The following is a 57,671-nucleotide window of genomic DNA, read 5'->3' as shown; positions in this document are numbered from 1 at the left end:
TGAAGAATTTGGCGATGAATTCACTGCCAAAATGGGTGCGGAAGCGGTTCAAGACCTTTTAAAAGATATCGATTTAGATTTAGAGATTGATGAGCTGCGTGAAGCGATTCCGCAAACGGGTTCTGAAACCAAGCTTAAAAAGATGTCTAAGCGTCTTAAATTATTAGAAGCATTCAGTGATTCTAATAACAAGCCTGAGTGGATGGTAATGAATATCTTACCAGTACTACCACCAGATTTGCGTCCGCTAGTACCACTAGAAGGCGGTCGTTTCGCAACATCAGATTTGAACGATTTATATCGCCGTGTTATTAACCGTAATAACCGTTTAAAGCGTCTGCTTGAGTTAAGTGCTCCTGATATCATCGTACGTAACGAAAAACGTATGTTGCAAGAATCAGTAGATGCCTTGCTTGATAACGGTCGTCGCGGTCGTGCCATTACTGGTAGTAACAAGCGTCCATTGAAATCTTTGGCTGATATGATCAAAGGTAAGCAAGGTCGTTTCCGTCAAAACTTACTAGGTAAACGTGTTGATTATTCTGGTCGTTCGGTGATCGTTGTTGGTCCAACCCTACGTCTACATCAGTGTGGTCTACCAAAGAAAATGGCACTTGAATTGTTCAAGCCATTTACTTATAACAAACTATTGTCTCATGGTTTGGCGACGACGATTAAAGCTGCCAAAAAGATGGTAGAGCGTGAAGAGCCACAAGTGTGGGATATGCTGGCCATGGTTATCCGTGAGCATCCAGTACTCCTTAACCGTGCGCCAACACTTCACCGTTTGGGCTTGCAAGCATTTGAGCCAGTACTAATCGAAGGTAAAGCCATCCAGCTACATCCTCTAGTTTGTACCGCGTTCAACGCTGACTTTGATGGTGACCAAATGGCCGTTCACGTGCCATTGACATTAGAAGCTCAGCTTGAATCTCGTGCGCTCATGATGTCGACCAATAACATCTTGTCTCCTGCGAACGGTGAGCCAATCATCGTACCATCACAGGATGTTGTATTGGGATTGTATTACATCAGCCGCTCGTCAGTAAATGCCAAAGGCGAGGGCATGATTTTTGCCACCGTTAATGAAGCATTACGTGCGATTGGTTCAAACGATTTACATGTTAACGCCAAGATTAAAGTTCGTGTCACTGAAACGCATATTGATGATGATGGCAATCGTACTAAAGAGACGAGTATCAAAGATACCGTTGCTGGTCGCTTGTTAATCTGGAACATCATGCCTGTTGGTATGTCGTTTGACGAATGTAATGAAGAGATGACTAAGAAAAATATCTCTAAATTGATCAACTCTTGCTACCGTAAAGTGGGCGTAAAAGAAAGTGTTATGTTTGCTGACCAATTGATGTACCTTGGTTTTGCACAAGCGACACTATCTGGTGTGTCTATCGGTATCGATGACATGGTTATTCCACCACTGAAAAAGCAAATCATCGAAGTCGCTGAAGCTGAAGTGCGTGAAATTGAAGACCAGTTTGAGCAAGGTTTTGTAACGGCTGGTGAGCGTTATAATAAAGTGGTCGATATTTGGTCACGTACCAATGACAAAGTCGCTAAAGCGATGATGGACAACTTAGCGACTGATAAAATTATCAACGCCAAAGGTGAAGAAGAAGAGCAGAAGTCATTTAACTCTATCTTTATCATGTCAGATTCTGGTGCTCGTGGTAGTGCCGCACAGATTCGTCAGCTTGCTGGTATGCGTGGTTTGATGGCTAAGCCAGATGGCTCAATCATTGAAACACCAATTAAAGCGAATTTCCGTGAAGGTTTGACCGTACTTCAGTACTTTATCTCAACGCATGGTGCGCGTAAAGGTCTTGCGGATACGGCATTGAAAACAGCTAACTCAGGTTACTTGACGCGTCGTCTGGTTGACGTAGCACAAGATTTGGTTATTACCAGTGATGACTGTGGTACTGAGCAAGGCTTGCTCATGAAGCCACATATCCAAGGTGGTGAAATCATTGAGAAGTTGGGCGAGCTAGTACTAGGTCGTGTAACGGCACGTGATGTCACTTATAACGATAATGCTGAAAAAATCTTGATTCCAGCGGGTACGTTGATAGATGAGCATTGGGTTAAAGTACTAGATAACAATGCAATCGACGATATCTGGGTACGTTCAGTGATTACTTGTAATATCGAACATGGCGTTTGTTCACAGTGCTATGGTCGTGACCTTGCTCGTGGTCATAAAGTGAATATCGGCGAGTCTGTTGGTGTTATGGCGGCGCAGTCTATCGGTGAGCCTGGTACTCAGTTGACTATGCGTACTTTCCACGTTGGTGGAGCGGCAAGTTCTGCTTCTGTGGACAATAGCATTTCAGTCCGTAGTGCTGGTCAAGCGCATTTTGAAAACATGAAGACTGTACAGCATACCGATGGTCATTTGGTTATCGTATCGCGTTCAGCTGAAATCGCCTTGACCGATGAACTTGGTCGTGAGCGTGAGCGCTATAAAGTACCTTATGGTTCAAGCGTTCTTGTGAAAAATGAAGACCAAGTTGAAGGTGGTCAAACCATCGCTAAGTGGGATCCGCACACGCATCCTATTATTACAGAATTCGCGGGTACCGCACGTTTCAGTGAAATCACTGATGGCTTAACTGCTACCGTAAAAGTTGATGATGCGACTGGTATGAGCTCGTTTGAGATTCTAGCTACTCGAGATCGTTCAAGCTCAGCAAAAGACTTACGTCCGGCGATTATCTTGAACACAGACGAAGGTAAAGAAGTCGTTTACTTCTTACCTGCTGAAACCATCATTCGCGTTAGCGACGGTGAGAAAGTTGCAGCTGGTTCGATTCTAGGTCGTGTACCACAAGCGTCTTCAGGTACTAAAGATATTACCGGTGGTCTGCCACGTGTAGCTGATTTATTCGAAGCACGTCGTCCAAAAGATCACGCTATCATGGCTGAAATGACGGGTGTTGTTAGCTTTGGTAAAGAAACTAAAGGTAAAAATCGCTTCATTATTACTAATGAAGATGGTGAGATTCATGAAGAGCTGATCCCGAAATGGCGTCAGATTAACGTCTTCGAAAACGAGACGGTTGCTCGTGGTGAGGTTATTGCTGATGGTCCACAAAATCCGCATGACATCTTACGTCTGAAAGGACAAACCGCGCTTGCTGACTATATCGTTAACGAAGTACAGGACGTTTATCGTCTGCAGGGTGTAAAAATTAACGATAAGCACATCGAAGTTATTATTCGTCAGATGTTGCGTAAAGTTGAGATTACTGATGGCGGCGATTCAAACCACTTTAAAGGTGATCAAGTAGAATATGCTGATATCAAAGCACTGAATGCCAAGCTGGAAGCGGAAGATAAATTCCCAGTGCAGTTTGAGCGTCAATTACTTGGTATTACTAAAGCAAGTTTGGCAACCGAAAGCTTTATCTCAGCCGCATCGTTCCAGGAAACGACTCGTGTCCTAACGGCTGCTGCGGTTACTGGTAAAGTGGATGAGTTACGTGGTCTGAAAGAAAACGTAGTCGTTGGTCGCTTGATTCCGGCTGGTACTGGTCTTGCTTATCATAAAGCTCGTAAAGAAAAAGCAGAGCAAAAACTGCAAGATAAAGACTTAAATGCGGCGTTTGATATGTCAGCAACGACTGATGCGACAGACTTTGCAAGCTTCGATGAAGCCTTTGCTCAAGAATTGAATCAAGGTAATCATTAAACTAGATAGCATTTAGTTATTTGAATAAATAAAAAAGCCAGCCTAAGTTGCTGGCTTTTTTTGCTTTAAAATTCCATCACAACAAGTTTTTTCTTGGGAAATGATGAGATAAAATAGTACACTGCATAACTTAAATAGTTAGAGATTTTGGCTCTAGTATTCATAAGTATTCGTAATTTCCGATTATTTTTAGCAGTACTCACTAAAAAGGATAAGCGCATGGCAGATAAAACTCGCGTTGCCAAATATCAAGCTGACCGTACCAATCAAAAGCTGTATTTTTGCCGCCTTGCCTGTCAAGCCGCTGCAGACACGACTGACAAGCAGTTATATCAAGCACATTGTGAGACCGCTATTTTTCATCTATACGGTACGTTTTTAGCTTTTTTACAAGAGCTTGGTCACTTTTATAATATAACGTTGACGACGCCGACATTGCTAGATATCGAAGAAGCACTGATCGAGCGTACGCAAGTATCACCTGAAGTGCAGCGTCTAAAGCAGTTACAGCAGCAAGGATTTCTGGCTGATATAGAACATGCCTATCAGCGTTGTCTATATGCCGTGATATCTGAGCATTCGGTGGATAAGGCGGCTGACGACAAAAAACAAATGCCTGATTTGATTGTCAATGTAGTAACACTTTCCAATCAATGGTTGCCAGATGATGCGACCATACGTGAATGGCGCCAACAGTTTTTGGAGCTGATTGAGCAGCTACGTGCTGGTATGGTGGAATTTTAGTTCTTATGGCTTAGATTATATTTTCAAAGCTTCGTTATGAGTACTTAATGATTAGCTGCTACCTTTAAGCTGAGTAGGGCACAAAATTAAATGCAATTGAAATATGTCCTATAAAAAAGGCTGGCTCAGTGTTTACTGAACCAGCCTTTTTAAATGTATCAATATAGAAAGCAGTCTATTACTCAGGCATCGCTGGCATACGTTCTACAGGCTTGACTACTAATGGTTTTGGTTTCTGCGCTGGGCTATTAGTAATACCATTATTAGCAGGTTTAACATCGGTCGTAACTGCCGGCGTTTCAACAGGTTTTGGAGCAGGTGGCTGGCGCTTCTGAATAGATGTCTTTACTGGTTTTTCCGATTTGCCTGTATCAGTATCTTCGCCATCAAGTTCAGTGACCCCTTCATCCATCATCTCTATAATGTTTTGCTTTTGTTTCTTGGACTTGGCACGGTTATTAATAGAGACCCATTGGCTAGGCGTGTCGTTAAGTTGGGCTTTCATAAAATCCATCCAAACGGGTAGGGCTGCCACACCACCATATTCGCGACGACCCATGGTTGATGGTTGGTCAAATCCCATCCAGACGACGGTAGCATTGGTAGGATGGAAGCCTGCAAACCAAGCATCTTTCGCTTCATTGGTGGTTCCTGTCTTGCCGCCAATATCATCACGTCCCAAAGATCTTGCTTTAAACGCTGTACCACGCTGTATTACATCACGTAAGATATCTGCCATCTCATAAGCGACTTTAGGCTTTAAAATACGCGGAGCTTGTTCAGCGCGTACGTACTGTACAACAGGTGCATTTAGGCGATCTGATTCTGGACTGGCATCGTAAATGCTCAAATCAATCTTATTACTGTCTTTAGTAGGGGTGTTACTCTTGTCAGCCTCTATATTAGTTTCTGTATTTTTACTTGCCGGCGATTCTTTAGCGTCGCCTGTTTTAACGTCTTCAGCTACTTTTTTACTTTCCTCTATTTTTGCATCATATTCTTCAGTTAGTTTTTTATTGACATCGTCGAGCTGCTCATTGAAACATAGGGCACAAGCTTGCTGAGGATTGGCTTGAAATAAAAGCTTATTATTATAGTTATAAATTTGTTCAATAAAATAAGGTTGAATGCGATGCCCGCCATTGGCAAAGGTGGCGTAAGCGGTTGCCATTTGTAATGGGGTTGCTTGACCTGTACCCAACGCTAAAGACAAAGTAGTTGGCAGCTTCTCTTTATCAAGACCAAATTCATCTAATAAGTTGCGAGCGTCAGAGATACCAATTGCTTGCAGCAAGCGAATAGATACTAAGTTACGTGATAAATAAAGTCCGCGGCTTAACGTGATATCACCTAAGAAGCGACCATCAGAGTTTTTTGGTTTCCAGTCACCTACTTGCAGCGGGCGATCCGAAACTATACTATCTGGACGATAGCCTTTTTCTAATGCTGCTGTATATACAAGGGGTTTAATGGTGGAACCCGGTTGACGCCAGCCCTGCAGAGCACGGTTAAATTTACTATGGTTAAAATCAAAGCCACCGACCAAGGCACGAACGCCACCGGTATCAGGATTCAGAGAAACCAAACTACCTTGTATCTCAGGTATTTGACCAAGCTGCCAGCCACCACTAGCAGTCGGTATCAGGCGAATAATATCGTTCTTACTCACTATTTGGCTGGCATTGCTTGGAAAATAACCAATGCGATCAGCAGAGATGTATTTACGTGCCCAGCGCATACCAGACCAATTAACGGTCACGCTTTCTCCTGAAAGCATGGTTGCCTCAAAACTACTGGTATTCACTTTAGTGACTTTGGCAGGCGACATATTGCTATAGCGACTGAAATTCTTTAGCGGTTCATCATTTGCTTCGGCGCCACGCCAGCCATGGCGATGCTCGTAAGCAACCAAGCCAGATAAAATTGCCTTTTCTGCATCTATTTGCGCTTGACTATCAACCGTCAAGCGTACACGCCAGCCGCCATGCATAACTTGCTCACCATAACGATCAACCAGAGCTGCGCGCGTCATTTCGGCCAAATACGGCATATTAACATCCAGCTTTTCTTGATAAAGCTTAATACCAATGGGCGCATTAATGGCTTCGTCATATTGGGTTTTGTCGATGTAACCCAATTCATGCATGCGACCAATAATCCAGTTACGGCGCGTGAGCGCACGGCTTGGATTGGCAACAGGATTGTATTTAGAGGGCGCTTTCGGCAAACCTGCAAGCATTGCCATCTCAGCAATGGTGAGATTTTCTAACGATTTACTATAATATTTTTTGGCAGCCGCACGAATACCGTAAGCGCCTTCACCTAAGTAAATTTTATTGACATAAAGGGTAAGAATGTCGTTTTTACTCAGCTCGTCTTCAATCTTACGGGCTAAAAATAATTCCGTTAGTTTGCGATTTAACGTGCGATCTGAGCTTAGAAAATAATTTTTGGCGACCTGCATGGTGATGGTCGAGCCACCTGTTTGGCTTTCATCATCCGTTACCACTTCGGTGACCGCGCGCCCTAATCCTTTAATACTAATACCGCTGTGCTGAAAAAATGAAGAATCTTCTGCTGCCAAAAAAGCATGGGTCAAGTCTTCCGGTATCTCTTCAAAGGTAATAGGCAATGATAAACGGTTGCCATATTGCCCAATCAATTTGTCATCACTACTATATATCTGTAATGGCATCTCTAAAGTTGCCGTTTTAATCTCTTGTGTGCTTGGCAACGTTGGCGATAAATACATCGCCATACCATAGAAGCCAATAGGAACGGCAAGCGCTAATACAACCGCCAACGCTAGACAGGCAATGAAAAGCCCCACCAAAAAGTGAATGAGACGAACGGTGGCATTTTTTTTGGTCATAGTCAGACTTATCGATTAAGGTTTGCAACAGATAAAAAACATTATACCTTGAACAAAATAGCCAAGTAATAATAAATGTGTAAGTTAGCCTCTACAGGACATTTAAATGCTTGAATCTATCTGTTAAGTAAAGTATTGTACTAAATTATTACAAATAACTATCAGATTGTACACTTAATATAAGGTATAGAGTTTGTGAGGCTATTTACTTCTAAGAGTCGACATTTGATTGGCGTGGATATCTGTACCACCTCAGTGAAGTTGGTTGACATACAGCGCCAACAAGGCGTTTTCCACCTAAGATCTTATGGTACTGAAATATTACCTGAAGGCGTAGTCATCGACAAACTCATTGTAGACACGGAAGTGGTAGGCAATACTATAGCAGGCTTGGCAAGGCGTTGCCAAGCGGCGGGTAGTAGTGCAGCCACAGCAGTCTCAGGATCAGCGGTGATTACTAAAATCATCGATATGGATATGGTGCTAAGTGACGTTGAGCGTGAAGCTCAAATTCGTTTGGATGCTGACCAATACATACCTTATCCGCTAGAAGACGTCAATTTGGACTTTGAAGTATTGGGTCCCTCTCTTATTAATGATGACATGGTGCAAGTACTGCTTGCCGCCTCTCGTTCAGAAAACGTTGACCAAAGAGTTGATGCCTTAACCTTTGGTGGTCTGCAAACCAAGGTAATGGATATTGAGTCGCATGCCATTGAGCGTGCTTTTGGCTTGATGGCAGACAGTCTGCCAAACTTGCCAGATTTGGTGGCGCTGGTTGATATCGGACACAATCAAACAACATTATATGTCGCCAAAAATGGCGAGTTTATCTATAGTCGTGAGCAGTTATTTGGAGGCAGTCAGCTGACGGAAGCCATCCAAAACCGCTATGGTTTGTCTGCTGAAGAAGCTTCTATTAGTAAGCGCGAGCGTGCTCTACCTGATGATTACTATACTGATGTCTTAACACCATTTATAGAAAATACCATCCAACAAATCACTCGCTCTTTACAGTTTTATTTCTCCTCAAGTCAATATAGTAGTATCGATCATGTGGTCCTTGCTGGTGGCAGTAGCTCTATTGCGGGTCTTGCTGGCATGGCGCAGCAGCGATTGGGCGTGCCTGTGAGTATTGCAAATCCGTTCATTAATATGACTATTGCGCCGCATATCGATCATGAGCAACTGGCGATTGATGCACCCAGCTTAATGGCCGCTTGCGGTCTGGCGTTAAGGAGCTTTGACTAATGGCTCGTATTAACCTACTGCCCTGGCGAGAAGAAGAGCGTGCCCGCCGCAATAAAGAGTTTATCACCTTGGTGGTGGCAGTGACACTGTTGTCTCTGCTTGCAGCATTTGCGACGTGGAGTTATTTTAATAACGAACTTGCTGAACAATTAGATGCCAATGCACTGATTGAACAAGAAAACGCTCGCTTGGATAAAGCGTTGGTCGAGATTGATAGCTTAGAGCAGCGCCGTGAAGATATCATCTCACGTATGCAAGTTATTCAAGACTTGCAAGGTCGACGTCCTGTACCTGTACGTCTATGGGATGATCTTGCTAAAGCCATTCCGCCAGCGCTTTATTTGAATAATCTAAAACGTGAAGGGGATGTATTAACATTGACAGGTCTTGCTGACAATCCAAACGTGGTATCAAGCTTGATCCGTAATCTTGATAGCAGTAAGTGGATGGGCGATTCAGCCGTAAGTAATATTCAGCAAAACATTACCGCTTATCAAGCAGCCCCCGTTTTGGAAAATACGGTCACTACGCCAGGTGAACAACCGCGTCCTATTTATCCTGAAGACAGCTATGTGCAGTTTGTGATCACGACTAAAGTACAGTCTGAATCAGCCGTTCCTGTAGAAGGTGCTGATGGCGCTATTGTACTTGGAGGTGAGTTATGAAACTGACCCGTAAAAAAACCCGTATTAAACTCAAAAAGACGGTGATAAGACAAAGAAAACAGTTTGATTTAAATGAGTTTCGCCGCAGTTTTGAGTCATTGGATTCTGAAAACTATGGTAGTTGGCCGCTCCCTGTTAAAGTCACCGTCATTGGTTTTATTATTGCTTTGATTGCTGCTTTGTCATGGGCATTACCAATCAGCAGTAAAATCGATGAAATTACAGCAGCAGAAAGCCAACAACAAACCTTGCTCGATAGCTACCGTGAAAAAGAATCGCGCGCACGCCATCTACAAGCTTATCAAGCTCAAGTGATTCAAATGGAAGCGGAGTTTAATACTTTGCTTGACCAGCTACCAAAAGATACCCGTGTATCAGAATTGGTTGAGGGTATCAATATGACGGGCGTGGGCAGTAACATCCGTTTTCAGGACATATCTGTCGAGCCTGAAATTGAAAATGAATTCTTTATTGAGCAGCCTATTCGTATTGCAGCGTTGGGTGACTACCATCAATTTGGTAGTTTTATCAGTGGTTTGGCAGCTTTACCAAGGATTATCACCATGCACGACTTCGAAGTCAGTAATCCGCAGCCAACCTTGGATGTTTTACCCGAGCTAAATTTGGTATTGCAAACCAAAACCTATCGCTCCAAAGAAGCGGTCCCTGAAGGTGATGCAGCGGCGGCTGAAGCTGTACCCACCGATGCTGCTGCAGGAGGCAACTAATGATTAGCTACAAACTGCCTAAGTTAAGGTTATTGCTGTTAAGCGCTACTGTTTTATCTCTAACGGGTTGTACGGATCGTATCGGTTTAGCAGAACAGGCAATGGCTGATATCCGTAACCAGCCTGCGCAGCCGATTGAGCCTCCTCCTCAGGCCGAGCTGGTAGAAGATTTTGTCTATAGCGCCAGTGCGCAGCGTAGTCCATTTTTGCCACCGAGTTTAGTGAACGTACAAGGTCCGACCACCTTTATTGACGGGGTACGCCCTGATATAACCCGAGTCAAAGAACCGCTTGAAAAGTACGAGCTGACACAACTGATTTTTCGCGGTGTGGTTATCTCGCCTGAAGGTCAACAGTACGCTTTAGTACAGCGTCCTGATGGCTCAGTTGCTAGTGTTAGAGTGGGTAATTATCTTGGATTGAATGACGGTCGTATTGTTGAAATCACGCCGACTCAGATTAACTTGATTGAAATTGTGCCAGACAGCCGTGCTGGGTTTGTTGAAAAACCCCAGTCGCTGGTGTCCCCTATAAGCTAAGTCGGCAGATTTTTTGAGGAATAAATAATGACAGTACGCAATAACAAGGTAATGACGATGAGCAACCGCGTATCTTCTACTTTTGCCATCTCTGCATTGGCAATGAGTATGGTAGCTGTAAGTAGCAGTGCCCATGCCGAGCAGCGCATCAACACTGTCTCTGTGGTGCAGACTGCGCCAGCCGTAACGCAAATGCGTTTAGGGTTTTCAGGTGCGCCAGTATTACCAGCCGCTTATCAGCTCGACAATCCTAGCCGTTTGGTGCTGGATTTTGAACAGGTGCAAAACGGTCTTGCTAGTCGCTTTAAAGAATATAATATCGGTATGGTCAATGAGGTCACCACCTTAAATAGTGACAATACCACCCGTCTTATCGTTGGGCTAAAAAAGACGGGCAACTATACCACCGCGATTGATGGCAATGAATTATTGCTGACGATTACGGACCCTAATCGTCCAGTGATTGCTCCGGTGGTCACGAAAGTCATTACCAACGACCCTGTACAAGATGTCCTAAATGGCAATTCGGCTATTACTACCACGGCTGTGGTTACGCCCATTGTTGAAACCAGTAGCGTTGCTGTTGCGCCTATTAGAACCACGGTCACAAAAAACCAAGTACCTGCTGACACCATGGTCGTACGTGTCAACCCTTTATTAAGCCCACAACTTGCCTCTGCACAAGTCAGCAAGCAGTATAGCTATGATGGGCTAAGCGCTGTGAATTTTTCAGCAGGGAATGATGGCGGTGGTAACGTTAGTATCTCACTTGCCAATGAAGCGATTCCTGTAGACGTTCAGCGTCAAGGTAATAAGCTGGTTGTGCGTTTGACAGGCAGTACCGTACCTAGAAATCTGCTACGCCGATTGAATGTTAACGGTGGTTTGGTAGACAGTATTGATACTAAAAACCAAGGTCAAAATGGTGTTATTACCATCAATATGAAAGACGACTTTGAATATCAAGCCTATCAATCAGGCAGTCAGCTCAATATTGGTATCAGACGACCTGAGCTGCTACGTGAGCCGACGCTTGAAGAAAAAGTCTATACTGGTGCAGCGCTATCTATGGAGTTTCAAGATGTTGAGATTCGTAGTGTCCTAGATATCTTAGCGCAGTTTACAGAGATGAATATCGTTGCTAGTGATTCGGTCGCCGGTAATATTACCTTGCGCCTTATCAACGTACCTTGGGATCAAGCACTTGATATCATTCTTAAAAGTAAAAATTTGGGCAAACGTGAAAACGGTAACGTAATTTTGGTTGCGCCTTCAACTGAGCTTGCTGAACAAGAAGCACGTGAGCTTGAAGCCCAGCAAGCGGTTGAGTCTTATGCACCGTTACGTACTGAATATATCCGTCTAAGCTACGCAAAAGCGGCAGATGTCCTAACCCTGATCTCTCAAGGTAGTGGTGGAGCCTCTGGCGGTAGCAATACTGGCAGCGCCAATGCTAATACTAAAGATAGCAATAGCTTGCTCTCTAATCGTGGGACGGTAACAGTCGATGAGCGTACCAATACTTTGATTGTTAAAGATGTGGCAGCCAGCATTGAAAATATCCATAAGCTGATTGGTAAAATCGACATTCCTGTCCGTCAGGTCATGATTGAAGCGCGTATCGTTAGCGCGACTGATAGCTTTAGTAAAGAGATTGGCGTGCGTTGGGGTATCTTGTCAAATGGCGCTGCCAATAACCGCAACTTGTTGGTCGGTGGCAGTAACCAAACTTTATGGGACTTAAAAGATTTTGATGTGCAGACCACGACTATTAATGGTCAGACCGTCTCTTATCCTAAATACGATATTACTCGTCCTGACAATCTAAACGTTGACTTAGGCGTTGATAATCCAGCAGGTCGTATTGCCTTTGGTTTGCTAGGTATTTCTGATTTCATGCTCGATCTCGAATTGTCAGCCATGCAAGCAGACAACCGCGGTGAAGTGATTTCTACGCCAAAGATTTTGACCTCTGATAAGCAAACGGCAAAAGTATCTTCTGGTACGCAGATTCCTTATCAAGAAGCATCAGCAAGTGGTGCGACTACTACTAGCTTTAAAGAAGCTGCTTTAAGTTTGGAAGCCACGCCAAATATTACTCCAGATGGTAAGATTGGTTTGCAGCTGCTAATCACCAATGGCACACCGACCATTATTAACAATCAGGTTGCCATCGCTGAAGACTCGATTTCTACCAACGTTATTGTTGAAGATGGTCAAACCATTGTATTAGGCGGCGTCTTTAAAAACCGTACTAATAATGGCGTCGATAAAGTACCTTTCTTAGGTGATTTGCCTTATATCGGTCGTGCCTTCCGTAAAGACGTGCGCAGCAATACCAAAGAAGAGCTACTGATATTTATCACGCCGAAACTGATCAATGATGGTATTAGTCGCTTAGATTAGTCAGATTTTAGTTGGTTTTGAGTCATAAAAAGCAAGCCTTAGTGCTTGCTTTTTTAATGGTTGATTTTTAGGCTGGCAAGGATTTTACTAACAATAATCACAGCTCATTACTAGCCAGAATATCAATGACGTTGTATCATACCTAATTTAGCTGAGTGAGTACTATGGTTGAGGAATTACCGTCGGTATTTTTGGTAGGGCCGATGGGAGCAGGGAAGACCACAATCGGCAGATTACTGGCAAAGCAGCTCGGGCGCTCGTTTGTAGACAGCGATTGGTATATCGAATCGCAGACCGGTGCCGATATCGCTTGGATATTTGCCAAAGAAGGTGAAGCGGGCTTTCGCGAACGGGAAACGCGTGCAATCGATGAGCTAACACAGCAACCGCAAATTGTTTTAGCGACTGGCGGCGGTGCTGTGATGGCAGCTGAAAATCGTGAGTATTTAAAGCAGCGCGGTATCGTTATATATCTCAATGCGCCTGTCGATGTACAAATGGCTCGTACTGCGAAAGACAAATCGCGTCCTTTATTACAGCAGCCAAACCCTAGAAAAATACTGCAAGGTTTATATAGCGCGCGTGATCCATTGTACAGGGAAGTAGCACATATCATTATGCCAACAGGACATACGTATCCACGGCACATGGTCAATCAATTATTACAGCAGCTTAACTCATTTTGTATCTCTACGTCTGTCGATTCAGAGCCTGAAAAAGACTGATGTCAAAAAATGACTAGTATGACCAATATTATCGAATACCTATTTAGTTAAATTTTACTCGTAAGAATTAAGGAGATTTTCATGGCAACGCCACTGTTTCATGCTGACTTGACAGTACATACGCAAAGTCATGACTATCCAATCGTCATTACTGAAAACGCAATAGCAGAAAATAGCAGTATGGCTAGCCAAGTTGCCCCTTATATTACAGGTCGTCAAGTCCTTATCGTCACCAATGAAACGGTTGCGCCTTTATATTTAAAGGCTTTACAAGAGGAACTTGAAGCGCAGTTTACCGTCAAAGTCTGTGTGCTCCCAGATGGTGAACAATATAAGAACCAGTCGAGTATCAATCAGATTTATGACGTGCTGATGGCAGCGCATTTTAATCGTGATGTGACTCTGATTGCGCTTGGTGGTGGTGTCATTGGTGATATGACGGGATTTGCAGCGGCAAGCTTTATGCGCGGCGTCAATTTTATTCAGATACCAACCACCTTGCTGTCTCAAGTGGATTCAAGTGTCGGCGGCAAAACCGGTATCAATCATCCGCAAGGCAAAAACATGATTGGCGCATTCTGGCAGCCGCAAATGGTATTGGCAGATATGAGTACACTCAAAACCCTGCCAGCGCGCGAGCTGTCAGCAGGGCTTGCTGAAGTTATTAAATATGCGCTGATTATGGATGCCGAGTTCTTGACTTGGCTTGAGCACAATCTGCCTGCGATGATGGCTTTGGATTTAGCGGTACTGGGTGAAGCGGTCAAGCGCTGCTGCCAGTACAAAGCTGATGTTGTCGCCCAAGATGAAAGAGAATCAGGTGTACGCGCTTTATTAAATTTTGGTCATACGTTTGGTCATGTGATTGAAACTCATGAAGGTTACGGTAGTTGGCTACATGGTGAGGCAGTCGCTGCGGGCATGGTACAAGCGGCTGAGCTGTCACAAAAAATCGGCTGGTTAACGAGCGATGAGGTTGCTCGTGTTAAGCGCATATTGTCATTAGCCAATTTACCGATCACGCCGCCGCCTATTGAAGTTCAGACCGCTTTGGACTTAATGGGGCATGATAAAAAAGTGAAACACGGACAAATCCGCCTTATTTTGTTAAAATCATTGGGTGAAGCAGTATTAACCAATGATTTTGACCCGCATCTGCTCACCGATGTGCTAGCCACGCATGCACCGTAAGCTATAAAAGAACATACATTATAAATGGCTATGAGCAATTAATTGTTTTCAATATAGAAATAGCACGGTACTAAAAGCGATTCTCGTTTATTTTGAAGTGAGTATAGAGCGCTTGGTTTTATCTTTATCTGTATAATTTTTATGACCCTATCCTAAGCATATCTTTACCAAGGACACCTCCATGGCAGCATCTCGCTCGACGACTCGTACCGCGAGTCAATCCTATCGCCGTCAAGCGCTGATTTGGCTGATAGCGACTCTGATGTTGGGTGTGACCACCGCTTTGGTATGGATGTTTAGCCAAACGCCAGCGATGGGCGCCAAGATAGAAAACGCGCCCATAGCAGCGCCGAAAACACTGAGTGCGGAGCTTGAGCAGCCATTGAAAATTGAATCGCTGCATGAGCTTGATACTGACGTACAACCGATAAGTTTTGATGAAACGGTTCGTGATTTGCGCAGCTATCCTGATGAATTTAAAGATAAGCGTTATCTGCTTGCCAACAAAGGCAAGTGGACAGTACAGGTCATGAATGTCGCTGAAAATGAAGTGATTGTCAGTTATCTAGAAGGACGTGAAGACCGTAGCAAATTTACATATTTCCGCTACCTTGATGAAAATGAGCAAGTCCGTTATATGCTGACTTATGGCTTGATGGGTAGTCCACAAGAAGCAGTTGGTGCGGCTAAGCTGATAGATTTTAAGCTGCCTGCCAATGTGCGAGTATTGCCTGAAGAGATCAATCGCTACGTCAGCATCATTGATAATTATGAGCGCCCTGATCCTGTAAAAGATTTGAGTACAAAACGCACCCGTGCCGTCAATCTGCGACCAACCAAGCGTGAAGTGCCGCTACGTCAAAAAACACCTACGGTAAATAACAGTGAGCAATCCGCAAGCAATGCGACCAACCGTACTCCTCAAGAATCGACCAATAGCAGTGCGACTGAAAGCATTCGTCAGTCCGTTGATACCTCTGATACCTTGACAGTTAATGAGGAGCGTATTTTTGGTATGGAAGAGCAATCTCCTACTACCTCAGCCCCTAAAAGTACTGATAATAACCGTAAGCCTGAGCAAGAAAGCAAAAAGCCTGTTGTATCTGGTGCTGATACTAATTCAGCGAAAAAACCACCAGTGGTTGCCACGCCTAAGGCGCCGAATAACACTGCCAATCCCAACAGTACAAATTTAGATAATAAAAATTCAAGTGCAAGCTCGGCGAATAAAAATGCCAATAATAGCTCTAACAATACGGCAGTGCCAAAAGCCAAAAACGATAGTATAAAAGAGCTCATCGAAGAAAAGAAAGACTAATTTTAAGTAAGCACATACGTCAAAAAGCCCACTAAAAAATACAGTGGGCTTTTTTATGAATCATTTACTTATGGGTTATGATATCTTGTATAACCAATAGCAATATAAACACTTACAAAATCTGACGGATGAATCGGCAGAAAAGACTAGATTTTTTATCAATCATTCACTAATATAAGGATGGGTGACGTTCTGTATAGTTATCGTAAATGGTCATTTGTTAGCTTCTAATTTAAGAAGATTTTATTAGATTTAGGATAAATGATTAACAGAAAACATCATATCTCAAGCGCTGCTACTTGTTAGCTATTTACTAGTTATCCGCTACGATCAGCATATCGCAAGTGGCGCAACTTCTCTTACTATCATCCTTATTAGGATTGTTAAGGCGCTTGAATATAGGCGTCTTATATTCACATTTGATGGATAAACTGCGTTTTTTCAGCTATTTACTAGTTTGGTCATTGAAGGTTATAAGATTCATATTGGAACCTATAACCAACATAAGATCGACAAGTAGTCACGTTGAAGTGCTTAATATTTTGATTTGCGACGATTGACATTGAATACTTTCACCAAGTTATCCTATCAGTCCGCGTTAAATTGATGGCTCAAATGTTGCTAGCATACAGGGTACTTTGATAATTGTTCTTATCATACCCAGCGCACTGGCAATAATTTTTCTGCTCGCGCTTTGTTAATCCGGATATGTAAATATAATCCAGCCCGTTCTGCTTGCGGAAAACGGTTTGTGCATCACATTGGTTGCATAAACTTCCGCTTACTTAAAAGGACCAGCTATGTCAATGATTTCCTCCCATACGCATTTGGCCTCGCCAGATGACTTTTCTGACAATTGCGGTTTTGGTTTGATTGCTCATATTGAGGGTCAGGCCAGTCATGACTTGGTGAAAACAGCCATTCACAGCCTAAGTTGTATGACCCATCGTGGCGGCGTGGCAGCTGATGGCAAAACCGGCGATGGTTGTGGTTTATTATTAGCGACGCCCGTTGCCTTTTTTAGAGACATTGCAGCAGAGCAACAGTTTGAGATAACGGATAACTTCGCGGTTGGTATGGTATTCGTCAATCCAGATACGGCAACGGCTCAGCATAGCCTACAAGTATTAAATGAAGAGATTGCCGCGCAAGGCTTAGAAGTAGCCGGCTGGCGCGATGTACCACTTGATTTAAGCATTGTCGGTGAAATTGGGCGTCAGACATTACCAGATTTTAAGCAAGTATTTGTCAATGCGCCGGATGGTTTGGCAGCAGATGATTTTAATCGCAAGCTGTTTGTGGCGCGTAAAAAAGCTGAGCAACGCTTGGTTGATGATGAGCTGTTTTATGTCTGCTCATTGAGCTGTCAGACTATTATTTATAAAGGTTTGGTGATGCCATCAGACTTGCCAGCTTTCTTCTTAGATTTGCAAGATGCGCGTTTGGCGTCGCATATCGTGGTATTCCATCAGCGCTTTTCAACCAATACGCTACCGCGCTGGCCACTAGCCCAGCCTTTCCGCTATCTGGCGCATAATGGTGAGCTAAATACCATCACCGGCAACCGCAGCTGGTCAGAGGCGCGTACGCCAAAATTAAAATCAGATAAATTACCCAATTTGAATGAGTTAACGCCCTTAGTTAATAGTAGTGGCTCAGACTCATCTAGCTTAGACAATATGCTAGAAGTTCTGATGTCAGGCGGTATGAGCTTGTTTCATTCAATGTCGATACTGGTACCACCTGCTTGGCAGAATGTCGATAGCATGGATATGGATCTGCGAGCGTTTTATGAGTTTTACTCACAGCATATGGAAGCATGGGACGGTCCTGCAGGGCTTGTGATTCAAGATGGTCGCTATGCGGTCTGTATGCTTGATCGGAACGGTTTACGTCCATCGCGCTGGGTGACGACGAAGAATGGTTATATTACAGTCGCCTCAGAAGTAGGGGTTTGGGATTATAAGCCAAAAGACGTGCTCGCTAAAGGTCGTGTTGGACCCGGTCAGATGCTAGTCATTGATACTCAAACCGGTCAAATAATGGATACCAAAGCCATCGCGACCTTGCTCAAAAAGGCGCATCCGTATCGTAAATGGTTACGCGACGAGGCAACTCGTATCCGTGATGATGAGCGCTTAGAAGAAGAGTTGGCGGCAAAAGCATGTCGCGGTGAGCCGCTAAAAGCATTGCAAAAAATGTATCACATCACCAATGAAGAACGCACAGAAATCATCCGTCCTAATGCCGAAAATGCCCAAGAACCAGTCGGTTCGATGGGTGATGATACGCCAATGGCAGTACTATCACAGCAGATCCGCCATGTCGGTGATTTCTTCCGTCAGCAGTTTGCACAGGTCACTAATCCACCGATTGATCCGCTACGTGAATCTATCGTCATGTCATTACAGACCTGTCTTGGTGCTGAAACCAACGTGTTTGCACCATCGGCACGTGACGCGCATCGCCTTATCTTGTCATCACCAGTGCTCTCAGCAAGTAAGATGCAGCAACTTGAAACTGTGAATGATCCTGCTTTTAAGATGGCACGTATCGACTTAAATTATGACCGTACATTAGAACTTTCCGCTGCCATTATCTCTATCTGCGAGCAAGTCGCCAGTAGCATTCGTGCTGGTCATACCTTGATTGTCTTATCTGATAAAGACATTGCGGTAGATAAAGTCCCTGCCAACGCCATAATGGTCACAGGGGCGGTGCATCATTATCTGATTGCAAAAGGTATACGTACCGATGCCAATTTAATTATTGAAACTGGTCTGGCACGTGATTCACATCAAGTCGCGGTATTAATTGGCTTTGGCGCGACCTGCGTTTATCCTTATCTAGCTTATGACGTGATTGATGATTTGGTTGCGACTGGCGAGCTGCTTGGTGATCCGATTCAGGCACGGGTAAATTTCCGTAAAGGCTTAGATAAAGGTCTGCTAAAGATTTTATCAAAAATGGGTATCTCTACCATTGTATCGTATCGCGGTGCCCAGTTATTTGAGGCGGTAGGTCTTTCTGAAGAAGTGGTTAATCTGTGCTTTAAAGGCGTGCAAAGTCGTATTAAAGGCGCAACCTTTGCTGATTTGGCAGCAGATCAAGCGCAGCTTGCGGCAAATGCCTTTAAGCGTCGCGCCCCACTTGATCAAGGCGGCTTATTAAAATTTGTCTTTAATAAAGAGTATCATGCCTTTAATCCTGATGTGATTAATAGCCTACATTTGGCGGTACGAACTGGTAATTATGACAATTACCGTCAATATGCAGAAATTGTCAATAGCCGTCCGGTCGCTACTTTACGTGATTTACTACAGCTTAAAACGGACAATCCACTTGACGTTGATGAGGTTGAAGATATCTCAGCCATTTTGTCGCGTTTTGACTCTGCTGGTATGTCGCTAGGTGCGCTGTCGCCAGAAGCGCATGAAGCCATTGCCATCGCTATGAATACCATTGGTGGTCGCTCAAACTCAGGTGAGGGCGGCGAAGACCCTGTACGTTATGGGACATTGCGTAACTCAAAAATTAAACAAGTTGCCTCTGGTCGTTTTGGGGTAACGCCCGCCTATCTGCGTTCAGCAGAAGTCATGCAGATCAAGGTTGCTCAAGGGGCAAAACCTGGTGAAGGTGGTCAGCTGCCAGGTGGTAAGGTTAATGCTTTAATCGCCCGCTTACGCTACTCTGTGCCTGGAGTGACGTTGATTTCGCCGCCGCCGCATCATGATATTTACTCGATTGAAGATTTGGCGCAGCTTATTTTTGATCTTAAGCAAGTCAATCCAGATGCGTTGGTGTCAGTTAAGTTGGTTTCGCGTCCGGGTGTTGGCACGATTGCAACAGGTGTGGCAAAAGCCTATGCTGACTTGATTACTATCTCAGGTTATGACGGCGGTACGGCAGCATCACCTCTGTCGTCTATCCATCATGCTGGCTCGCCTTGGGAGCTAGGTCTTGCTGAAACTCATCAATCATTACGCGTTAATGGCTTGCGTCATAAAGTCCGTATTCAAACCGACGGCGGTCTAAAGACAGGACTTGATGTGGTCAAAGCCGCCATTCTTGGTGCTGAGAGCTTTGGTTTTGGCACCACGCCGATGATAGCCGTCGGTTGCAAATACCTACGTATTTGCCATTTAAACAACTGCCCAACGGGCGTTGCCACTCAAAAAGCCCAGCTACGCGATGATCACTTCATCGGTGAAGCTGAAATGCTGATTAATTTCTTTAAATTTGTCGCAACCGAAACACGCGAATGGCTTGCAAAGCTTGGCGTGCGCACGATGGAAGAGTTGGTTGGACGTACTGACTTGCTTGATATATTAGAAGGCAATACTGCTAAGCAACAGCATCTTGATTTATCGCCTCTATTATTTAGTCATCCTGCCAGTAGCGGCAAAGCGCAGACTTGTCAAGTTGAGCGCAATGAGCCATTTGATAAAGGCTTGCTTGCTGAGCAGATGATTAGTGATATGCTGCTGAATATTCGTCAAGGCAATGGTGGCGACTATAGTTATTACGTTGGTAACTGTGATCGCTCGATTGGGGCGCGTATCTCAGGCGAGATTGCAGAGTTATGGGGCAATCTTGGCATGAGTGACAAACCTATTAAGCTGCATTTGACCGGAACAGCAGGACAAAGTCTAGGTGTTTGGAATGCTGGTGGCTTGCATATTGAGCTTGAAGGCGATGCCAATGATTATGTTGGTAAAGGCATGGCAGGCGGTGAGATTGTAATTTATCCACCAAAAGACTCAAGCTTTGTGACGCAAGATACTGCCATTGTAGGTAATACCTGCTTGTATGGTGCAACAGGTGGCAAGCTATATGCTGCTGGTACGGCAGGGGAGCGTTTCGGTGTTCGTAACTCAGGTGCTCATGCTGTTATCGAGGGCACAGGCGACCATTGCTGCGAGTATATGACGGGCGGTATCATCACCATACTTGGACGTACTGGTCTTAACTTTGGCGCAGGCATGACGGGTGGATTTGCTTATGTACTCGATTTAGAAGGTGATTTCTTTGATCGCTGCAACCATGAGTTGATTGATTTAAATCGTATTTCAAGCGAGCAGATGGAAAGCCACCGTATCTACTTACAGCAGGTCATCGAAAGGCATGTCGATAAAACGGGTAGCGCATGGGGGCAGACCATATTAGCGGACTTCGAGCATTATGCGCGTAAGTTCTATTTGGTTAAGCCAAAAGCAGCAAACGTTGCAACTTTGCTTAAAACCACGACCGCTGATCCGCAATAATTGATCTGATTTATTGATAGCGTTGTGTACCATAATATATAGATATTAGAGGTGCACGACGTTATTCTAAAGATGAATTTATAGATGTTTTGAGCAGGTAAATGACAGCCTATATAAGTAAATTTGCCTCATTGAGGCTGCCTATATCGACTGTCGTTAGCCACTATAAAAGACCCCTATATAAAAGAGACAATACCATGGCAAAACGCTTAGAAAATAGTTTTCAGTTTTTAGATGTGCCAAGGCTTGAGCCGATCAAAAAAGACATCGCCACGCGTTCAACAGAGTTTGTTGAAATTTATCAGCCGTTTGAAAGTGAATCAGTCGCTCAGCAATCGCATCGCTGTTTAGAATGTGGCAATCCGTATTGTGAGTGGAAATGCCCCGTACATAATTACATTCCTAATTGGTTAAAACTAGCCGCTGAGGGTCAAATTTTCCAAGCTGCAGAATTGTGTCATCAAACCAATACTTTGCCTGAAGTCTGTGGACGTGTGTGCCCGCAAGACCGCTTATGTGAAGGCTCTTGCACACTCAATGACGGCTTTGGTGCCGTGACGATTGGCAATGTCGAGAAGTATATCAATGACACCGCTTTTGCCCTCGGCTGGCGTCCTGATATGTCTAAGGTCATTTGGACAGACAAGAAGGTTGCCATCATTGGAGCAGGACCTGCAGGTCTTGGCTGCGCAGATATCTTGGTTAGAAATGGCGTCAAACCCGTTATCTTTGATAAACGTCCAGAGATTGGTGGTTTATTAACTTTCGGTATTCCAGAGTTCAAAATGGAAAAAGACGTCATGCGTAATCGCCGTGTCATCTTTGAAGGCATGGGCATGGAATTCCGCCTTGAGACAGAAATTGGTACCGATGTCAGTATTGATGAGCTGCTCGGTGAGTATGATGCTGTATTTATGGGTATGGGTACTTATACCTATATGCGTGGTGGCTTTGCTGGTGAAGAGTTGGAGGGTGTGTATGACGCTCTGGATTACCTGATTGCCAACGTCAATCGCTGTAATGATTGGGAAAAAGACTCAGGCGAGTATATCGACCTAAAAGGCAAAAAAGTCGTGGTGTTGGGTGGTGGCGATACCGCGATGGACTGTAATCGTACCAGTATTCGTCAAGGTGCTGAGCAAGTATTCTGTGCTTATCGCCGTGATGAGGAAAATATGCCAGGCTCACGTCGTGAAGTGGTCAATGCACGCGAGGAGGGGGTTGAGTTCTTATTTAACCGTCAACCGACTGAAATAATTGGCTTAAACGGTAAGGTTAATGCGGTAAAAGTAGTAACGACGCATCTGGGCGCACCAGACGAAAACGGTCGTCAGTATCCTGAGCCAATTGCCAACTCAGAAGAGATTATACCTTGTGATGCAGTGATTATGGCATTTGGTTTCCGTCCAAGCCCTGCGGATTGGTTTGACGCGCAGCAGATTTCTATGGACAAATCTGGTCGAGTATTGGCAGCGGAAAAACAAACCTTTAAGTTCCAAACCAATAATCCTAAGATCTTTGCCGGCGGCGATATGGTACGTGGCTCTGATTTGGTGGTCACTGCCATTTGGGAAGGTCGTGAAGCGGCTGAAGGGATTTTAGATTATTTAGAAGTGTAGTAATTAGCCTGATTGACACCCAAATGCTCACTTAACTTTGCCTTTTTCTGGTGATGTGCGAGCTTGTTTTGACACTTAACGTCTTTTATCTTTTAATAGGTAAAAGGCGTTATTTTTATGCTTTTTTTAATTCTAATTCTCATTAATGATAAGAGATGTGCTGCGTGAAGCCGACTTTTTTACAACGATTTACCGCTCCTGTGATAGAGCCATACGCTCGCTATCAGCATGCTGATGTGCTGCATGCTATACGTTTGGGCGTGGCAGTTATACTCGCTTTATTAGTCAATAAAGTCACCAATTTTCCACATGGAGAATGGACGACTATCACTGTTTTTATTATTCTAGGATTGCTACAGTATCAAGGTGCAATCTATACTAAGGCTAAAGAGCGAGTACTTGGTACTTTATTAGGTATTGGTGCTGCGCTCGGTATTGTATGGTTTAGTCAAGGTGTAGGGACATGGTTGTGGGTAGATTATGTCATCATTGGACTGATGAGTGGTATTATTGGCTATCTGGCGATTAGGAATCTTGGCTACACAGGGTTATTGACTGGTATAACCATGTTGATGATTGTTTCAGATTTGGGTCAAAGCACTATCGGTCAAGATGGTATCTACCGTGCCCTCAATATTTTACTTGGTACTGGCCTTGCAGTTGCAGCGACATTGATTTTGCCATTGAAGTCCACATTGATGTGGCGATTCTTACTGGCTAGTAACCTCGATGCTTGTAGTAATCTCTATGCTAGGGTAGGCAATCATATCGATACTGCTGAAGAATTGATTGATGGTGCTGTTCAATACGTCAATCCAACAGTCTTTGCCGTACCTGTTAACAAAGCCTTAGTAATAGAGCTACAGCAGATCAATAAAAGACTCTTAGCGGTACGCCCCCATTTAGCAGCAACAACGAGCGAGTCTGGTATCGATAAAGAGACAATTGAGAGTATTCAACGTACCCACCGAAATATTATTGGTACGATTGATCTGCTGCTAACGGCAGCACCGCGCTTAGCCAGTATCGAGATCGATGAGGATAATCATATCCTGCTCATACATTATCAGCACGAATTAACCCAAGTGATGCAACATATGGCAGCAGTGTTGCGTAGCCCAAGTGATGAGGTGTTTCGTCCCATTACGCGTATTACCTTATCAGAATATCCAAGCGTAGAAAATTTAGGCTTTGAATGGCAGGGCTACTTTTGGTTGACACAAACTTTACAAGTGCAATTACAGCAGCTCAGTGACTTATTACAAGAGACTAAGCCGCAGTGGTTTACGGCTTCTGGTCTGCGCTACCAGCGCCGTGAACAACGACGTATAGAGGAGCATGGTGGTGAAACAGATTTGCATTTATAAATAAAAAACGCTGACCATCTAAGTCAGCGTTTTTTTTACGGTAATATTTACTAAAAACAGCTATCAACAATCAGCTATTAATAAACAATGATTAACGACCGGTTTTTAGCTTATCCCAATACTGTTGATACACTTGCAATGCTTCATCGCCGACATCTTCTTGGAATTCAGCCTTTGCTAGCACTTCTTTACTAGGATAGATGGTTGGATTGTTTCTCACTTCTTCTGGCATCATCTCACGTGCCGCAATATTAGGCGACGCATAACCTATCTCTTCACTAACAATTTTGGAGTTCTCAGGACGTAGCAGATAGTCTATGAACTTGTGTGCTGCATCGACTTGCGTGGCGTTTTTAGGAATGACAAAATTGTCCATCCATAATATCGCACCTTCGGTTGGGTATTTATACACCAAGCTAGTGAGACCTTCACTATTGGCGATGATAGCTTCACCATTCCACGTCATACCGACGCTGGTTTCACCTTCCATATATGGCATACGTGAAGCATCTGAGTTAAAGGTTTTCACATTCGGCATCAAGGTGGTGAGCTTCTCATAAGCGGCTTTAATTTCGTCAGGATTTCTACTGTTGCCAGAGTAGCCTAGGGTTAATAGCGCCATGCCAAACACTTCGCGCATATCATTCATCAGCATCACTTGACCTTTATACTCAGGACGCCATAAGTCATTCCAACTATTGACCGTGGCTGGATCAACCGTCTCGCCATTGATAGCAAGACCGGTGCTGCCCCACATATAAGGAATAGAGTATTTGTTTTCTGGGTCAACTTTGGTATTGGTAAAAGAAGTATCAAGGTTTTTAAAATTGCTCAATTTAGACTTATCAAGCTCTTGTAGTAGACCTTCTTTTGCCATTTTTTCGACATAATATGTCGATGGAATCGCCAAGTCGTATTGACTCGAATCATCAAGCAGTTTTAGCTTGGCATACATGGCTTCATTAGAGTCAAAGGTGGTGTAATTGACTTTGATGCCGGTTTCTTCAGTAAAGCCGTCAAGTATTTCTTGTGGCATATACTCTGACCAGTTATAAAGGTTCAACGTGACATCGCTGGTAGGAGAACTATCGATAGGCGCGTTATCAGATTTGCTACAGCTGGTAATAGAGAGTCCGATGGCGGCACAGAGGAATGCTTTCGGCAGTATTTTGATAGAGGCGCGAGTAGACCAATTGGATGAAGATAAATGGGACAAAATGTCTCTCCTAAATTAGGGCAAAAGGTGAAAAGCGGGCGCATGATCCGTCATAAAATTAATTCATTATACGGTTATGAGCATGGTAAGTCGAAATTTACAGGGCAGTGATTTAACTGAGTTCAGCACTAGCCAATGCTAGGAGTAATGCTCATGAAGTGATAGCAATCAATCATGCTATGATAAGCGTGACTTGGTCTTTAGCTAGAGCTCTTTAAGTATAGTCATACTCTAACCATAACATAATAATAAAGGATACAACATCATGGCTCAAACCGTTATTCCGGCACTTCTTACTGATAAAGTTGCTATCGTCACAGGCGCCAGTCGTGGTCTCGGCGCTCAAATCGCCATGCAGATGGCAGCGGCAGGCGCGAGCGTTTGCGTGAACTATTTGCATAGTAAAGAGGCGGCTGAAAAAGTGGTTGCTGATATCGAAGCAGAAGGCGGGCGTGCTTTTACTTATCAAGGGGATGTAACTGATTTAGCACAAATGCAAGCAATGGCAGCAGAAGTTGTAGAACGTTTCGGATGTATTGATATCTTAGTTAACAATGCCTTGCCGAGCTATCAGTTTAACCCGAGTGCTGATTACACCAGTATCGAGACTGTGAAATGGGTACATTTTTCTCAGCAAATTGACGGCATTGTCCAAGGTGCCGTCAATACAGTACAAGCGGTATTACCGCAAATGAAAACTCAGCAGATGGGTAAGATCATCAATATCTCAACCAACTTGGTTTACAATCCGGTGGTCACTTATTACGACTATACGACGGCAAAATCAGCGCTTATTGGTCTAACGCGTAATCTAGCAGCGGAGCTTGGGCAATATGGTATTCGTGTGAACTTGCTAGCAGGTGGACTATTAAAAACGACTGACGCTAGTAAATTAACCACTGAAGAAGTGTTTGATTATATCGCAACGACGACACCACTTCGTCAAGCGACCTCAGTTGCCGACTTTGCAAATTCAGTACTATTGATGGCATCTGACTTGAGCTCAGCTATTACTGGTCAATCTATCGCAGTTGATGGCGGTTTAACGATGCCTTAATAGTAGAATTATTTTTCGGTTACTAAATTGATTTAATTGTACAAGAGAGACGAGATGACGAACCGTAAAATCGCTGGCATTATTACTGCTATTATAGGACTGTGCGCCATCATCGCTTTTTTCAATGATGGTATGAACACGCCCTTGTTAAGCTGGCCATGGGAAGCTTATCTTGGCGTGGCATTCACTATTGGCTGGTTGACCAATTTACCCACTTTTTTGGCTTATTTAATCGCTGCATTGATCTTTGTTTTGATCGCTGTCGCACTTTATAAAATAGGTAGTTGGCTTCATGGATTAGTATTTAAACTCAGTTAAATGTAGTGATAGATCAGATGAATGGTCTGCCTATTTGCAGACCATTCATCTGCTTGACTAAACTGATAAATAACCCTATTCAAGCCCACACTGTCACGATGCTATATGCAAATGATTGAGTACCGCTTGTATTCCATATTCTTCAATTGTCCCAGTGACAAAATCCGCACGCGCGATCAGTTCAGGCTTTGCATCGCCCATTGCCACCGCATAGCCGACCAAATCAAACATCTCTAAATCATTTAGCCCATCACCAAATGCCATACAATCCTTTGCATCAATATCGTAATGCAGGCATAAATCGATGATACCGCGTGCTTTAGATGCCTCGATTGGTAATATATCTGCGCCAATATGATGCCAATGTACCAGTTTTAAATCATCTTGGGCAAAGTCAACTTCCTGCATTTTCTCTTCTTGAGTGTTAAAGAATACAGAGCATTGATAAACCGTATTTGCCTTATGATAATCTGGGTCAAGGATAGAATTAGGCGTTATCGCATTGTATTCACGCAGGCGCGCGTTTTCATGTGACCATGCAATATGCGTTGCGGAGTCAAATTTGTGGATGAGTTCACTTTTTTGGCATAGCATTACAATCTTGTTGGTCTGCGTATCGGTTAATGGATAATGACTAATCATGCCCTCTTTATTAAAGCTATATTGTCCATTCATACAGATAATGGCATCCAATACATCAGCCTCAAGTAAGGCTAATATATCAGCAGGCAATATGGCTTTGGAACGTCCGGTTGAAATCACCAGTTTAATGTCAGTTTGGGCAAGCGCTTCAAGCGTTGCTTGATTGTGCGCGGCGATAATACCGTTACGGCTTAAGGTGTCGTCGATATCAAAAAATATGATTTTGGGGGTGGGTGTTTTATTATTCATAGTGGCTTTGAAAGTCCTATCTACGGTAAATATGATTATTAAGTTTTGCCGAAAATTATTTGGTATTATCTAGGCGTTTGACTATGTCATACAGTAATGGCGATTTACACTTATTTTTATCATGTTAGTATGCTATAAGTCTGGTAATAAGGTATATGGCAAGATTGTGGTTAGGGATTATTTTTAAAAAATCAACAATGAAACATATAATATAAAAAAATTGAGATTGTTATGGTAGGCAGAGTTGAGAGGGTACCACTGAGAGAGATATGGCGTCATGAGGCATATGATTTTACAACTTGGTTAAGTCAAAATATCGAAGTCTTAAATGAGGTTATTGATTTTGAAATACAAAATATAGAAACTGAAAAATCAACAGGTACATTCTCTGTAGATATTATAGGAGAAGACCCTTCTGGTAATATGGTTATTATTGAAAACCAATTAGAAAAAAGTGACCATGACCATCTAGGCAAACTCATTACTTATCTAGCAGCTTTTGATGCCAAAGTTGCTATCTGGATTGTAGCAGCAGCTAGACAAGAGCATATACAAGCTGTGAGTTGGTTAAACGAAAACAAAGAAGCTAACTTTTATTTGATTCAAATTGAAGGAATCAAGATTGGGGACAGCGCTCCGGCACCTTTATTTACGACAATCGTAGAGCCTAGTGAAGAATTAAAACGCATAGGCATTGTTAAGCAAGAAAATACAGAACGGCACAAATTACGTTTCGATTTTTGGTCTGGTTTACTTACTGAGTTCAAGAAAAAAGATACTTTATTTCAAAATATATCACCTTCTCAATATAATTGGATTGGCACTAGTTCAGGCTTGAGAGGTGTTAGTTACACATTTTGGTTAAAAAAGGATAGTATTTCCATTAAGCTTTATATCGATAGAGGTAAAGAAGCAGGAGAGGATAATATTAGCATATTTAATCAGCTACTTGAGAATCGCATAGAAATTGAAGATAGTCTAAACTTTCAAATTAATTGGCTTAGCCTTGAAGAATATCGAGCCTGTGTTATCGATTGCGAAATCGCATCAGGTGGATGGCAAACTAATAAAAAAGAATGGGATATTGTCATTGAGGATTGTATCAATAGAATGATACAGTTTAAAAATGTATTACAGCCTTATATTAACCAAGTAAAGGTATGAGAAATAATAGAGTAGTATCGAAATAATTATTTCGATACTACTCTATTTAAGATTATAGAAATAATTTTACCCAACAACCTCAACACTTGTCACGTTCTGAAAGCCTCGTGGCAACTGACCACCACGACTACCACGTTTAGCAGTATAGTTGACTAAGTCCATCGGCTTTAAGGTCACATGACGCTTGCCAGCAGTGATGATTAAGCTGTCTTGTTTACTAAGTGGCGTGATGGTAAGTACTTCTTCATCACTTTTTAGAGTAATCATCTTATTACCCTTACCACGAGCCTGTTCAGGCAAATCATCAAGCGCAAATATCAATAAATAGCCAGCATTGGTGACCACAGCGATATGATCGAGAGTAGCGCTATTTTCGCTAGCAGGGATGCCATTGTTCTCAGAGCTTACAATCACCTCAGTTTGAGCATCAATACGTGCGATAGGTAATAAACGACTATCAGCAGCTAGGTTAATGATATTTTTACCGGCTTTTTGATTGCTATCTAGATTACCAATGGTGTTAATAAAACCATAGCCTTGCGAGCTGGCTAAAATAATACGCTGGTCATTGTCGCCAGTAAGCAATTGCTCAAAAGTCGCACCTGCTGGCGGTTTTAAGACGCTGGTCAGCGGATCACCTTGACCACGAGCAGAAGCGAGGCTATGCGCATCGATACTATAGCTGCGTCCGGTGCTGTCGAGCACGTAGATTCTCTCGTTGGATTTAGCGCGAACGTAGGCTTGGTAGCTGTCACCTGAGCGATAAGCCATGCCAGCAGCATCGACGTCATGACCTTTAGCCGCGCGTATCCAGCCGGCTTTCGATAGGATAGCGGTGACAGGCTCGCTTGGTACGAGGTCAGATTCTTTGAGCGCTTGCGCTTCTTCGCGTTCTGCCAATTGCGATACGCGCTCGTTGCCGTGTTCTTTCATGTCGGCAGTGAGCTCATCAATCATCAAATTGGTCAGGCTATCTGGATTGTCCAAGTATTCTTGAATGATAGCGCGTTCAGCAGCTAGATCATCTTGCTCGCGGCGCAGCTCAATCTCTTCGAGTTTAGCTAACTGACGCAAACGAATATCCAAGATAGCATTGGCTTGTATTTCAGTCAGGTCATAATCTTGCATTAATGATAATTTTGGGTCGTCTTCTTCACGAATGATGCGAATAACTTCATCGATATTCAGATAAGCAATCAGCAAACCTGCGAGGATATGTAAGCGCTTATCAATTTTATCAAGGCGATATTGCAAGCGGCGCGTGACTACAGAACGGCGACAGACGAGCCATTCTTCCAATATTTCTTTCAGGTTTTTGACCTGCGGCTTACCGTTTAGGCCAATCATATTCATATTGACGCGGTAATTGCTTTCTAAATCAGTGCTGGCAAATAGATGACTCATGACGCGCTGCACGTCGACGCGGGTAGATTTTAGCTCTAAGACGATACGGCAGGCATTTTCGTGGTCTGACTCATCATGAATATCAACAATCCAAGGCAGCTTCTTATCGGTCATCAGCTTGGCGATTTGCTCTTGAATCTTATTGCCTGATACTTGATAAGGAAGCGCATCGATGATAACAAGATTTTTCTCTTTCGGGTCAATATGAAAGGTCGCCCGCATTTTATAGCTGCCACGTCCAGTCTCATACATCGCTTGCAAGTCTTTTTTGCTGGTGATGATCTCAGCTGGGGTTGGCAAATCAGGCGCTGGTATCGATTGAGTTAATTGCTTAACCGACAGCTCAGGGTTTTTGAGCAGACGAATCGCTGCGCGTACCACCTCATTCAGGTTATGCGGCGGAATATCCGTTGCCATACCGACGGCGATACCAGTTGTTCCATTTAATAAAATATTGGGCAGGCGGGCAGGCAGGGTGGTTGGCTCCAACATCGTACCATCGAAGTTATCTTGCCAATCAACCGTACCTTGACCAAGTTCCGCGAGCAAGGTATTGGCATAAGCAGACATTTTGGCTTCGGTATAACGCATGGCGGCAAAGGACTTGGGGTCATCAGGGCTACCCCAGTTACCTTGACCAGTGATCAGCGGATAGCGATAGCTGAAAGGCTGTGCCATCAGTACCATGGCTTCATAACAAGCGCTGTCGCCATGCGGATGATATTTACCCAATACGTCACCGACTGTACGCGCAGACTTCTTCGCCTTCGCTGTCGATTTTAGCCCAAGCTCGCTCATGGCATAAACAATACGGCGCTGGACAGGCTTTAGACCATCAGCAATATTTGGCAGCGCCCGATCCATGATGACGTACATGGCATAATTAAGATAGGCTTGCTCAGCGAACTCTGCCACTGAGCGCGTATCCATTGGTTCATTTGCAAGGATTGGGTCAAGCGTGTGATCGATAACATCGGACATAAAATAGGGTTCACTTATCAGTTTTAATAGGTATAAAAAATCGGTGCAATCGTGCAAATAGGATAGTGCTATCCTAAAGGATATTGGTGCAATTAAAAAGCCACTACTTAGTATAAACGACAGTGCATGACGTGCTTAAGCTAATGGTTTTATTAAGCATGATGATCCTATAACGTTTTGGTCGATAGTTTTTAGAAAATAATATGAGTGTCGTTCATGTTACTGTTTTTATCCTCTTACTTATCACATTTACGTTTTCACCCATATAGCCTTAATAATGCTCATAATCATAAAATCGATGCAGGCAAGCGGTGTGCAGGCTGAGCGCTTATCGTTTTGCTCAATGTCACTTCCAGATTTTAATGAATTCTATCTACGAATAGACGATAAATACTTATCAACAAAAAGTGGGTTATTTGCTCGGAATCATAATTAACTCACTGATATAAATGTAAATATTGACCGTCAAGTTACTTTACGAACTCAAGTAGCATTTTTTTGTATTGAGTAGTTTGTATAAAGTGTGTATGTTAAACAATAAAGGGCTATTTACCGCTAAATTGTTGACTCATCACAATATCTTTGCACCGCCAGCCTTGCTTGCCATCACTGTGGTGAGCTTGCACACCGAGTCTTTGTACGTTTATCACATTGTGATAATTATGGGTTTACAGTAGCGCATTATTTATTAGGAGAAGTAAGATTATGGAAAATCAAGGTAACCAGATCCGTCGTAACGATAAAGTATGGGTAAAAACTTACGAAAAGCTTGGTATTCAATATGATATTGATATGCCAGCCGCCAATACTTCTTTAATCGATATATTTGAACGGAATTTTGTTAAACATGCTGGTAAAACAGCGTTTGTGTGTATGGACGTCAAGCTTTCCTACGAAGATTTAGATCGCTATAGTAAACAAATTGCTGCCTACTTACAGTCACTTGGGCTGAAAAAAGGCGATAAAGTCGGCGTTATGATGCCAAATATTTTGCAGCTACCGGTTGCAGTATTGGGTGTGCTGCGTGCGGGTATGACCTTGGTCAACGTCAATCCGCTTTATACCTCAAAAGAGCTTGAGCATCAGCTAACAGACTCTGATACCAAAGCCTTATTTATTTTAGAGAACTTTGCCAAAACCTATGAAGAGATTGGTAAAGACTTGGTTGACCATGTCGTCGTAACCTCGATGGGCGACTTGATGAGCCCGTTGAAAGGCTTTATTGTCAATATGGTCGTGCGCCATGTGAAAAAACTGGTACCTGATTATAACCTTAAAAGCAGCACTAACTTTAAAACGGCACTGAATCGCTTTCCGGCGAAAAATTATAAACGTCCAGATAATATCTGCCTTGATGATATTGCTGTTCTGCAATATACCGGTGGTACCACAGGTGTGGCCAAAGGCGCGATGCTTACCCATGGCAACTTAGTTGCCAACCTGATTCAGTGTGATACCTATCTTGGTGACGCTTTCGATAAATTTGACGGTATGGCTGAGCAACCCGTTATCATGACGGCATTGCCGCTGTATCATATCTTCTCATTTACCGTTTGTGGTATGTTCGGCTTATATCGCGGCTGTATCGGTCTACTGGTACCGAATCCACGTGATGGTGCAAGCTTAATCAAGGCTTATAAAGATTACCCACCTGCATTTTTCCCAGCAGTTAATACCCTGTTTAATGCATTGGCGAACAGTGAGGTATTTAAAGCCTTAGATCATAGCAAGCTTGAGATGTCTATGGGCGGCGGCATGGCGGTTCTAAAAGATACTGCTGAGAAATGGCAAAAAATTACTGGTAACGTGATTGTACAAGGTTATGGTCTGTCAGAGACTTCTCCGGTTGCGTCTGCAAACCCACAGGGTAATGGCGAATTCTCAGGCAATATCGGTCTGCCGATGCCAGCGACTGACATGGCTATCTTGGATGAAGAAGGCAATGAAGTAGCCCTTGGTGAGCGCGGTGAGATTTGTGTTCGTGGTCCGCAAGTGATGAAAGGCTACTGGAAACGTGATGATGCTACGGCTGAAGTTATGACGTCTGACGGTTATTTCCGTACGGGTGATATCGGTGTGATGGACGAAGAAGGCTATTTTAAAATTGTTGATCGTAAGAAAAACATGATTTTGGTATCAGGCTTTAACGTGTATCCAAACGAAGTAGAAGATGTGATGTCAGCCCATCCAAAGATTTTGGAATGTGGTGTCATCGGTGTCGAAGACGAAAAGAGTGGCGAAGTACCGAAGATTTATGTGGTGCGTAGTGATGACAGCTTGACGAAAGAAGAAGTGCTTGCCTATAGCAAAGAAAACCTAACCGGTTATAAGCGTCCGCGTTACGTTGAGTTCATCGATGAGTTGCCAAAATCGAACGTCGGTAAGATTTTACATAAAGATCTACGCGTACTTGAAGAAAAGAACCACGGTTAGAATATTTACCATCAAGTTTAAAGCTTTTTTTATCTGCTTTCATCTTTATCTATTAGTAAGAAGCAGGGATGAAAACCGCTTAATAGTTGATGTGGCAATTAGTAGAAACAGCCAGTAAAAATAGCTATGATATATTGTTGTAAAAGATGGTTATCAATGATGATAAGGTCGCTTATATAGGACCTTATCATTTTTTTGTTTTCCTATTATGATTTGCTGGTATTCATAGAGAATTCTCCATAAAGCTGATATAGTCCGTATCGATATTTTTTGCACTTAACGATAAAAGTGTAGATTTTTTAGCCCAGAGCTTTCACAGAATGATCACTATAAAGCACTGTAGCCGTGTTAGCTTTAACGGTTTTATAGTAAACAATAGAGTGGAGTGTGAAGGTGATAATTTTGATTTAAAAGATTTGTGAATGATAAGATCTGTTTGCTTATGAGCGAAAAGACTTCTTATTCACAAGTTTTTGATTTTGCAAATGAGTGACTAACGACCACGGTGATTTAATTAGACATATTCTATATTTTAACGGCCACATTTAAGGAAAATTATGACTGATAATATCAATAAAGAGATGACAGACCATAAAGCTGCGAATAATACTCAATCAAAGGCTGGAGCTAACGCGTTTCCTACTATGCCGACGATAGCGAATGACAGTCCATGGTTAAGTGCTTATGAGCGCTATGGCATTAATCCTACCATTGAGATGCCAGATGACAGTACCTCTTTACTTGATGTGTTCGAGCGTAATTTCAGCCGTTATGGACAGAAAACTGCCTATATCTGCATGGGTGCTTCTATTACCTTTAAGCAATTGGATTTATACAGTCGTCAAATTGCCAGTTATTTACAGTCATTAGGGCTCGTAAAGGGTGATAAAGTCGGTGTCATGATGCCCAATATCTTGCAGTATCCTGTGGTGGCTTTGGGTATCATTCGCGCAGGTATGGTGCTGGTCAATGTCAATCCTTTGTATACCAGCCGCGAGTTATCGCATCAGTTGCATGACAGTGGCACCAAAGCATTGTTCATCGTCGAAAACTTTGCAAAAACTTATCAAGATGCGCAAGATAAGGGTCAAGTGAAGCATGTCATCGTCTGTAAAATTGGCGATATGTTAGGCACGATAAAAGGACCCGTGGTCAATCTGGTCGCCCGCCATGTCAAAAAAATGATTCCCGCGTATCGTTTGCCAGAGAGCACGAGCTTTAAGCAGGCATTAAGTGCCGTATCAGCTAGCAAATATAAGCGTCCTGATTTGAACTTAAGCGATGTGGCATTATTGCAATATACCGGTGGTACGACTGGGGTAGCTAAGGGTGCGATGCTGTCTCATGGTAACTTAATCGCCAATATGTTACAGATTAGCGCGCTCATGGACAGCGCTTTTGAAGAGGATATAGACGCTACTGATGTGCTTTTGACCGCGCTACCGCTATACCATGTGTTCTCGTTTATGGTTTGCGGGATGTATAGCATGTACCAAGGTTGTGCTGGTTTGCTGATTCCAAATCCGCGTGATCTTGATGGTTTGATTAAAGAGATGGGCAAATATAAACCGGCCTTTATTCCTGCAGTAAATACTTTGTTTAATGGCCTGGTACATAAGGACAGTTTTGCAGATTTAGATTTCTCTAGTCTAAAAGCCTCTATTGGTGGCGGTATGTCGGTACTACCAAGTGTGGCAAAAGAGTGGCATAAAATCACTGGTCTGCCTATCGTTGAAGGCTATGGCTTGTCTGAAACCTCACCAGTAGTTGCCTTTAACCCAATGACCATTGCTGAATTTACCGGGAAGATTGGTATCCCTGCCCCTAGTACCGATGTCATTTTGATTGACGATGATGAAAACATGGTAGCTATCGGTGAGCGTGGTGAAATCTGTGTCAAAGGTCCACAAGTCATGATTGGGTATCAAAACCGTCCTGAAGAAACGGCTGAAAGCTTTACTGCCAGTGGTCATCTTAAAACAGGCGATATCGGCATTATGGACGAAAAAGGCTTTATCAAAATTGTTGACCGCAAAAAAGACATGATTTTGGTCTCTGGTTTTAATGTCTATCCAAATGAAATCGAAGAAGCCATGAGCGAGCATCCAGGGATAGTAGAGTGCGGTGCGATCGGGATTCCAAATGATGATCGCGGCGAAGATCCAAAGCTATATGTGGTCAAAAAAGGTAATGTGACCGAGCAAGAGCTGCTTGATTTTGGTAAAAAACAACTAACCGGCTATAAGCGTCCACGTCATATTCAATTCGTTGACGAATTACCAAAATCAAACGTGGGCAAAATCCTGCGTAAAGAATTGCGTAAGATGGAAGGTCTAGAATAACTTTTACAGCTATTTTTAATCAAGACAGCGGTGTGATAGCTTGTGTGAATCTTGCTATTGCACCGTTGTCACGTTAGGATAACCTAACATTTAGCCCTGCTAGAGCATTCAGCTGTCATTTATTTTAATATATAAATTTGCTGGAAATACTGATTGGCTAACCACATAACGATAAATTTAAATATAAACCTCTTATTTTATAACACTGCTTTTACAACTTCGTACTAGGGAATTTTATGCGTATTGACAACCGTGAGCTTAATCAACTTCGCTCAATCAGCTTTGAGCGCCATTATACTAAGCATGCTGAAGGGTCAGTATTGGTCAGTTTTGGCGACACCAAAGTACTGTGCACCGCAAGTGTAGAGTCTGGCGTACCACGCTGGCTCAAGGGTAAAGGCAAAGGCTGGATCACGGCTGAGTATGGCATGTTGCCACGCGCGACCAATACTCGTAATCAACGTGAAGCGGCTCGCGGTAAGCAATCAGGTCGTACCCAAGAAATCCAGCGTTTAATCGGTCGTAGTTTACGTGCCATGATCGATTTGAGTAAGCTTGGTGAAAATACCATTTACCTAGATTGTGATGTCTTGCAAGCGGATGGTGGTACTCGTACTGCTAGTGTGACCGGTGCCGCGATTGCCCTTATCGATGCCTTAGAGAGCATTCAAAAAACTAAGAAACTAAAAGCGGATCCATTGATTGGTTTGGTTGCTGCCGTTTCTGTCGGTATGAAAGATGGTAAAGCGTACTTAGATTTAAACTACGAAGAAGATGCCAGCTGTGATACGGATTTGAACGTGGTGATGACCCAAAAAGGCGAGTTCATTGAGCTACAAGGGACGGCGGAAGAAAAGCCATTTACTCGTGCTCAAGCTGACGATATGCTTATTCTTGCTGAAAAAGGCATCGCTGAGCTGATTGCTATGCAAAAAACTGCCTTAGGTTGGTAGTAATGTAGGCCAGCTATACCGCCTGCTCAACGCTTTTTAATCATTCTCTCACGCTCTTTAACAGGTAGTAACCCATGCTTAAGCTGACTGATGACGGCGCCAAAATTACCTTACAAGGTCAGCCCCAAGCATTAGATAATGGGCTATTCTGGTTTGGTGCGGTGTTATTGGTTGGCGCAGTGTGCGTCGCGCTGGCAATGAGTTTGTTGCCGGTGCGATGGTCAATTGGTGCGCTTGCACTGCTGATTATCGGTAGCTTCTTTTTTAATCGGCAGCGCCAACAGCATAAAAAAGCCATGGCAGGTATGATTAATAGCGGCATATTATGGGTGCGTGCTGGTGAGCTGGTACATGACAACCAAGGCAAGCGTATGCCTATTCAGTTAACTGACAGCGATACGATAAGTCTAGTAGGCGAGCAATTAGAGATTACTAATGGCGATTCTAAACGTAAATATTGTATTAGTGGCTTTGATAATATCCAAGAAGCCACTGCTACCAAAGCGATCTTACAAGGTCAAACACTGACCAAACGTCATGTTAATATCAAAATGAGCAGCGATTAAGACCTTTATTATTAAAGGTTTTTTTAATGTTTGAGATTTTTAACCTGCTCATCTTGTCTTATTTATTTACCGCTTATTCTTATATTTATACCTTTTATCGTTTATTTAAGCGTGATAAGGCTTGCAGAATCCTGTCCAAATGGTTTATAAGTAAGATTGAAAAATCTCATCATACTTATAATGAATACGGTTATCGCTACTATGGTTATTGATACTATATTGACAAGGAGCTAGTCATGTCGCGTTTGCCCATTTGGTCAATCACAACGTCGTGCAGTGCATTATTACTTACTCTGGGTGCAGTCGGTCAAGTTCACGCCGATAGTATGAGCAGCTTAATTGCTCAAAAATCTTCTCTAACTGATTATAGCGCCCGCTATACACCATCGTACCCCGCTGTCCCTGCTGCTAAAATCAGTACGCGATCCACTATCCAACGTGCTGGTACTTCTAATAGTTATCGTTCAAATACAAGTAATACACAACCAAGTTATTCTAATAGTAGCTATGCTAATAAAAGCGACTCTAACCAAAATGCTTATGTTAGCAACAACCAACCTAATTATCGTTATCCTGAAGTACAACGCCAAGTATCATCAGTTTTGCCGGCATTTTTATCAGGCAACTATGATAATGTCGATAGCGAGTATCTACCGTTACTCAGCAATGCCGAAACACAAAGTAGTCTGGCTGCCCGTGAAGTAATTAGCACTGCCCGTAAAATGGCGCTGAACGAGCGTACGATTATTCAAGGCGGCTGCTGGGATTATCTGAATGCGGTGTTCAAACGAGCAGGGGTGACGCGCGATACCATCCATAAAGGTACCTATGGTCAAGGTCCTTATGCCAATAGTGGTGAAATCGAAGTTGGTGACTGGCTCTACTATATCAATCATGGTTATAACGGTGTCGAGCACAGCGGATTGTTTGTTGGCTGGGTTAATGAGCAAGCAAAGCAAGCGCTGATATTAAGCTATGCTGGCGAGAGCCGCCGCGAGCCTGCGCGCTATCGTGTTTATGATTTGAGCAATGTCTATCAGATTATGCGCCCGAACGTTTAATGTAGATCTTTTTAATATAATTTATTCAGCTATAAAAAAGCGTCCATTACTTCATCAAGTAATGGACGCTTTTTCTATGAATTATTGTCTATATTGCAGCCAATTTTAGAACGGTTTAACCACCACTAGAATCACAATAATGACTAAAGCAAATACGGGTACTTCATTAAACCAGCGCCAAAATACATGCGACTTATATTGCGGGTTATCGACCAGCTTTTTACGATAAAAACCACAGGCACCATGATAAGCGGACAATAGAATAACTAAGAATATCTTTACGTGTAGCCAGCCTTGGGTTTTATAGACGTCCCAACCCAAAAACACCATCCATAACCCAAAAGCCCACGTCGCTATCATAGCTGGCGTCATGATGCCGCGATAGAGCTTGCGCTCCATGATAGTAAAGCGCTCTTGACTGATCTTGTCATCGCTCATTGCATGATAGACAAATAGGCGCGGCAAGTAGAAAATCGCTGCAAACCAGCACACCACGGATATAATGTGTGCCGCTTTAATCCAATTAAAATAATCTGCCATGCTGAAGTCTCTTTGGTTATTTTAAGCAATGATAAACGCGGGCAAGCTTAGCGCAGATTATCTAATAATGGTAGCGTTAAGCCAAAACTACTTGTGATTGATGACCGCTCATGGCGTCCATGACAGGTACTTGCTTTGGTGCACGAGGAGCGGCAAATTGCTTGGTTAAGCCAAGCTCGCGCATGAGCCTATCATCGCCTGATTGACTGGTGTTGCCCGTGGTCAGCAGTTTGTCACCATAAAAGAATGAGTTGGCACCTGCCATAAATGCTAATGCTTGCTCAGCGTCAGATAAGCTTTCGCGACCCGCAGATAAACGTACATAGCTACTTGGACAGCAAATACGTGTCACAGCAATGGTACGAATCCACTCAAGCACTGACAATTGACCTTCTGCCAAGACCTTATCACCGATTGGCGTGCCCTGAATCGGCACCAATAAGTTGACTGGAATAGACTCTGGTGCTTTAGGCATTTTTAGTAGCTCATGCACCCAGTCAATGCGGTCATCACGGCTCTCACCCATACCGACGATATTGCCGCTACAGACGTTGATACCTGAGTTGCGTACGTTTGTAATGGTATCTAGACGCTCATCGTAGCTGCGCGTACTGACTACTTGCTCATAGTAGCTTCTAGACGTATCCAAATTATGATTGTAGTAATCCAGTCCTGCGTCTGCCAGTTGTGCGGCCTGGTCAGTATCTAGCATACCTAGAGTCATACAGGTCTCAAGCCCTAAGGCTTTGACTTCTTTGACCAGCTCGACCACATAAGGCATGTCTTTGGCACTAGGGTGCTTCCATGCTGCGCCCATGCAAAATCGTGATGAGCCAGTAGCTTTTGCACGTTTGGCAGCGGCAATCACCTTGTCCACCTCTATGCGCTTCTCAGCGACCAGCTTGGTTTTATCGCGGTGGTGACCGGATTGTGAGCAGTAGCCACAATCTTCAGGGCAGTTGCCAGTCTTGATAGACAACAAGGTGCTGATTTGTACTTCATTGGCATTAAAGTTCTGACGATGTATGGTTTGCGCTTGTAATAATAAATCCATCAATGGCAAATCGAACAATTGGGCAATCTGCTCGCGACTGTATTTGCTGGCAGTGGCTTGTGGGGCATCGGTCGGTAGTGATGCTAAAAAATCGTTGTTATTGCTATTAGTGTTGTTATTTGGCTCTGTGATATTAAGCAGTGCTGACATAATATAAATCCTTTTATAAAGATATTAAGCATGGTCATAGAAGATAAACATCGGATGTCGCTCATCTGTTTTAATTTTTTAGTAGTACGATCTACAATAAAAAAGGTTGCGCTATAGTATAGCGCAACCTTTTTAGAAAATCAGAAACTAGCGAAGCCGTCATTCAGCTATCACTAACAGCTAGCTATCTATCGCTTCTGATTATTCGATTATTTACCCAACTTGTGCTTAGCAACGCCGACCCAATGGTTGGCAAGTTTTTGTGCTTTATAAGCATATGGCTTGGCTTTTTGGATATAAGGTTTACATTCTTCTGGAATGGCTGGCACGATATGCTTAGCAAGTTTATTGAACCACATCATTAGGCTGTAATCGCCTTCGATGCTTAAGTTGCCTTCTTGTACGGCAGTCATAAAGGCAGGAAGGCTGCCTTTAGTTAAAAGCTTAACGCCTGTCATAGAGTCTTTGAAATTGATAGTCAGGTCAGCTTCTTTAGCATGACCACTATGTTGGCTAAATTCACCATTATCAAAGCTATAATAACGTGCCACATCTGCTTCAGTGCTAGCAAGCTCAATAATAACCTTGCGATCTGCAAGTATTTTTTTAACATCTTCATTATCGCTATCAGCTAGCATAGACAAACGATAACCAATCACAGCTAATAAAACATCTAATGGATCAGACTTAATATCCAAAACCGGTACAGTAAACATAGACAAACTCCTAAAAAATGAGACGCAAATAATGCGTACTTTATAACAATTTTTGTGACAAATATATAAGTAGATTATAAACGATTGCTAGGTGTCAATTCTTTAGGAGTTACGTAGAGAGCCTTAAGTATCTTGTAACATTCGATGACAGCAATATAATAGGGCAGTGCTTAATGAAAGCGTGGCTGATAGTCGTCGTCATAGACGGGTGTATGCTCTATATAGCGCGCTGCTTGCAGCTCACGCTCTTGTATCATGCTGCGACTGACATCCTCATAGCGTAACGCTCGATACAAGACCCATGCGCCTAAAGGCAGCCAACTGATACCCATAGCAATTACATAATTGTGCCACTCTGACCACAAGAACCAATGTGTCATTAAACTATGAATCATTTCTACGGCTAACCAGTATCCCATGCCGCCAAACAAATACCAAAGCAACCAGCGCTGTGATGACACAGCAATAGCAATAACTGCGATTAAAAATAAACCATAGCCCAATATGGCACTTGTACTCAACGCCTCGCTACCAAATGTAGAAAATATTGTTAATAACATTGTTCATCTCGCTCTTCATAAGGTGAATTCCAACAAGGCTATTATGGAAGTTTGTAGCAGAAAGCTAAAGCCTCTGAAGGCGACTTTGCGACAACAGCTGACGTTTGATTTTTTAAAAGTATTTGGCAAAATAAATGGCAAATCTCACAGTTTTAGACAACAAAAAAACGCCTTAATATGGGCGCTTTTTTTTAATGGTAAGATTTAATATAGTGAGTTCAATATAGAAGAGTTATGTTAAGAATAGCATTATGCTGGTATAAATTTCTCTCGCTTGCTGTGCGCTTTGCACTCCAGAGGCTTCGCAAAATTTATCCCAGCCGTACTGTATTCTTTTTAAATTGAATCGCCTATAGCAAGAGTAGACAGACACTAAGGGCGAGGGCTACGGTGACCCCAAAGCGATAAGGCAGTCACTAGAATGGCACCTAATAGCATCAAGCTCAAGGTCGTTAACCACTCTGCGCCAGTAGGGTAATGCCATGGCATGACGTTATAAACGGCTTCACTATTTAATGTCCCTAGGGCATCTGTTTTCCAAGGCCAGACTTTGACCAACGAGCCTGCGATAAAGCCGATAAGTAGCGCTAAAGTTGCTTGATAATAACGGGACAATAACCATTTGAGCATACGGGTAAAGAGCAATAATCCCGTTGCCATACCAGCCACCAATGTAAAGATAATAGCAAAGTTCAAAGTATGAACCGCTTCGAGCACCGTATCATAAGCACCCATCAACAATAAAATAAAAGATCCTGAGATGCCTGGTAATATCATCGCGCAAATAGCGATAGCACCGGCAACAAACAAATACGGCAAACTTGGCGTCGTATTCATCAGAGGCAAGCTGCTAATGATAACGGCGCTGGCTACTCCAAGCAGGAACAATAGCGCCCGTCCGATATTCCAGCGCTTAATCTCACTTAATAACAGAAAAACAGTTGCAATGACCAAACCAAAAAAGAATGACCAAATCATTAAAGGCTGATTGTCTAATAAATGCTTAATAACACCGGCAAGCGTTGCAAGGCTGGTGGCAATACCCATCAATAAGAACAATAAAAAAGTGGCATCGACTTGTCGCCATACTGCAATTAAACCTTTGATACCACCCTCTTGGCGAAAGACCTGCCAAAGATTGGGACCCACACTGCTCAAAGCGTTAATTAAGCGCTCATAAATACCTGCAATCAATGCAATCGTACCACCAGAGACGCCCGGTACAATGTCAGCCGCGCCCATTGCCAACCCTCGCACATAGACACCCAGTAATTCCTTGGGGCTGTTGTTATAAATCGGGCTGCTTTCGTCAGCCGCAGGTTGGTTATCTAACTGGGTGGAAGATGACTGGGCATCTGGCCGTGGTGATTGTGATGCCGTCATGGACAATCCTTTTTATTGGACAAGATAAAGTTACTGGATAAGATAAAAGTTATTGAAAAAGATAAACATGGCAATATGAAATGACAATCGCGAATGGCAGTATAGTAGCGCCAAAAAACACTGTAAAGCAGAGAATAAACCATAAAAGCTGGACCAATTAAAATGTATAAGCCCAGCTTTTGGTTCGATATCTTTTATAATTAGCTAAACTTTGCTGCGTTCACTGCTGCGTACAAATGCAGGATAGCCTAGCGCATATAGTACCCCTTCAAGCCCTGTGACATTCACAGCGGCATCGGCGCGCGCTTGTACGATAGGTTTGGCATTAAAAGCCACGCCCAAATCGGCCAGTGCCATCATCGGTAAGTCATTGGCGCCGTCACCGACACAAACCACTTGAGACATCGTAATACCTAGGCGCTCAGCCGTATGGGCGACGATAGCCGCTTTTTTAGCACCATTAACGATAGGCAACTGTATATGACCGGTGACTTCACCTTCTTCGATATCCAATGAGTTGGCGTGTATTTCATCAATACCCAATTGCTCGGCGATATAGCGAGCGAAGTACGTAAAGCCACCGGATACAAGGACCGTATGATAGCCCAACGCTTTTAGAGCGCTAATGGTGGCCAAGGCACCTGTCGATAATGTTAAGCGACTGCAAATTTCATCAAGCACGCTGGTTGGAATACCTTGCAATAACGCCACGCGCTGCGCAAAAGATTCATCAAAATCCATCTCGCCCCGCATGGCGGCTTCAGTGATGGCTTCTACTTGCTCGCCAATACCTGCCGTTTTTGCCAGCTCAACGATGACTTCTTGTTCAATCAACGTAGAGTCCATATCAAAGCAGGCAAGCTTATGAGTGCGCAGCATATGACCGACCGATAAGATATGACAATCTACAACATCTAAGTGATCGCTTACGACGGCGTTTTGAGCGTTGTTATAAGCTTCAGTCAAGTCGCGACGCAAACGCGTGGTCAATTGGTCATCAATGATATGTGCGGCGGCAGTTTTTTTGGCAGGATGCATCAGGGTATCAGTCACTGGCACCAATAGATAACGGAACACTTGCACATCGATAAATGAGCGTTTGGCAAAAGGTTGCGCCGTGTCTACATCAGCAATTTCAACATCTACAAAATTGGCATCAGCATCTTCTGCAACCGTGACCAAATGCCAATTTGGCTGCTCATCAACCCATGATTGTACATACTGGTGGATATCAAGTGAAGATACATGCGTCGGCAATACCACAATCAAAGCAAAAATAGGCAAGGATTGTAGTGCATCAAAATCCTGTAAATTGGTACCCTCTGGTAGTAACGAGGCCACGGAATCAACCGCCTGTTGCCATGCTTTGCTGTCTTTTGGTAACGAGTAAGAGGTATTGTTTGGCATCGCTCAATTGTCCCTTGTATGCTGATATAAGATTAGGAATAATAACAGCTTTAGTAAGCAGCTACTATAGATGAGACGCAAAGTATCAGTAGCGAATAAAACAGCAAATAAAACGGCGACTGTTGCAAAAAAATCTCCGTAAAATTGAAATGACTCATTACAAAAAAATTATGATACTCGCTAACGCCATAACCCTTACTATGGTGATATAGTAGATGTCAATGAGTGGGTAAGCGAGTCGTAAATACTGCTTAAATGCTTGCGCCACACATAATTGCACAACATAACTACTGTACGATAGCAGCGTTTAATAATCAGTCTTATAAAAAAAGATTATTTAGACAATGCGGTATTGAATTGAACAAATATAGCTGCATACTCTTGCAAAAATGAGCGAATGAGCAATAGCCTCGTTTTTTAACTCCATTTATCCAAAAAAGTTTCCCATATCATGACCTATTTAGCGCCGCGGCAAGGGTTGTTTGCCATCATTCTTCTGGTTAGTTTTTGTTTGCAAACCCTATTATTGGTCATCAGTACCGATCAACAGCTGAGCAACAGTCGTGCGCAAAAAGGCGAGCAAATGGTCGCTCAGCTCATTGACGAAGCGCGCCTGTCTTTAGAAAATAAAGACCGCGTCAGCTTAAGCGTTATTGCCAATCGCTATACCAGCGAACAAGACGTGACTCGCATCCTGATTAAAGACAATAATGGCGATATCTTGGTGCCTGTCGGCAATGCGCCGATGCAGCAGGGTGATACCATTAGTCAAATTGCAACCAAAGGCGATGCGGTCATCGGTAGTGTGGCATTGACTCTAAAGGATATTAGCAAGGGTGAAATCATCGCCATGCAATGGCCATTTGTGATTGGTTCGATGGTGCTGCATTTATTGCTGTGGCTGATTTACAGCTATATCGCTCGTCCAACCAGAGAGCAAATCAACGCCATCAGCCGCGATGTTCAAGACTTGCATCGTGAGCAATATACGCAGCTTGATCAGCGTGGTTATGCTCGTGAGCGAGAACGTCGTCAATCAATGTCTACTGCTGATAGTGATAGTGGTGAAACAGGTACTAGCCAAAGTGATCGTTTGGTCCATGACGGTCAATCTAATGGTCAAGCAGCTGCCAGTACAGCGTATAGCCAGCAACCTAATACGCGTAAATTAGATATTCATAGTGCTGTCAATCAGTATGTCAGAACCCAGCAGAATCAAGATTCGATGCTCGATGATAATACTAACGGTACAACTGCGGATGCTGCCAGTAATATGACAGACAGTGATGTCAATGATCATACTGCTTATAAAGCTGAAGACAGTAGCCAGCATGCTAACAATCATGTCTCTCGATTGTCTGCTACCAGAGCATTTGATAGTGTCAGCGTCCAGATTGTCTTTCATGATGAGTTTAATATGCTTGAGCGCTTGGCACCGTCTCAACGTCTGCCGTATTTGGCACTCTGTACGCAGCTACTAAACCAAGCGGTGACTGAGTTACTGAAACAGCCATTGTTGTTGGGTGTAAGCGCAATCAATGAACCACACTTTGATGAAAGTGGTGCTTATGTGATGCTTAAAGCAGAGAATAGCCATGCAAAAGTTGCATTGGCAGGCGTGATGCTAGCCAAGCTATACTTGATGCTGAATAAAATTATTCATGATAAGCATATTGAGCTGTCACGATTTGCCCTGCCAGCCAAAGCTGGTGTGAGTGACAATGCCCAAGTCGATGCCATGACGCATCTGCTAGATAGCGTCGGCAAAAAAGAGCAGATGCTGATTTTATTGCCGAATGGTGGTCTTAAACAAATCAGTCATCACGTACAAGTACAAAGCGTCATGCGTCCAACGACGGTTTATGAGCGTGAATGCGCGATATTCGATGGTGGTAATGATGCGATGATTCAGCGTTTGGCCGATGTGCGTAATGCGGTATTGATGATCGATGACTCAGAAGAGTAGGATTAGATACTCTATTTAACTTGCAGAAATTGTCTACAATTGCCCGCGCGATAATGACCAATAGTGTCTTGTTGTTGACTTGTAAATGCGTCATAGTAATAAAAAGCATTGACAAGGCTTAATAGAGACTTTATAAGGCATATATATATTGATAACTTTTCAGTAATTTTGCCAAAAAAGATAGGAGTTGGTCATGAGTGATGCTGATATTGATGACGATTTTGATGATGATTTCGTTGATGATGATGATGCAAAGATGGTTGAAGAAGCAGAGACGAGTGTACGTACACGCTTAAGTAGCCTTGAGAAGCGTCGTCTAATTGATAATCTGCTAGAAGAAAAACGTTTGGCTAAAGAGCTAAAGGATGATCTAGACGATATCGATAATTTTGATGAAGATGGCGATGATTGGGATGATGACGAACTTTAATTCGTCATCGCTATAATAAGGTTATCACGCAAATATTTTGCGAATACTTTTTAAGTATTGATTTGCACTATTATGGCTATTAGCTAACCATCGTTAACTAATTGTCCTAAGTGTGCTGTGCTAAGCTGGTTAGGTTCTGATTTTAATAGTATCAATAGTGAACAGCACCTATTTAACCAGCTATTTCTCACAGCTGTACTTTAGCAATGATTGATTTAAAAAATCTTTGGGTAGATTGACTTATTCAAGATAATCGTCATCTTTATACCTCTCGTTATTTTATATAACCCTTATTTATTGCGCATGACGCAATCCATCTTTCAAGGACAACGACACCATGACCAACCAACTTAGTTTCGATGAACTACTCGATTATTTAGACAACGAAGAAAGCGCATTTGTACTTGATAGTGTTGCGACTCATGGTTTTTTGACTGCGACGGTTATTGGGCGTCCACTGCCTAATTGGTTAGAAGCACTGTTTGAAGATAATGTGAGCGAGATTCCAGCAAACGTGATTGATGGTATTCAGCGCTGGCGCGAGTCGATCATCGCTGAGCTAAAAAACGAGACGCCTATTGAGCTACCGTTTGGTGAAGATGCGGGCAATGAAGAAGTGGCGGTCGATTTTTCTGATGATTCAGATATCGTTGCTTGGTCGATTGGCTTTGTGGATGCAATGTATGGTGATGAAGCCAGTGATTGGATGGAAAACGAAGAGACTGCAGAAGATGTGGCCGTTTTGACCTTGCCGATGATTGTGCTGAGTGGTATCGATGATGAAGACCCTGAGCTTGCTGAGATGCGTAAAGACCAAGATAAAATGGTACAAATGGTAAACAGCATCGAAGGCAACTTAACTGAGCTGTTTTTGTTGTTCCATACTAACGACTAAAGAGTTTGCTCAATATAAATTATTTCAGCGATATGCTTTTTAATGCGTTTTAAAGTATCGCGCTTTTATCTTGAACGGGCGATACGTTTTTATCATTCTGTAAGTCACTAATTCTGTAAGTCACTAATTCTGTAGGTTACCAATAAGGCTGTACTATGACTGTCCAACTCTCCAATCTTGAGCACTTGCCCAACTATCAGATTACTGAGCGCTTGGATGTGGTATACGGCAGTACCGTGCGCTCAAAGCATGTTGGTAAAGATTTATTTGCGGGTCTAAAAAATATTGTAGGCGGTGAGCTTACTGCCTATACGGAGCTGTTAGAAGAATCGCGTCAAGAGGCGATTGATCGTATGATCGTCAAAGCTGAGGCGTTGGGCGCTGATGCAGTGGTTGGACTGCGTTTCTCGACCTCTAGTATTGCACAAGGTGCCTCTGAGCTATTTGTTTACGGTACAGCGGTCAAAGCCGTACGGATGCCACAACAGCCTGTCCATCAATCAACGAATCAACCGCCGAATCAGTCATCAAGTCATCATTCTCAATATGAAGAGCCTGTGGCGTCAGTTGCTCAGCCTTCAACAGTAAAGTCACCTGATGATTTACCGCGCTTTAATCCTTTTGGTGAATAAGACTACGCTCAAGCACTGACAGGTAGCCTTTTTGATGATAAGAGACGTTCCATGAATCAATCGTTCAGCCAAATGTTGATGAACTATGCGCCGCTGCTGGTCTTATTTATAGTTGGCTGGTTTTTTGGTGCGCGTCATGAGCGTCAGCATTTGGCAAGATTGACTATTGCCGAAGCTGAGTTGAGCCATATTATTGTCTCAAGTGAGCGTTTTTATGTATCAAAACTAGTGTCGCAGTCTGAGGGTGAGTTGGTGCTTGGTAGCGTCGTTATTGCGCAAGATTATTTTAAAATGGTAATTGCCAAAGTGCTGAGTTTCTTTGGTAAAAATCTCACCACCTATGAGACCTTGCTTGATCGTGCCCGCCGTGAAGCTCTAGTACGTATGCGCACCCAAGCACAGGCAAAAGGCTACAATCATATTTATGGTTTGCGTCTTGAAGTCAGTAATATCAATCAATTGGGTAGTATGGTCGAAGCGATCGCTTACGGTACGGCAGTGCTTAGTACTGAAAATTCTACTAAAGCGCCCAATAACGCTTTAAGCAATACTCCTGCCAAAATCTCAATCAATACTTCCAAAATATAACTTCTTGTAACGTCATAGCTATTTAACTAAAAGTATTTAACGCCAATTATTAAAATCCAAATTATCCAAAAGCTCACGTTAAACACTCTCATTTAATCTCATTACAATCCCTTTTATTCCTACTCAATCTCTATATTCTGCATTTGACTGGCGAGTTGTTGAATAAAACAGCTAAACCTAGCTTTTGCCCTATATACTCCCCTTATTAATTCTTAATTATTGTTGATAGTTAGCAATAGCATGCTATGAGATATGCTATAAAAGAATGGTTTAAAACGGGTGATGTCCGTTATCTATAAGCATTAGCAGGTAGTGAAAAGCGTATTAGCAAGGATTGCTAATCAGGCATCATTGAATCATTATAAATTGACCTAGCAATAGGTCTTATCTACAGGGATGTAGTTATGGAAAGTCTGGCTCTAGTCACCTTAGTAAATAGCGTTGTTATTCCTATTTGCTTGTTTTTAATCATGATGGGTATGGGTTTGACCCTTATTACCAATGATTTTAAACGAGTATTAAAATACCCAAAAGCCGTTGGTATTGGCTTGACCAATCAGCTGATACTGTTGCCAATTATTGGCTTTGCCCTAGCTAATATCATGCCATTACGCCCAGAATACGCCGTCGGAGTTATGCTCCTCGTTCTGTGTCCGGGCGGCACTACCTCAAACTTATTTACCTATTTGGCTAAAGGCGATGTGGCGCTGTCGGTGACGATGACAGCGATTGCCAGCGTTATTACGGTATTTACCATTCCCATTGTACTGAGTTTTTCATTGATTTATTTTATGGGCAGCGGTAGTGAGTTTGAATTGCCGGTAGTAAAAACCGTGCTTACCTTAGTGGTACTGACGATTGTACCTATTAGCATTGGGATGCTGATTAAACGCTACGCACCAAAAGTCGCCGATCGCTCACAAGTCTATGTGTCTCGATTTGGGGTGATATTTTTAACGTTTTTAGTGCTGTTTTTGGGCTATGTGCAACGCGATATCATTGTCGATGCCTTTATCGCTACTGGCCCTGTATCGGTATTGTTGAACCTCTCGACCATGGCGCTCGGTTATTATAGTAGCAAATGGTTCGGTCTTAACTTAGCGCAAAGAACTTCGGTGACGCTAGAGGTCGGTCTACAAAACAGTACCTTGTCGATATTTATGGCATTAACGCTATTATCTAACTATGACATGTCGATGATGCCCGCCATTTATACCTTGGTAATGTTCCTAACGGCAGGCATTTTGGTGCGTATATTTAGCGCTCGGCACAATAAGCTGAGAAAGTCTGAGATAGAAAGTAGTGTGTTGGCAGCGCGTATGCTGTAAGTGGAAATGTGTGGTTTATCATAATTAAGCATTCAAAATTGCTCGATTATCATTTTTTAGTTATAAAGCTGCATAACCGCTTTCGATATAGTCAGTGCTAAATAAAATAAGTACAAAGGTTATAAAGGGCTACTGTGGTAAATTTTGCTTGCTTGCTGTGTGCTTTGCACTCTCGAGGCTGCGTCAAATTTATCCCAGCAGCCCTATACTATTTTTAAATGGGATTATTATAGTTAACGTCGGTTATGGAGTTTTAGCGTTAGATTTAAAAATACCGTACTAATTATCTCTAGTAAGGTCCACGGATATTGTTTTTTGCTTCTAACTTATCCTTAGCTGTTTCTTCCTTTACTTTGGCCAATTCAAATAGGAAGGTACGGTTTTTAAGTATCGCGACAAATACCACGCCGCCGACGGTATTGCCGACCAACACCACGGCTAAAAATAGCAAATAACGCCCCAAGCTGACGGTATTGCCATAGAGCAAGGCTGAAAAGATTTCGATATTACCCACGATACTATGATGCAAACCCAAAAAGCCGATACTGCCAGTAATAAGCGTCACCAAGACGATGCGGCTAAGGGTATCGCGCGCTGAGGTCACAAGCCACGCGGTGACGCCCATCATCCAGCCTGCCAAGATGGCACTGCCAAATATTACCCACCATCTAAACCCTAAGATATGCTCGGCGTAAATATCAATGTCGCTGACGCTAAATAGCTGCATATTTAAACCTAAACCTATCATTAATGCCGCAAATAAACAGCCGCCAACGACGTTGCCAGCGATGACAATGGCCCACAGGCGTAGCAGCTTATTGAGAGGTTCGATTTTATTGAGCACAGGTAGGCTTAAGAGTGAGGTTTGTTCGGTAAATAATAGCGACTGACCGATGACGACGATGATAAAACCAATCGGGTAAAGTAGGGAGGCGAGTACAACAGCATAATGGCTCGGTAGCACGCCACTCAAAAGCGCAAAAGCCGCTAAAATCATAAAAAAGCTGATGCCAATCTCAAGGCCAGCGGTAAAAGCACTGGTAAATAGTGAGCCAAGTGAGCGCTCAAAAGTTTCTCTGGCATCCATCACTTGCTCAACTAAGATACTGGCATAGCTTTTTGCTTGACTTAAATTGTCATCATTAGCGACTTTTTTGATGGTTTCTTGGTCTTCTTTGCTAATATCCTCAGAGAAGTCTTCGTATTCCAATTTTTCTTTTGCATTAGTGTCGTCTGGCGTATCCGCATCGCTAATATCTTTATTATTACTAGATGGATGATTAGCGCTCTCATCAATCAAGCGCTTATCATCTATCTTGTCAGCTTTAGAGTGGCTGCTATTGTTATTGTTGTGCTCAGTATCTTGGGACACAGTTGGCTCGCTATTTATCAGGCTATCATTTTAGGATAAAAACGCCATTTATTATGCTATACGATAACTATATAAGTTCTCGCATCACCTGTATTTTATAACACGACTGGGATTTATTTTGTGGGAAGTTCAGCCGATTGCGGTTGTTTATTGGTATTTTCTGCTATTTGCTGGCGTTAGGGGCGTAATGACGCGCTGTAAGGCTGATAAATTGCCTTAGCATCTAACAAAATCTGGCTATCTGCGTTAAAATCACTCTATTCATTATTTTCCTAATTTTTAACGTATTTATTTGACCACATTCATTTTTAATAAAAGACCATTCTATTATGAGTACTCCTAATACCCCTGAAAATACCAAGAGCAACCTGACCGAATCTATTCAAGCCGCCTTAAGTCAATTAGAGAACGCCTACAATCCAAGCGATGTCGAAGCAGGCATGTATCAAGGCTGGGAAGACAGTGGTTATTTTAAGCCAAGCTTTGATAAAGATGAGTCGTTCTCTATCGCCTTGCCGCCACCGAACGTCACCGGTTCACTGCATATGGGTCATGGCTTTAATAATGCCATTATGGATGCGCTGACCCGTTATCACCGTATGGATGGTGACAATACGTTGTGGCAACCGGGTACGGATCATGCAGGTATTGCCACCCAAATGGTGGTTGAGCGTCGTTTGGAGGCGCAAGGTATTAAGCGCCGTGATATGACGCGTGAAGACTTTATCGATAAAGTGTGGGAATGGAAAGAAGAGTCGGGCGACAATATCACCCGTCAGATTCGTCGGCTTGGCAGCTCGGTCGATTGGTCGCGTGAACGCTTTACCATGGATGATGGCTTATCGAATGCGGTTAAAGAAGTGTTCGTGCGTCTGTTTGACGATGGTTTGATTTATCGTGGTAAACGCTTGGTCAACTGGGATCCTAAGTTCCAAACCGCATTATCTGATTTAGAAGTAGAAAACGTCGATGAAAAAGGCAGTTTATGGCATTTCCGCTATCATTTCACTGATAAAGAGTTGCAAACCCAAGAGGGTAAAAACTATCTGGTCGTCGCCACCACGCGCCCTGAAACCTTACTGGGTGACACCGCCGTTGCGGTTAATCCAAAGGATGTGCGTTACGCGCATTTGATTGGCAAAACCATTACCTTGCCAATCACTGGTCGCATTGTGCCTATTGTTGCCGATGATTATGTTGACATCGAATTTGGTACCGGCTGCGTAAAAATCACCCCAGCCCATGACTTTAATGACTATGAACTTGGTCGTCGTCATAACTTGCCATTGATTAATATCCTTGATGAGCGCGCTAAAATTTTGCCAGCGATGGAAGTTTATCCTGATCTGCAAACACGTGAGCCAACATTAGAGACCACGCCAAGTGAGTATGCAGGGCTTGAGCGTTTTGCTGCGCGTAAATTCCTTGTCGAGCAAGCGGGCGAGCAAGGCTGGCTAGAAGATATCGAAGACTACGCGCTCAAAGCCCCGCGTGCTGAGCGTGGCGGTACGATCGTTGAGCCGTGGTTGACCGATCAATGGTATGTAGCAGTAAGTAAGCTTGCCAAGCCTGCGATTGATGCCGTAGAAGATGGTCGTATTGAATTCGTTCCTGCACAATATAAAAACATGTATATGTCGTGGATGACCGACTTGCAGGACTGGTGTATCAGCCGTCAGCTATGGTGGGGACATCGTATCCCTGCATGGTATGACGATGCGACGGGTGAAATCTATGTCGCCCGTGACGAAGCGGAAGTGCGTAGCAAGTACAATCTAAGCGATGATATCGTATTGCGCCAAGATAATGACGTGCTCGATACGTGGTTCAGCTCTGGTCTATGGACGTTCAGTACGCTTGACTGGGCAGACGTCAACGCTGATCCACGCGTGATGGACACCTTCCACCCAACCAGCGTGTTGGTGACAGGTTTTGATATTATCTTCTTTTGGGTTGCTCGCATGATCATGATGACCATGCATTTCGTGAAAAACGAAGATGGCACGCCGCAAGTACCATTTAAGACTGTCTATGTGCATGGTCTGGTACGTGATGGCAATGGTCAAAAAATGTCAAAATCTAAAGGTAACGTCTTAGATCCGATTGACCTAATCGACGGTATTGATCTAGAAGCACTGGTAGAAAAACGCACCAGCAATATGATGAATCCAAAAGACGCGGCCAAAATCGAAAAGCAAACGCGTAAAGAGTTTCCTGAAGGCATCCCAGCCTTTGGTACGGATGCATTGCGCTTTACCTTTACCTCATTGGCCAGTACCGGTCGCGATATCAACTTTGATCTAAAGCGTGTCGAGGGCTATCGCAACTTCTGTAATAAAATTTGGAACGCCAGCCGTTTTGTACTCATGAACTGTGTCGATAGCGAAGGTACTGCCAAGCCTATCGACCAAGCGGCAAACCCTGACGTTTGGGAATTGCCAGAAAAATGGATCATGAGTCGTCTGAACTCTACCGTTGCCGATATCCATCAGCATTTCGCCCAGTATCGTCTCGATATGGTCAGCCAAGATATCTATGAGTTCATCTGGAATGAGTACTGTGATTGGTACGTTGAGCTTGCCAAAGCCAGTCTGAATGATGACTCGGTGTCTGACGAGCGCAAAGCGCAAATCCGCTATGTACTGCTGCATGTGCTAGAGACGGCGCTACGCTTTAGCCATCCAATCATGCCGTATCTGACCGAGCAAATCTGGCAGACGGTTGCGCCACTATTAGGTCGTAAAAACACCGATAGCATCGTGGTCGCTGACTATCCAAAAACGGATAAGGCACAAATCAGTGAGCAGGTTGAGGCGGATATGGCGTGGCTACAGGAGCTAATCGCTAGCGTCCGTAACATCCGTGGTGAGATGAAACTGGGCAATGCCGTACGTCTGCCAGTGCTACTACAAAATATCTCTAGCGATGAAGATGCGCGTCTATCACGTATCAAAAACCAGTTCAAAGCGCTTGCCAAAGTTGAGAGCCTAGAGATCGTCAAAGAAGGTGGTGAAGTGCCACTATCGTCATCAAGTATGGTCGGTCAGTTACGTGTACTCGTACCGATGAAAGGTCTGATTGATCCAACGGCTGAGCTAGCACGTTTAGGTAAGTCATATGATAAGTTGAAAGGTCAAGCCGAAGGCATCGCGCGTAAGCTTGGTAATGAAGGCTTTGTGAGTAAAGCACCTGCGGAAGTAGTCGATGCTGAAAAAGCGAAACTGGCTGAGCTAGAAGGGCAGTTGACGGCGATGACGGCGCAGATGGAGCAGTTAAAAGCGTTGTAAATAAAACGTAAATATCTGTAGTAATAAAAAGCGCTGTCACACTTGTGATGGCGTTTTTTATTGTCTACTGATTAGTTCTCTAGTGCATCATTAGTATTACCATTTAACTGAATATTTGTGTGCTATTATTATCAGATTTTTTAGTTTAACTTAGTATTCAATAGCTATATATCTATAACCAGCTCAAAATTAAATTGATACGCTAGTATCAATAGGCTATAAGCATCTTCTTTATATTTTACAGTATTGAAGCAACAAAAAAGGATACATAAAATGGCATTTAATATAACTAGAATGACTGCATATGCATTGATATCTTCTCTCGAAGAGGATTTAAGAGGTCTGGTTAAAGAATATATTATTGACGAAAGCAGCATTAATAAAGAATTACGAGAAAGAGCAAAAATAAGGATTGAAAAGGATATTGGAGGTATTTTCGAAGATATAGAGTTGAGAGAGTTAATCGATTACTTCGATTTGGGTGATACTTTTCAAACTATAAACTCGAATAAGGAAATATTCCCTGATAATGTTATAAAAACTATTAAGCATTTTACTAGAGAACTTGAAACACTCGTTTCTGTTAGAAACAGAGTGATGCATATACGTCCTCTGAATTTTGATGACTTGCCAAATGTTACGAACTTCTGTGAAAGTTTAATAGATTTTGATACGAATATCTCATGGCAAAGCATCAGTGATACGTTAAATAAGATTAAAAGAAATCCAAGCTTTGTGCTGTCATTGAACATAACTAATTTAGATGATGATAACGTAATTAACCACAATTTACCTATGCCAGATTTTGATGAAACTGGACTAATAGGTCGCGATCAGGAAATCGAGCAGATTAAAAAGTTATGCTATGGAAGTTTCCCGGTAATCTCTATTGTGGGTGAAGGTGGTGTAGGTAAATCTGCCTTAGCTTTGAAGGTAGCATATGAATTAATAGAAGATAAAAAGTCGTTTGATGCCGTAGTTTGGGTAACATCTAAAACTACTCAAATAACATTACATGAAATTAGGGAAATAAAAGGAGCAATTAATACTTCCTTAGGTGTTATACAAGAAATTGGTGCACAAGTTATGGGAGATAATTCAAAAGATTATGCTTATACTTTTGATGAAGTTATTGAGTATTTAGCTACGTTTAAGATAGCTTTATTTATTGATAATCTTGAAACTATTATGGATGAAAATATCAAGCGTTTCGTTGGTTCTTTACCTCCAGGAAGTAAGATTATAATTACTTCAAGAATTGGTTTAGGTGCATATGAATACCCTATAAAGCTTCAAGGGATTGAAGAAAAGTATGCTTCTCAATTGTTGAGAATGGTTGCAAAAATTCGTAGTGTAAATGCTATTAGTACCTTACCTGAAAAGAAATTACGAGATTACGTAAATAGGATGCATAGGAACCCTAGTTATATCAAATGGTTCGTAAGCTCTGTAAATACTGGTATGAGTATCGAGACAGTATTGCAAAACTCAGGAAGTTTTCTAGATTTTTGTATGTCAAACGTTTATCAATATCTGTCTAAGGATGCTCAACAAATAACTACTTCAATGCAATGTGCAAGTGGTCATATGGGGTTGCCAGAATTGGCATATTTAAATGATTTTGATTCCATCCGAGTCCAAGAGGCTATTCTAGAATTAATGTCAACAAATATGTTATCGCAAAGATCTGATGCTAAGAACTCAAGTGTAAAAACAATGTATCAACTTTCTGAGTTAGCACGTTCATATCTTAGTAAACATCACAAACCATCTAATACCTTTCAGAAGAAAATCAGAGACAAGAGGAATAAGTTAAACTCCCTTTTTGAAAGACAGATGAATCAAAATACTTCTGATAAATATGCTCCTTTCAATATTCAATTTAGAGAAAAGTCAGATAGAGTTATAGTTAAAGAGCTTCAAACGATATATGGGCTCATTAATAATTCTGTATATGATGAGGCAATAAACCGCCTTGATGAAGCACATAGATTAGCACCTGATTATTTTGAGGTCGCAAGATTTAAAGCATACTTATTTCAAAAAATAGGTAATACTTCAGACGCTAGAGAACAATATGAATTAGCTATACTACTATCACCAGAAACTCCACAACTTCATTACTGGTTTGGTAAGTTTTTACAAGTATCTGAAGAAAACATTAATGAAGCTGTTGATAATTTTGAAAAAGCATATGAGCTTGATCCAAAATCTCATTTAGTTTCTGTAACACTAGCACGTGGATATCTATTCCAAAATGATTTTGAAAAGGCACAAAAGATTTTAAACCTTTTAGAAGATAGTATTAGTCAAGCTGATGATTTTATACATAAAACCTATTACGATTCGAAAGTACAACTCAATTACAGGAGAGCTGACGCACTCTTCCAAAGAAGTAATTATAAAGAATCTTTAAGTTATTTAGAAAAGATGGCTGATGTTTTTAATGCTATACCTACTAATTTTAAAGATAGATATATTAGAAAAAAGTTGAAAAAATGTAAATATAGCGTATTAAATATAAAAGTGTTATAGGATAAAACATCTCAATAGATATACTTAATCATTATGACTTACTC

At 42.7% G+C, this 57,671-nt stretch carries 40 protein-coding genes (1 of these 40 running past the window's edge); 29 read left to right on the top strand and 11 right to left on the bottom strand.

Going from position 1 to position 57,671, the window contains the following annotated elements; genetic code table 11:
- Positions 1-3,709, top strand: the 3' portion of a protein-coding gene (rpoC, locus tag JMX89_RS09065) for a DNA-directed RNA polymerase subunit beta' (RefSeq protein ID WP_133104815.1). Its footprint begins 512 nt before the window's first position; 3,709 of the gene's 4,221 nt are visible here — the last part of the coding sequence; its start codon lies beyond the left edge, outside the window; it ends in the stop codon at positions 3,707-3,709.
- Between the two features lie 219 nt (positions 3,710-3,928).
- Positions 3,929-4,453 (top strand): DUF6586 family protein, encoded by a 525-nt coding sequence (locus JMX89_RS09060; RefSeq protein WP_201531950.1) that lies wholly within the window; start codon positions 3,929-3,931, stop codon positions 4,451-4,453.
- A gap of 178 nt (positions 4,454-4,631) precedes the next feature.
- On the opposite strand, the gene JMX89_RS09055 is transcribed toward JMX89_RS09060, so the two are convergent.
- Complete coding sequence (locus JMX89_RS09055; protein WP_201531949.1) at positions 4,632-7,325, bottom strand: penicillin-binding protein 1A; 2,694 nt, start codon at positions 7,323-7,325, stop codon at positions 4,632-4,634.
- Positions 7,326-7,520: 195 nt separating this feature from the next.
- Here JMX89_RS09055 and pilM point away from each other — a divergent pair, with 195 nt between their 5' ends.
- The 11 genes from pilM to JMX89_RS09000 all read left to right on the top strand — a co-directional run bounded on the left by pilM (position 7,521) and on the right by JMX89_RS09000 (position 24,398).
- Complete coding sequence (pilM, locus tag JMX89_RS09050; RefSeq protein ID WP_201531948.1) at positions 7,521-8,576, top strand: type IV pilus assembly protein PilM; 1,056 nt, start codon at positions 7,521-7,523, stop codon at positions 8,574-8,576.
- On the top strand, positions 8,576-9,241 hold the full coding sequence (locus tag JMX89_RS09045) for a PilN domain-containing protein (protein WP_020444315.1): 666 nt from the start codon (positions 8,576-8,578) through the stop codon (positions 9,239-9,241). The genes pilM and JMX89_RS09045 overlap by 1 nt, the downstream gene beginning before the upstream one ends.
- A complete protein-coding gene (locus JMX89_RS09040; protein WP_020444314.1) occupies positions 9,238-9,969 on the top strand; it encodes a type 4a pilus biogenesis protein PilO in 732 nt (243 codons plus the stop codon). Before JMX89_RS09045 ends, JMX89_RS09040 begins: the two co-directional genes overlap by 4 nt.
- Positions 9,969-10,508, top strand: coding sequence for a pilus assembly protein PilP (locus JMX89_RS09035; protein ID WP_201551428.1), 540 nt, complete (start codon positions 9,969-9,971; stop codon positions 10,506-10,508). The genes JMX89_RS09040 and JMX89_RS09035 overlap by 1 nt, the downstream gene beginning before the upstream one ends.
- 27 nt (positions 10,509-10,535) lie before the next feature.
- Complete coding sequence (gene pilQ, locus JMX89_RS09030; RefSeq protein ID WP_201531946.1) at positions 10,536-12,914, top strand: type IV pilus secretin PilQ; 2,379 nt, start codon at positions 10,536-10,538, stop codon at positions 12,912-12,914.
- A 164-nt stretch (positions 12,915-13,078) separates the two neighbouring features.
- On the top strand, positions 13,079-13,639 hold the full coding sequence (gene aroK, locus JMX89_RS09025; RefSeq protein WP_011514481.1) for a shikimate kinase AroK: 561 nt from the start codon (positions 13,079-13,081) through the stop codon (positions 13,637-13,639).
- An 81-nt stretch (positions 13,640-13,720) separates the two neighbouring features.
- Positions 13,721-14,830, top strand: a complete 1,110-nt coding sequence (gene aroB, locus JMX89_RS09020) for a 3-dehydroquinate synthase (protein WP_201531945.1) — start codon at positions 13,721-13,723, stop codon at positions 14,828-14,830.
- Between the two features lie 181 nt (positions 14,831-15,011).
- Complete coding sequence (locus JMX89_RS09015; protein WP_201531944.1) at positions 15,012-16,148, top strand: hypothetical protein; 1,137 nt, start codon at positions 15,012-15,014, stop codon at positions 16,146-16,148.
- An 800-nt stretch (positions 16,149-16,948) separates the two neighbouring features.
- Positions 16,949-21,412 (top strand): glutamate synthase large subunit, encoded by a 4,464-nt coding sequence (gene gltB, locus JMX89_RS09010; RefSeq protein WP_201531943.1) that lies wholly within the window; start codon positions 16,949-16,951, stop codon positions 21,410-21,412.
- A 197-nt stretch (positions 21,413-21,609) separates the two neighbouring features.
- Positions 21,610-23,031: a glutamate synthase subunit beta gene (locus JMX89_RS09005; RefSeq protein ID WP_011514477.1), complete on the top strand. Its 1,422-nt coding sequence runs from the start codon at positions 21,610-21,612 to the stop codon at positions 23,029-23,031.
- A gap of 155 nt (positions 23,032-23,186) precedes the next feature.
- Complete coding sequence (locus tag JMX89_RS09000; RefSeq protein WP_201531942.1) at positions 23,187-24,398, top strand: FUSC family protein; 1,212 nt, start codon at positions 23,187-23,189, stop codon at positions 24,396-24,398.
- A 91-nt stretch (positions 24,399-24,489) separates the two neighbouring features.
- On the opposite strand, the gene JMX89_RS08995 is transcribed toward JMX89_RS09000, so the two are convergent.
- Complete coding sequence (locus JMX89_RS08995) at positions 24,490-25,614, bottom strand: ABC transporter substrate-binding protein (RefSeq protein ID WP_201531941.1); 1,125 nt, start codon at positions 25,612-25,614, stop codon at positions 24,490-24,492.
- 265 nt (positions 25,615-25,879) lie between these two features.
- Here JMX89_RS08995 and JMX89_RS08990 point away from each other — a divergent pair, with 265 nt between their 5' ends.
- Positions 25,880-26,671 (top strand): 3-oxoacyl-ACP reductase, encoded by a 792-nt coding sequence (locus JMX89_RS08990; RefSeq protein ID WP_201531940.1) that lies wholly within the window; start codon positions 25,880-25,882, stop codon positions 26,669-26,671.
- A 54-nt stretch (positions 26,672-26,725) separates the two neighbouring features.
- Positions 26,726-26,989 (top strand): hypothetical protein, encoded by a 264-nt coding sequence (locus tag JMX89_RS08985; RefSeq protein WP_133104799.1) that lies wholly within the window; start codon positions 26,726-26,728, stop codon positions 26,987-26,989.
- A 93-nt stretch (positions 26,990-27,082) separates the two neighbouring features.
- On the opposite strand, the gene JMX89_RS08980 is transcribed toward JMX89_RS08985, so the two are convergent.
- Entirely contained in the window at positions 27,083-27,880 is a 798-nt protein-coding gene (locus tag JMX89_RS08980; RefSeq protein ID WP_133104798.1) for a Cof-type HAD-IIB family hydrolase, read from the bottom strand.
- A gap of 231 nt (positions 27,881-28,111) precedes the next feature.
- Here JMX89_RS08980 and JMX89_RS08975 point away from each other — a divergent pair, with 231 nt between their 5' ends.
- Positions 28,112-29,044, top strand: coding sequence for a DUF4268 domain-containing protein (locus JMX89_RS08975; protein ID WP_201531939.1), 933 nt, complete (start codon positions 28,112-28,114; stop codon positions 29,042-29,044).
- Positions 29,045-29,110: 66 nt separating this feature from the next.
- Here the strand turns inward: JMX89_RS08975 and parC are convergent, their stop codons facing one another.
- On the bottom strand, positions 29,111-31,429 hold the full coding sequence (gene parC / locus JMX89_RS08970; RefSeq protein ID WP_201531938.1) for a DNA topoisomerase IV subunit A: 2,319 nt from the start codon (positions 31,427-31,429) through the stop codon (positions 29,111-29,113).
- Between the two features lie 705 nt (positions 31,430-32,134).
- Between parC and JMX89_RS08965 the strand changes: the two genes are divergently transcribed.
- The 5 genes from JMX89_RS08965 to JMX89_RS08945 all read left to right on the top strand — a co-directional run bounded on the left by JMX89_RS08965 (position 32,135) and on the right by JMX89_RS08945 (position 38,784).
- Positions 32,135-33,862, top strand: a complete 1,728-nt coding sequence (locus JMX89_RS08965; RefSeq protein WP_133104795.1) for an AMP-binding protein — start codon at positions 32,135-32,137, stop codon at positions 33,860-33,862.
- Positions 33,863-34,419: 557 nt separating this feature from the next.
- Positions 34,420-36,204, top strand: coding sequence for an AMP-binding protein (locus tag JMX89_RS08960; RefSeq protein WP_201531937.1), 1,785 nt, complete (start codon positions 34,420-34,422; stop codon positions 36,202-36,204).
- Positions 36,205-36,440: 236 nt separating this feature from the next.
- On the top strand, positions 36,441-37,157 hold the full coding sequence (rph, locus tag JMX89_RS08955) for a ribonuclease PH (RefSeq protein ID WP_011514467.1): 717 nt from the start codon (positions 36,441-36,443) through the stop codon (positions 37,155-37,157).
- A 74-nt stretch (positions 37,158-37,231) separates the two neighbouring features.
- Positions 37,232-37,723: a hypothetical protein gene (locus JMX89_RS08950; RefSeq protein ID WP_201531936.1), complete on the top strand. Its 492-nt coding sequence runs from the start codon at positions 37,232-37,234 to the stop codon at positions 37,721-37,723.
- Between the two features lie 236 nt (positions 37,724-37,959).
- Complete coding sequence (locus JMX89_RS08945; RefSeq protein WP_201531935.1) at positions 37,960-38,784, top strand: hypothetical protein; 825 nt, start codon at positions 37,960-37,962, stop codon at positions 38,782-38,784.
- 105 nt (positions 38,785-38,889) lie between these two features.
- Here the strand turns inward: JMX89_RS08945 and hemJ are convergent, their stop codons facing one another.
- The 6 genes from hemJ to serB all read right to left on the bottom strand — a co-directional run bounded on the left by hemJ (position 38,890) and on the right by serB (position 44,594).
- On the bottom strand, positions 38,890-39,324 hold the full coding sequence (gene hemJ / locus JMX89_RS08940; protein ID WP_011514464.1) for a protoporphyrinogen oxidase HemJ: 435 nt from the start codon (positions 39,322-39,324) through the stop codon (positions 38,890-38,892).
- 76 nt (positions 39,325-39,400) lie between these two features.
- Positions 39,401-40,528 (bottom strand): biotin synthase BioB, encoded by a 1,128-nt coding sequence (gene bioB / locus JMX89_RS08935; RefSeq protein ID WP_201531934.1) that lies wholly within the window; start codon positions 40,526-40,528, stop codon positions 39,401-39,403.
- Between the two features lie 209 nt (positions 40,529-40,737).
- Entirely contained in the window at positions 40,738-41,244 is a 507-nt protein-coding gene (locus JMX89_RS08930; protein ID WP_011514462.1) for a hypothetical protein, read from the bottom strand.
- A 170-nt stretch (positions 41,245-41,414) separates the two neighbouring features.
- Positions 41,415-41,804: an AciT family ciprofloxacin tolerance protein gene (gene aciT, locus JMX89_RS08925; RefSeq protein WP_201531933.1), complete on the bottom strand. Its 390-nt coding sequence runs from the start codon at positions 41,802-41,804 to the stop codon at positions 41,415-41,417.
- Between the two features lie 372 nt (positions 41,805-42,176).
- Positions 42,177-43,187: a DUF368 domain-containing protein gene (locus JMX89_RS08920; protein WP_201531932.1), complete on the bottom strand. Its 1,011-nt coding sequence runs from the start codon at positions 43,185-43,187 to the stop codon at positions 42,177-42,179.
- A 204-nt stretch (positions 43,188-43,391) separates the two neighbouring features.
- Entirely contained in the window at positions 43,392-44,594 is a 1,203-nt protein-coding gene (gene serB / locus JMX89_RS08915; protein WP_201531931.1) for a phosphoserine phosphatase SerB, read from the bottom strand.
- A 451-nt stretch (positions 44,595-45,045) separates the two neighbouring features.
- On the opposite strand from serB, the gene JMX89_RS08910 reads away from it, so the two are divergent.
- The 6 genes from JMX89_RS08910 (at position 45,046) to JMX89_RS08885 (ending at position 50,433) form a co-directional block, all read left to right on the top strand.
- Entirely contained in the window at positions 45,046-46,560 is a 1,515-nt protein-coding gene (locus JMX89_RS08910) for a hypothetical protein (RefSeq protein WP_201531930.1), read from the top strand.
- A gap of 193 nt (positions 46,561-46,753) precedes the next feature.
- On the top strand, positions 46,754-46,990 hold the full coding sequence (locus JMX89_RS08905; RefSeq protein ID WP_011281113.1) for a PA3496 family putative envelope integrity protein: 237 nt from the start codon (positions 46,754-46,756) through the stop codon (positions 46,988-46,990).
- A gap of 337 nt (positions 46,991-47,327) precedes the next feature.
- Positions 47,328-47,885: a UPF0149 family protein gene (locus JMX89_RS08900; RefSeq protein ID WP_020444290.1), complete on the top strand. Its 558-nt coding sequence runs from the start codon at positions 47,328-47,330 to the stop codon at positions 47,883-47,885.
- Positions 47,886-48,040: 155 nt separating this feature from the next.
- Positions 48,041-48,517, top strand: a complete 477-nt coding sequence (locus tag JMX89_RS08895) for a YbjQ family protein (protein WP_201551426.1) — start codon at positions 48,041-48,043, stop codon at positions 48,515-48,517.
- Positions 48,518-48,568: 51 nt separating this feature from the next.
- Positions 48,569-49,105, top strand: coding sequence for a YbjQ family protein (locus tag JMX89_RS08890; RefSeq protein WP_201551424.1), 537 nt, complete (start codon positions 48,569-48,571; stop codon positions 49,103-49,105).
- Between the two features lie 404 nt (positions 49,106-49,509).
- Positions 49,510-50,433: a bile acid:sodium symporter family protein gene (locus JMX89_RS08885; RefSeq protein ID WP_201551422.1), complete on the top strand. Its 924-nt coding sequence runs from the start codon at positions 49,510-49,512 to the stop codon at positions 50,431-50,433.
- A gap of 289 nt (positions 50,434-50,722) precedes the next feature.
- Here JMX89_RS08885 and JMX89_RS08880 read toward each other — a convergent pair whose 3' ends face one another.
- Positions 50,723-51,805, bottom strand: a complete 1,083-nt coding sequence (locus JMX89_RS08880; RefSeq protein ID WP_201551420.1) for a formate/nitrite transporter family protein — start codon at positions 51,803-51,805, stop codon at positions 50,723-50,725.
- A gap of 329 nt (positions 51,806-52,134) precedes the next feature.
- Here JMX89_RS08880 and JMX89_RS08875 point away from each other — a divergent pair, with 329 nt between their 5' ends.
- Positions 52,135-55,092, top strand: a complete 2,958-nt coding sequence (locus JMX89_RS08875; RefSeq protein ID WP_201531926.1) for a valine--tRNA ligase — start codon at positions 52,135-52,137, stop codon at positions 55,090-55,092.
- Positions 55,093-55,365: 273 nt separating this feature from the next.
- Positions 55,366-57,627, top strand: coding sequence for a tetratricopeptide repeat protein (locus tag JMX89_RS08870; RefSeq protein ID WP_201531925.1), 2,262 nt, complete (start codon positions 55,366-55,368; stop codon positions 57,625-57,627).
- The last annotated feature ends 44 nt before the right edge of the window (positions 57,628-57,671 follow it).

Origin of the sequence: Psychrobacter sp. DD43 (assembly GCF_904846555.1) — a bacterium.
Lineage (GTDB): Bacteria > Pseudomonadota > Gammaproteobacteria > Pseudomonadales > Moraxellaceae > Psychrobacter > Psychrobacter cryohalolentis.
The sequence above is the reverse complement of the archived record's forward strand: the minus strand, read 5'-3'. Positions and strand labels throughout refer to the sequence as shown.

What these genes read in the sequence shown, in the direction of transcription:
- JMX89_RS09000 (WP_201531942.1), top strand. Translation starts at nt 23,187, where the DNA reads ATGTGCTGCGTGAAGCCGACTTTTTTACAACGATTTACCGCTCCTGTG.
- JMX89_RS08900 (WP_020444290.1), top strand. Translation starts at nt 47,328, where the DNA reads ATGACCAACCAACTTAGTTTCGATGAACTACTCGATTATTTAGACAAC.
- JMX89_RS09045 (WP_020444315.1), top strand. Translation starts at nt 8,576, where the DNA reads ATGGCTCGTATTAACCTACTGCCCTGGCGAGAAGAAGAGCGTGCCCGC.
- JMX89_RS08895 (WP_201551426.1), top strand. Translation starts at nt 48,041, where the DNA reads ATGACTGTCCAACTCTCCAATCTTGAGCACTTGCCCAACTATCAGATT.
- JMX89_RS08875 (WP_201531926.1), top strand. Translation starts at nt 52,135, where the DNA reads ATGAGTACTCCTAATACCCCTGAAAATACCAAGAGCAACCTGACCGAA.
- JMX89_RS09015 (WP_201531944.1), top strand. Translation starts at nt 15,012, where the DNA reads ATGGCAGCATCTCGCTCGACGACTCGTACCGCGAGTCAATCCTATCGC.
- hemJ (WP_011514464.1), bottom strand. Translation starts at nt 39,324, where the DNA reads ATGGCAGATTATTTTAATTGGATTAAAGCGGCACACATTATATCCGTG.
- JMX89_RS09035 (WP_201551428.1), top strand. Translation starts at nt 9,969, where the DNA reads ATGATTAGCTACAAACTGCCTAAGTTAAGGTTATTGCTGTTAAGCGCT.
- gltB (WP_201531943.1), top strand. Translation starts at nt 16,949, where the DNA reads ATGTCAATGATTTCCTCCCATACGCATTTGGCCTCGCCAGATGACTTT.
- JMX89_RS08960 (WP_201531937.1), top strand. Translation starts at nt 34,420, where the DNA reads ATGACTGATAATATCAATAAAGAGATGACAGACCATAAAGCTGCGAAT.
- aroB (WP_201531945.1), top strand. Translation starts at nt 13,721, where the DNA reads ATGGCAACGCCACTGTTTCATGCTGACTTGACAGTACATACGCAAAGT.
- JMX89_RS08930 (WP_011514462.1), bottom strand. Translation starts at nt 41,244, where the DNA reads ATGTTTACTGTACCGGTTTTGGATATTAAGTCTGATCCATTAGATGTT.
- JMX89_RS08920 (WP_201531932.1), bottom strand. Translation starts at nt 43,187, where the DNA reads ATGACGGCATCACAATCACCACGGCCAGATGCCCAGTCATCTTCCACC.
- JMX89_RS08890 (WP_201551424.1), top strand. Translation starts at nt 48,569, where the DNA reads ATGAATCAATCGTTCAGCCAAATGTTGATGAACTATGCGCCGCTGCTG.
- JMX89_RS08950 (WP_201531936.1), top strand. Translation starts at nt 37,232, where the DNA reads ATGCTTAAGCTGACTGATGACGGCGCCAAAATTACCTTACAAGGTCAG.
- JMX89_RS08910 (WP_201531930.1), top strand. Translation starts at nt 45,046, where the DNA reads ATGACCTATTTAGCGCCGCGGCAAGGGTTGTTTGCCATCATTCTTCTG.
- JMX89_RS08990 (WP_201531940.1), top strand. Translation starts at nt 25,880, where the DNA reads ATGGCTCAAACCGTTATTCCGGCACTTCTTACTGATAAAGTTGCTATC.
- JMX89_RS08985 (WP_133104799.1), top strand. Translation starts at nt 26,726, where the DNA reads ATGACGAACCGTAAAATCGCTGGCATTATTACTGCTATTATAGGACTG.
- JMX89_RS08885 (WP_201551422.1), top strand. Translation starts at nt 49,510, where the DNA reads ATGGAAAGTCTGGCTCTAGTCACCTTAGTAAATAGCGTTGTTATTCCT.
- JMX89_RS09040 (WP_020444314.1), top strand. Translation starts at nt 9,238, where the DNA reads ATGAAACTGACCCGTAAAAAAACCCGTATTAAACTCAAAAAGACGGTG.
- JMX89_RS08870 (WP_201531925.1), top strand. Translation starts at nt 55,366, where the DNA reads ATGGCATTTAATATAACTAGAATGACTGCATATGCATTGATATCTTCT.
- pilQ (WP_201531946.1), top strand. Translation starts at nt 10,536, where the DNA reads ATGACAGTACGCAATAACAAGGTAATGACGATGAGCAACCGCGTATCT.
- JMX89_RS08980 (WP_133104798.1), bottom strand. Translation starts at nt 27,880, where the DNA reads ATGAATAATAAAACACCCACCCCCAAAATCATATTTTTTGATATCGAC.
- JMX89_RS08945 (WP_201531935.1), top strand. Translation starts at nt 37,960, where the DNA reads ATGTCGCGTTTGCCCATTTGGTCAATCACAACGTCGTGCAGTGCATTA.
- JMX89_RS09060 (WP_201531950.1), top strand. Translation starts at nt 3,929, where the DNA reads ATGGCAGATAAAACTCGCGTTGCCAAATATCAAGCTGACCGTACCAAT.
- parC (WP_201531938.1), bottom strand. Translation starts at nt 31,429, where the DNA reads ATGTCCGATGTTATCGATCACACGCTTGACCCAATCCTTGCAAATGAA.
- serB (WP_201531931.1), bottom strand. Translation starts at nt 44,594, where the DNA reads ATGCCAAACAATACCTCTTACTCGTTACCAAAAGACAGCAAAGCATGG.
- bioB (WP_201531934.1), bottom strand. Translation starts at nt 40,528, where the DNA reads ATGTCAGCACTGCTTAATATCACAGAGCCAAATAACAACACTAATAGC.
- aciT (WP_201531933.1), bottom strand. Translation starts at nt 41,804, where the DNA reads ATGTTATTAACAATATTTTCTACATTTGGTAGCGAGGCGTTGAGTACA.
- aroK (WP_011514481.1), top strand. Translation starts at nt 13,079, where the DNA reads ATGGTTGAGGAATTACCGTCGGTATTTTTGGTAGGGCCGATGGGAGCA.
- JMX89_RS08975 (WP_201531939.1), top strand. Translation starts at nt 28,112, where the DNA reads ATGGTAGGCAGAGTTGAGAGGGTACCACTGAGAGAGATATGGCGTCAT.
- JMX89_RS09005 (WP_011514477.1), top strand. Translation starts at nt 21,610, where the DNA reads ATGGCAAAACGCTTAGAAAATAGTTTTCAGTTTTTAGATGTGCCAAGG.
- rph (WP_011514467.1), top strand. Translation starts at nt 36,441, where the DNA reads ATGCGTATTGACAACCGTGAGCTTAATCAACTTCGCTCAATCAGCTTT.
- JMX89_RS08905 (WP_011281113.1), top strand. Translation starts at nt 46,754, where the DNA reads ATGAGTGATGCTGATATTGATGACGATTTTGATGATGATTTCGTTGAT.
- JMX89_RS08965 (WP_133104795.1), top strand. Translation starts at nt 32,135, where the DNA reads ATGGAAAATCAAGGTAACCAGATCCGTCGTAACGATAAAGTATGGGTA.
- JMX89_RS09055 (WP_201531949.1), bottom strand. Translation starts at nt 7,325, where the DNA reads ATGACCAAAAAAAATGCCACCGTTCGTCTCATTCACTTTTTGGTGGGG.